This window comes from Albidovulum inexpectatum (assembly GCF_002927635.1).
Taxonomy (GTDB): domain Bacteria; phylum Pseudomonadota; class Alphaproteobacteria; order Rhodobacterales; family Rhodobacteraceae; genus Albidovulum; species Albidovulum inexpectatum.
Genome location: NZ_PRDS01000012.1, coordinates 1 through 57671 on the forward strand (window position 1 = coordinate 1; position 57671 = coordinate 57671).

The following is a 57671-nucleotide window of genomic DNA, read 5'->3' on the forward strand; positions in this document are numbered from 1 at the left end:
GAAGGCCACGCTCAGAGGCCTGACACACGTCCGATCGAAGACCCTGCCGAGACCTCAAGAAACGCTTGCCAAACAGGAGGCATCCACACACGTCATGGCATACAAGATGCCGTTGGTGGGGGCATCCACCGCATCAGTTCACCATCCGCGCCGTCACAATGATCCCCGGCGCGGGCGAGTTCGTCTACGCCACCGAGCCGCTGATGCGCGTGGAGGGTGCAAAGACCACGCCCGAGAACGTGCACGCCGAGACCGACAGGGGCGACTTCCTAGTTTCGCTCGACCGACTCGAGACGATGGCGCCGGCAGTTCAGAGCGTGTCGCTGATGGTGAGCTGGTTCGGCGACGCGCGGCTCAGGCGCTCAGCCGGCGCCTGAACCAGCGATTCCAGAAACGCGGGCGGCCCGGTTCCGCGGGTGCATCGCGCGAAGTCAGCATCAGCAGCGATGGTGTGACGACCAGTGTCAGCACCGTCGCAAAGGCCAAACCGAAGACGATCGCCGAGGAGAGGGAAATCCACCATTGCGTGGACGGCGCGCCATAGGTCGTTTCGTGCGAGAGCAGCTCGAGGTTGACGCCAAAGGCAATCGGCAGCACGCCCAGGATCGCGGTGATCGCCGTCAATAGGACCGGCCGCGCGCGTTCGTGGCAGGTCTGCAGGATCGCGTCGACCTTGTTCATCCCTTCGCGTCGCAACGTGTCAAAGGTGTCGATCAACACGATGTTGTTGTTCACCACCACACCGGCCAGGGCAATGATCCCGATGCCGGTCATGACGATGCCGAATGGCTGCCCCATGATCATGAGTCCCAGCAGGACGCCGATCGTGGACATGATGACCGCCGAAAAGATCAGCCCGACCGAAATGAACCGGTTGAACTGGGCCAGCAGCACGATGAAGATCAGGAACAACGCCGCAAGGAATGCCTTGCTGAGGAAGGCACCGGCCTCGGCCTGCTCCTCGTCCTCGCCGGCCAGCTCCCAGCGTATGCCGTTCGATTCGAGGTCCATCGCATTCAGCATCTCGACGACACTCTTGCGAACCGGGTCGGTCTGAACGCCCTCGCGCACGTTGGCCTGCACCGTGACCGTGCGCCGCCCGTCGATCCGCGTCAGGGTTCCGACAGCTTGCACGGGCTCGCGCTTGACGAAATTTGCGATCGGCACGGGGCCCTGGGCCGTCTCGACACGCAGTTGATCCAGCATTGCAATGGTACGCTGATCGGGGGGCAGGCGAAGCACGATGTCCACCGCGTCATCCGTGCCTTCGGGACGGTAGTCGGACAGCTTCAGCCCGTTCGTCACCAGCTGGACCACGGCGCCAACCGCACCGGGCGATACGCCGAACCGCGCCGCGGCCGCCCGATCCACCCGAATCTGCCAGTCGATGCCGGGCGGCGGCAAGCCGTTGTCGATATCCAGAATGTCCGGGTTCTTCGCAAGCTCGTCTGCGACCTGCGCCGCAACTTCGTTCAGGCCTTCGGGATTGTCTGCCGACAGGCGGATCTGGATCGCCTTGCCCGTGGGCGGGCCGGCCTGGGGCACGGACACCTCGACCTCGACGCCGGGTATCCCCTGCATCGCCGTGCGCAGGTCGGCCAGGATTTCGCTTGCCTTCTTGCGTTCGCGCCAATCGACGAATTCGTACTGGATCACGCCCACGACATCGGCTGCGACATCCGCGCCGGGCCCGCCGCCGGTTCCCGCGCGGGTATAGACCGTCTTGATGCCGGGCCAGCCCAGGATTCGCTCTTCGGCCATCCGGGTCAGCATGTCCTTTTCTTCGATCGACAGGTTGCCCCGGGCATGGACGTACAACAGCCCGTATTCAGGCTCGACATCGGGGAAGAACTCGACCCCCTTGCCGAATTTTCCATAGGCATAGGGCACGGCGATCAGCGCGGCGAGGGCGGCGAAGGTCACGATCCACGGATGCCGGATCGCGCGGGCCACAAAGCGCATGTACAGGTTGTCGCGCCCGCGGTCCTCCTCCACCACCGGACGGGCGATCAGCGCGCCGATCGTGGGCGCGAAGAACAGCGCATAGATCAGCGAGGCCGACAGCGTGGCGATCAGCGTGATCGGCATGAATTTCATGAATTCGCCCACGACGCCCGGCCAGAACAGCAGCGGGGAGAAAGCCGCGACCCGCGTTGCCGTCGCCGCGATGACCGGACCGGTCATCTTGTGAGAGGCCAGCGCGAAGGCCTGCCGCTTGTCCATTCCTTCGGACATGCGGCGTTCGGCATATTCGGTCACGATGATGGCATCGTCCACCAGCATACCGACGGCCAGGATCAGGCTGAACAGAACGACGATGTTGACCGTAAGCCCGGCCAGTTGCAGCGCAAGAATGCCCATCAGGAAGGATGCCGGGATGGCCAGGCCGATCAGCAGCGAGGCCCGCCCCGACAACGAATACAGGATCACCACGAAGACCAGGATCACCGCCGTCAGGACCGAGTTCTGAAGATCGGCCAGAAGCTGACGGATTGTGTCGGACTTGTCCTGGCTGAAGGTGACGACCGTGCCCTCGGGCAGGTTTTCCGCGAATCGCTCTGTCACGGCCTTCACGGCATCGACCGTCTCGATCAGGTTGGCCCCGACACGCTTCGACACTTCGATGGCGATTGCGGGGGCGCCGTTCAGGCGCGTGACGGTCTCGGCGTCCTTGTAGGTCTGCCGCACCGCGGCCAGATCGCGTGCCCGTACCACGGCCGTGCCATTCGACAGAACCGGCAGGTTCGCGATGTCTTCGACGGTTTCGATCAGGCTTGGAACCTTGATGGCATAGCGCCCCTGATCGCCCTCGAGCGCACCGGCAGCGATCAGCTGGTTGTTCGCCGCCACGCCCGCCGCCAGCGCATCCAGCCGCAGACCATAGGACGTCAGCTTTGCGGGATCGATGATGACCTCGACCAGATCATCGCGCACGCCTTGCAGATTGGCGTCAAGAACACCCGGGATTTCCTCGATCCGGTCGCGCAATTCGCGCCCCGCGCGCGCCAGGACGCGCTCGGGCACGTTCCCCGAAAGGGTGATGACCAGAACCGGAAATTCCGAGATGTTGACCTCGTTCACGCTGGGCTCGTCAGCGCCCGAGGGCAGTTCGCGCTTGGCCTCGTCCACCTTCGAGCGGACATCGTCAAGCGCCTTGTTCAGATCCGATCCCGCCTGGAACTCGAGAATGACGTTTCCGCCCCCCTCATAGGCGGTCGCCGTCATTTCCTTGATGCCCGCAATGGTTTTCAGCCTGGTTTCCATGGGGCGCAGCAGCAGGCGCTCGGAATCCTCGGGCGAGATGCCCTGATAGCCAAGGCTGACATAGATGATCGGGATCTGGATGTCCGGCTCGGCCTCCTTGGGGATGGTCATGTAGGCTTGGGCGCCCGCAATCATCAGGAAGACAAGGACGGAAATCGTCAGGCGCGCATTGCGGATGCAGGTTTCGACCAGACCCATGTGCTCAGTTCCCGCTGATTTGCGCGGCGACATCGCTTACGGCGACACGCTCGCCATCCCGGACAAGGTCCTGGCCAAGGACGATGATCCTGACATCCTCGGGGACGCCAGCCAGCACCAGGCCGCGCGGTGTGTCATCAATCAGCTCGACCGGTGCAAAGCGCGCAATGTTGTCCTCGCCCACGACGCGCAGTCCCAGTTCTCCATCGTCCGACAATGTTATGACGGATCTGGGCACGACAACCGCGCGGACCGGAGCGGTGAACAACGAAATCTCGGCCGTCATGCCCGACGGCACTTTGCCGCCGGTATTCGGCAGGCTGACCTCGACGGGGTAGGTGCGGGTCTGGGGCGAGGCCTCGCGCGCCACATGGCGCACAACGCCTTCGGCACGCAGGCCGTTGACCAGCCGCACTTCGGCCTTGTCGCCGATCCGAACGTGCCCGACCTCGATCTCGCTGATTTCACCCAGAACGATGATCGGGTCCAGCGAAAGGATGCGCGCGACCGGCGTTCCGGCCTGGATCCATTCGCCTTGCTCGACCTCGACCGAGTCGACGAAGCCTTCGAATGGCGCGACCACATTCAGGCGGTCGGCAGCGGCTTCTGCCTGAACCAGAGCGGCCTCGGCGGCGGCGGCATCGGCGCGGGCGCGGATCAGTTGCAGCTCTGACCCCGTGCCGGATTTGAACAGGGATTCGGCGATCTGCAATTCCTGCTGCCGCTGGGCCAGTGTGGCGCGTGCGGTTTCGACCGCGGCCAGCACCTCGGGGCCCTCGATCGACAGGACGACTTCGCCTGCGGAAACCATGCTGCCTTTCTCGACTTTCAGGCTGGCGATCACGCCGCTTGCGCGCGCCGCCAGAACGGCATTCTTGTCCGCCTCTGTCAGGCCCGAGACGCGAATGCGGCGGGCATGCTCGACGAATTCCGGGGCAATCACCCCGACCGTCCGCAATGGCTGGTCTGTGGCCGCCTTGGATTCCACCGGCTGTTCTCCCGGCGCGGGCTGGGCGGCATGGGCCTCTTCGCTGCCTACCGAGCTGAACTTGCCGGTCACCACCCAGACCGCCGCAGAGATCAGAACGATGATGGCCGCAATCCTGTGACCCCTGATACGAAAAGCCATGGCGAAGTTCCTGTTCTGCAATTGCGGCGGTTTCGGCCCGAAGCCGCCATCCTGCGCGCGCTCAAACCAGATCGTTCGTAATATCTGCGGCGTGAACCGTAAAGTTCAATCCCGCGCGCAAGAATACCCGACGCGCGGAATGTTCGGCACGCTCAGCCGCACCAGGCAATCACCATGACGCGCCCGACCGGCCAGAGAATACAGGATTCACGCCGGAATGGCGATTTTCACCCGCGCCGCGCAAGGTCCGGGTCGGACAGGACGCGGATCAGGTATCTGCCATATTGGGTCTTCAGATAGGGCTTTGCCAGATCTTCAAGCTGTGCCGCGTCGATCCATCCGTTGAGAAAGGCGATCTCTTCGGGGCAGCCGATCTTCAGATTCTGGCGCTCTTCGATCGTGCGGATGAACTCGGCCGCTTCCAACAGGCTTTCATGCGTGCCCGTGTCCAGCCATGCAAATCCGCGCCCCAGCGTTTCCACATGCAGCTTGCCTTCGGCGTTGTAGAGGTTGAGAAGGTCGGTGATCTCCAGCTCGCCGCGCGCCGATGGGCGGATCGAGCGTGCCCGCTCGGGCGCGGAAGCATCAAGGAAATAGAGGCCGGTGACGGCATAACTGCTCTTGGGGTGTTCGGGTTTTTCGACGATCGACAGCACCCGGCCCGCGTCGTCGAATTCGACGACGCCATAGCGTTCGGGGTCCGACACGTGGTAACCAAATACCGTGCCCCCGTCGACGCGCAAGTCGGCCGATTTCAGCTTTGCCGACAGGCCTTCCCCGAAAAAGACGTTGTCGCCGAGCACCATCGCCGATGGGCTGCCCGCCAGGAACTCCTCGGCCAGCAGATAGGCCTGAGCCAAACCGTCGGGCGAGGGCTGTTCGATATAGTCGAATCGCATTCCCCATTTCGACCCGTCACCAAGCAGAGCGCGGAACTGCGGCAGATCTCGGGGGGTCGAGATGATCGCAACCTCGCGGATCTGGGCCAGCATCAGGGCCGAGAGAGGGTAGTAGATCATCGGCTTGTCATAGAGCGGCAGCATCTGCTTCGAGACCGCATGCGTGATGGGATAAAGACGCGTCCCCGACCCACCGGCCAGAATGATGCCCTTGCGGTTCGTCTTGGTCATTGGTCTGCCTCGATTTCCTCGATCACTTCGGCAAGGCTCTGGCGCCAGTCAGGCTGAGCAATGCCATAGGTCTGATGGATCTTCGTGCAATCCAGCACCGAATTGGCGGGCCTGCGCGCCGGCGTGGGATAATCCGACGTCGTAATCCTGCGTACGCGCGGTGGATGTGCGATCCGGCGGGAAGCCGCGAAGATGGCTTCGGCAAAATCCGCCCAGGTCACGGCGGGCGCGCCGGCGAAATGATAGATGCCGGGAACCCCTTTGCCCTTTTCAAACGCGGCTGCGATCGTCCAGATGGCATCGGCAATATTCGCCGCGGCGGTCGGGCCGCCTCGCTGGTCGGCGACGATGGACAGTTCCTCTCGTTCCGCCCCAAGCCGCAGCATGGTCTTCACGAAATTGCGCCCATGGGCCGAAAAGACCCATGCTGTGCGCAAGATGACCGAAGTCCCCCCGGCGTCGAGCACTGCCTGCTCGCCTTCAAGCTTGGTCCGCCCATAAACGCCAAGGGGACCGGTTGAGTCGTCTTCGCGCCACGCCAGGTTGCCCGATCCGTCAAAGACGTAGTCGGTCGAGACGTGAATGAATGGCAGGCCGCGCGCCGCCGCCGCGCGTGCCATGGCCCCCGGCGATTGGGCGTTGACGCGGCGTGCCAGCTCGGGTTCGCTTTCTGCCTGGTCCACGGCCGTATATGCCGCGGCATTGATGACGATGTCGGCATCCGTCTCGGTTACCGCCCTTGCGCAGGCGTCGGGGTGGGCCAGATCCACGGCATCGCGCCCAAGCGCGACCAGATTGGCCCCCTCGGGCGCGCGCCGGACAAGCTCGATGGCCAGCTGCCCGGTCCGTCCGAAGATAAGCGCTTTCATCCGGTTCCCAGCCTCCGGCCAACGCCCTCGCGGTTCAGAAGCGGACGCCACCACCATTCATTGTCGAGGTACCATTGGACGGTGCGTTCCAGGCCTTCGTCCAGCGTGACCGAGGGCCGCCAGCCCAGCTCCTCGCGGATGCGGGTCGGGTCGATCGCATAGCGCCGATCGTGACCGGGGCGGTCGGGGACGAATGTAATCAGACGGTCATGCGGCGCGGCCTCGGGCCGTTTGTTGTCCAGGATCGCGCAGATTCGGCGCACAAGGTCCAGGTTCGTGGCCTCGTTTTCTCCGCCGATATTGTAGCTGCGCCCGACAGGGCCCTTTTCCAGAACCAGCATCAGCGCTTCGGCGTGATCCTCGACATACAGCCAGTCGCGGACATTGCCGCCATCGCCATAGACGGGGATCGGCTCTCCGGCCAGCGCCTTGAGGATCACCACCGGGATCAGTTTCTCGGGGAAATGATACGGGCCGTAATTGTTCGAGCAGTTCGTCAGCAGGACCGGCAGGCCATAGGTTTCGTGCCAGGCCCGCACCAGGTGGTCGGAAGACGCCTTCGAGGCCGAATAGGGGGAACGCGGATCATAGGGCGTCGTTTCGGTGAACTTGCCGGTGGGGCCGAGCGAGCCGAAGACCTCGTCGGTCGAGATGTGGTGGAAGCGGAAGTCCGCGGGCTTGCCGCGGCCGGACCAATAGGCCCGCGCGGCCTCGAGCAACGTATAGGTGCCAATGATATTGGTCTGGATGAAGGCCGCAGGCCCGTCGATCGAACGGTCCACATGGCTTTCCGCCGCCAGGTGCATGATCGCGTCGGGCTGGTGCCGGGCCAGAATGCGATCCATGGCGTCGCGGTCGCAGATATCCGCCTGTTCGAAGGCATATCCGGGTTCATCCGCGACTTCGGCGACGTTGGTCAATGACCCGGCATAGGTCAACTTGTCGACATTTACGACCTGGTGGCCGGCACGGATCGCTCGCCGCACCACGGCCGAGCCGATGAAGCCCGCACCACCGGTTACCAGAAGTTTCATGTATCAGCCCTCATACCGAAACGGGGATTGGAAATCGCGCAGAAGGGGGGCGCTTGCGTCCTTGTCCGACAGGATGGCCGTTGACGGATCGATGCCCCAGTCGATACCGATATCCGGGTCGTCGAAGCGAACGGCGCCGTCGCATTCGGCCGAGTAATAGTCCGAACACTTGTAGAGCAACTCGCTGTGCGGCTCGCGCGTGACGAAGCCGTGCAGGAAACCCGCGGGGATGAACAGCTGGCGCCCGTTTTCGGCCGACAGTTCCACGCCCACCCAATGGCCATAGGTGGGCGAGCCTGTGCGAATATCAACGGCGACGTCGAAGACCCGGCCGCGCCCGCAACGCACCAGCTTGGCCTGCGCATGGGGCGGGGCCTGGAAGTGCAGGCCGCGCACGGTTCCCGCCTGAGCCGAATAGGAGTGGTTGTCCTGAACAAAGTCGATGTCGATGCCGGCACTTGCCAGCGTGCGCCGGTTCCATACCTCGCTGAACCATCCGCGCGCGTCGGTGAAGCGTCTTGGAGTCAGTATCAGCACACCCGGCAGGGATGTTTCCTCGATTTGCATGGTGGCACCCCAGATGTTTGATCGGCGCGGACCATAGTCATGTCCGCCTCGAAGGTGAAGCCCCGATTTCAAGATCAACCGATGGGATGAGCATGCACGCTCAAGGCTTGTGGCGCTTTGAACTTCATCCCCCGTCGGCGGGCAACTCTTCCTTCGCGCCCGGGAAAAACCGTGCTATTCATTGGATGATATCATTTTGATCATGTCCGTCGGTCTTGTCCGCGGACCATTTTTGGAAACGGCATCAAGGCCGGATTTTGCAATCGCCCGGAAGGGCAGGGATGTGGTTTGGCGTGAGAATTTCTGCAAGCAGCCATGCATGCCGAAACCTGAGATTGGTGTTGCAGCAATCTGGCGCGGCCCGGGTGTTCGCGGGCGCACGCCGATCTGCATCGCTTTCCCTTTGCGTCAGCCGGTATCGCGACCAATTCGGTCGGCGCATGGGGACTGACGCAAGCTCGATGGCAATTTCACGGGTCGGGGCGAAATGTCTCGACTGCCATGCGCCGCCGGGCAAGACTGAAGCCCGGGTGTCAAGGGGTGGAGCGTAGCATGAGTGTGATGTCCAAGCGTATCCTTGTGACGGGCGGCGCAGGGTTTCTGGGCTCGCATCTGTGCGAGCGGCTTTTGCAGCAAGGCCACGAAGTCCTGTGCGTGGACAATTATTTCACGGGACGCCGGGCCAATGTCGCGCACCTTCTGGCCAATCCGCGCTTCGAGACCATGCGCCACGACGTCACCTTCCCGCTTTATGTCGAGGTGGACGAGATCTACAACCTTGCCTGCCCGGCGAGCCCCGTCCACTATCAGCACGATCCCGTGCAGACGACCAAGACCAGCGTCCATGGCGCGATCAACATGCTGGGGCTTGCCAAGCGCCTGCGCGCCAGGATCCTTCAGGCATCGACATCCGAGGTCTATGGCGACCCGCAGGTGCATCCCCAGACCGAGGAATACTGGGGGCATGTCAACCCGATCGGCTACCGGTCGTGCTATGACGAAGGCAAGCGCTGCGCCGAGACGTTGTTCTTTGACTATCACCGCCAGCACGGCCTGCGCATCAAGGTGGCGCGGATCTTCAACACCTATGGCCCGCGCATGCATCCCAGCGACGGCCGCGTCGTGTCGAATTTCGTCATGCAGGCACTGAATGATCGACCGATCACGTTGTACGGCGACGGCAGCCAGACGCGCTCGTTCTGTTATGTCTCGGACATGGTGGATGGCCTGATCCGGTTGATGAACACGCCCGACGAGGTGACGGGCCCCGTCAATCTTGGAAACCCGGTCGAAATGTCGATACGCGAGCTGGCGGAAACCGTCATTGCGCTGACCGGCTCTCGCTCGGAAATCGTACACGAGCGCCTGCCCTGGGACGATCCGGTCCAGCGCAAGCCGGATATCACGCTGGCGCGCAAGTTGCTGGACTGGCAGCCGCATGTCCCGCTGCGCGAGGGACTGGTTGCCACGATCGAGTATTTCCGCGATCTGCAGGACCGCGTGGCTGCGGATGAAGGGGTCGCATGATGACCACGCTCGCGCATACCGATGAACAGCAGGGCGCGGCCGTACGCTCGGCCGTCTGGCTGATGCTTGCGGTCCTTGCCTGTCTCAGCGTCTGGCTGATCAACGGCCGGCCGCTATTCTATTTTGATACCGTCGCCTATGTGTCACAGGGGCATAACGGGCTGCGCCAGTTGGGATGGAGCGCGGAATCGCCTCTGGCCGGCCGTGGTGCCGCCTTGCGCGAAGCGGGTGTGCCGGCGCCCGACATTGCGCAGATCGAGGCCGACAAGACCGTCGATGGGTCGCGATCCGCCGTCTACGCGCTGATCGCCGGCGCACTTGCACGTCTGAGAATGCTCGAAGGCCTGATCGTCCTGAACGTCGCGGCCGTACTTGCGGCTGTCTGGTTGCCGATGCGCGTCGCGCTGCGGGTCTGGGGGGGCGACATGCCGATCGGCAAGGCCGTCGCCTTGCCCATTATCGTGGCATCCCTTGGGTCGCTGCCGTTCCTCATCGCCTATCTGATGCCTGACACATTCGCGCCGGTCCTGTTGCTGGTCATCGCGACACTGGTCGCGTTCGCGCAGCACATGCGACCGTGGGAGATCGCCTTTGCCGTCGCGCTTGGCGCTCTCGCGATCGTCACGCATCTGTCGCACCTTGCGATCGCGGCGCTGATGGTGCCGGCATCGGCGCTGGTCTCTGTCTTCGTGGCGCGCCGCCAATGGTGGCTTGCGCCCGCGCTTGTCGCGTTGATCGTCGGAATCGGATTTGCCGAACAAAGCGTCTTGCGCTCCGCGGCCAGATCGGTTGCCGGGGCAGAGGTCGTCATCAAGCCCTATATCACGGCGCGGATGATCCAGGACGGACCGGGGCTGGATTATCTGAACGAACATTGTCCGGACGCCAATATCCCGACCTGCAAGCTGCACGCGGCGTTGCAATGGTCGGACGATCCCTACCGGATCACGGCCACCCATATCGTGTTCGAGACAAGCCCAAGGCTTGGGTCATTCCGCCTGATGGCGCCCGAGGACCAGAAGGCCGTGGCCGACGATCAGATCCGCTTCTTCCTTGCCGTTCTGGCCGACCGCCCGCTGGACACGATGGCGGCCTTTCTGAAGAACACGCTGATCCAGTCCCGCTGGGTCGCCGTCGACCTGACCCTGCCCACGGATTCCGTGGTCAACCAGAACCGGGGCGTCACGGGGTTGCTGCTTTCGGACTTCGATCACGGTCGCCTGACCCGCGATCGATCGTGGTTCGGCCCGGTCACGGTCGCGCAGGAGATCCTGTATGCCCTGTCGCTGCTTGTCATCGCGGTGCTGCTGCTGCTTCCGGGTCGGGTGCCCGCGCCGCTGAAGGCCCTGGCGGTGACGGTCCTGCTGGGCATTCTGGCCAATGCGCTGGTCTGTGGCGGCATATCCCAACCGTCCACGCGATACGGCGCGCGGGTGATCTGGCTACTGCCTCTGGTGGCGACAATGATGCTGATATTCGCGCGCCACGGCCGCCGCGAGGTCGCGCCATGACCCACGACTTGCGCATATCGGCCATCGTGCCTGCCTATCGTGCAGCGCATCTGTTGCCGCGGGTGCTTGCGCCGCTGATCGCCCTGCGCGATGCGGGCGAACTGGCCGAGGTGATCGTCGTCGATGATGTCTCGCCCGATGACACGGCACGTGTGGCGCGCGACCTTGGGGCGCGCGTCATCGTGATGGCGCGGAACGGCGGTCCGGGTGCTGCGCGAAACCGCGCGGCGCATGAGGCCGTTGGCGACATCCTGTGGTTCGTGGACAGTGATGTGATCCCGGACAGGCGTGGGCCTGCGCGGATCCGCGCGGCGATGACGGATGCCGAAGTCGGCGCCGTCTTCGGGTCATACGATGCCGAACCGGAAGGGACGTCGTGGTTTTCACGCTACAAGAACCTGATGCACCGCTACTATCATCAGCGGGCCCAGCGCGACGCGCGGACCTTCTGGGCCGGTTGCGGTGCGGTGCGGCGTGACGTGTTCATGACTGTGGGCGGTTTCGATACCGAAACCTATCGGATCCCTTCGATCGAGGATATCGAGCTTGGCTATCGCATCCGCCGCGCGGGTTGGCGGATCGTCGTCGACCCCGATCTGCTTGGCAAGCATCTGAAGGTCTGGACACCCCGAAGCGCCATCCATACCGACATATTCTGTCGGGCGCTGCCATGGTCGCGGCTGATGATCGCCCGCGAGGGGCTGCATGACGATCTGAACACCGGTTGGGGCGAAAGGGTCCGGGCGCTGATTGCCGCGGCGCTTGTGCTGTCGGTGCTGGCATTGCCCTTCGTGCCCGGACTTTGGCCGCTGACCCTGGCGGTTCTGGCCGCCGCGCTGCTGGCCAATCTGCCCTTTCTGCGCTTCATGCGCGCGCATGGCGGAACGCTGTTTGCGCTCAAGAGCTTTCTCTATCACCAGATCTATTACCTCTATTCGGCCGCGTCCTATGCCTGGTGCCTGTTCGAATACCATGTCCTTGGGCGGCGCGACCGCCTGCATGTGCCCTGAGCCATGACGATGACCGACGCGACCAGACCCGAAGCCAGCTGTGTGAGTGAAATGAAGGATATCGAGGAACACGCGGCCAAGGCCGCCGATGGACCCGCGCCGGATGTGCAGGGTCTGTCGCTGAGCGTGGTCATTCCGGCCTATAACGAGGAAGGCGCCATCGGTCAGACGGTCGAGAACGTTCGCGCGGCCCTGGAGCCGCTGGGCATACCGTACGAGATCATCGTCGTGGATGACGGATCCGAGGATTGCACGCTCGAGATTGCGCGCAACAGCGGTGCGATTGTCGACAGCAATCAGGTGAATACCGGCTATGGAGCCGCGCTGAAACGGGGCATCCGCCGGGCGCGGCACGAATACGTGGCCATAATCGATGCGGACGGAACCTATCCGGCGCATTACCTGCCCCAGATGCTGGCACTGTGTCGCGATCAGGACATGGTGGTGGGCGATCGCGGTTCTGCCATGCGCAACGTGCCGCTGATCCGCCGGCCCGCGAAATGGTTCCTCAACCGCTTTGCGTCGTTCCTGGCAGAACGTCGGCTGAACGATCTGAATTCCGGCCTGCGCGTCTTTCGCAAGTCCGAACTGGTGCCGTTTCTGCCGCTTCTGCCCCAGAAGTTTTCCTTTACCACCACGATCACGCTGTGCATGTCGTGCAACGGCAAGCGGATGATCTATTTCCCGATCGAATACGGCAAGCGGGTGGGCAAGTCGAAGATCCGTCCGGTGGACTTCCTGAACTTCCTGATCCTGATCCTGCGCATGACGGTTCTGTTCAACCCGTTGCGCGTCTTCATCCCGCTGGGTCTGATCCTGATGGGGATCGGCATGACCAAGCTTGTCTATGACATATACATGGACAACCTGTCGGAAACGACGGTGTTTGCCTTCCTGTCGGCGCTGATCATCTGGTCGCTGGGCCTGATCGCCGACATGATCTCGCGTCTGCATCTGAGGCCATGATGTCTGGCGGGGGGGCAGGGAAGCGGGGCGGCTGGCTGATACGCGCGCTTGGATCGGCTGTGGCGCTGGGCCTGATACTGTGGTTCCTGCCACTTGAGCGGATTGGGTCCGCGCTGGGCCGCCTGTCGGCGCCGATATTCCTGTCCGTTCTGGTTGCCTTTCTCGCCTGCCACGTGGTCACGGCGACGAAGTGGTGGGTTCTGATGGGCCGGGCCATCCCATGGCGGGTGGCGCTGCGCGCGCATTTCGCCGGGCTTGCGGCCAATCTGTGCCTGCCAGGCGCCGTGGGCGGTGACGCCGTGCGTGCCGGGTTTGCACATGCATACATGCGGGACGGACCGCGTGTTGCCGTGGCCGCCATTGTCGATCGGCTGATCGACATGGTGGCGCTGGCCTGTCTGGCCCTGTCGGGGCTGGTTCTTGTGCCGGCTGGAAACGCACCGGTCGGGCTTGCGCTGGGCGTGGGGGGTGTCGTGGCCGCGCTTGCGCTGGCAACGCTGGTCATCCTGCCATGGCTGATACCCGCGATCTGGAGGCGCTGGCCGCATCTGCCGATGGGCGGCCTGTTTCTTCGTGTCGCCGACGGCTTTTCCGCGTTGCGCTCGGCCCGGGCAAGGATTGCGGTGGCCTTCCTTCTTTCGCTTCTTGCGCAGGCCATGCTTGTGACCTTGTTCATCGGCCTGGCAATGTCGGTTGGGGTCGCCTTGCCCTGGCCGGTCTGGTTCCTGACATGGCCTCTGGCCAAGATCGTGGCGACGCTGCCGATCTCGCTGGGCGGCCTTGGCGTGCGCGAAGGCACGCTGGCCGCGCTGGCCCTGCCGTTCGGGGCCAGCGCGCATGACGTCGTCGCCGCCGGTCTGGCATGGCAGGCCGTGCTTTGGCTCGCGGGCGGCATCGGGGCGCTGACATTCCCGCTGGGCGGGCCCATGTCCGCACGGATCAAACAGGAGGCGGGCGAAGGTGCGGAATGAACATGACGAAACAAGCGGCAGGGCCGATCAGGTGACGCCGGCGCATCCAGAGCTTCCGCGCGTCGCGGTTCTGGGCGCGGGCCCCGCGGGCATCGCCGCCGCGCTGGCCCTGTCACGCGGTCGGGCGCAGGTCGAGGTCTTCGAGCGCGCGCCGGTCGTGGGCGGCAACGCGGCATCGTTCCAGATCGAAGGCATCTGGTGCGATTACGGCTCGCACCGGTTTCACCCGGCGGCCGATCCCGACGTGCTGCAGGATGTGCGCGATCTGCTGGGCGAGGATCTTCTTCTGCGCCCTCGGCATGGCCGAATCCGGCTGGGGGGGCGGTGGATCCACTTCCCGCTGAAATTGCAGGATGCGCTTCTTCGTCTTCCCCCGCGCTTTTCCGCGGCGCTTTTGCGCGATATGGCGACGGGCCCCATGCGAAAACGCAAGGAAGCCGCCGAGACGTTCTCTTCGGTCCTGTATCGGGGATTGGGGCCGACGATTTCCGAGAACTTCTACTTTCCCTATGTGCGAAAGCTTTGGGGTCTGGAGCCCGACCAGCTGGCCGTGACGCTGGCCGAAAGGCGGGTATCGGGCAGTTCCGTGGGAAAGATCCTGGGGCGGATGGTGCGGATGGTGCCGGGTCTGCGTGGCAAGACCACGGGACGGTTTTTCTATCCGCGGCAAGGATTCGGGCAGATCTGCGAAACCATGGCCGAAAGGGCCATGGCCCAGGGCGCAAGATTCCATCTTGGCGCCGAGATCCGCCGGATCGAGCGCGAGGGCACGCGCGTCACCGGGCTGGTCGTCGCCGATGGCGAAGGGGAAAGGCGCGTGGTCGCCGATCAGATCTACTCGACCATACCGCTGACCGCTGCCGTTCGGCTCATGGATCCGGCGCCGCCGCAGCCGGTTCTGGACGCGGCCGATGCGATCCGCTTTCGCGGCATGATCCTGATCTATCTGGTGCTGAAGACCAAGCGCTTCACCGAATATGACGCACACTACTTCCCCGAAACCTCGATCCCGATCAGCCGCATGTCCGAGCCGCGAAACTACAACGCGGCCGACGAGCCGGGCGACCGGACCGTGCTGTGCGCCGAACTGCCCTGTGATCCGGGCGAACGGTGGTGGAACATGGACGACGACGAGCTTGGCGCGCACTTCTGCGACTGGCTTGGATCGGTCGGTCTTCCGGTTGATGTTCGGGTGATGCGAACGGTGACGCGCCGGATCTCGCATGCCTACCCCGTTTACGATCTGGACTATCAGCGCAATTTCGAGACGCTGGATGATTGGCTGTCGTCGCTGGACGGGTATCTGGGCTTTGGTCGCCAGGGACTGTTTGCCCACGACAACACCCACCATGCCTTTGCGATGGCCTATGCCGCCGCGCAGGTTCTTCGCCCGGACGGCCGGATCGATCGGGACGCCTGGGCGGCGCATCGCCGGGCATTTGAAAGCCACCGCGTGGAGGATTGAGATGCCGCCGCCGGTGATCGATATCCTGATGTACCATTCGATCTCGAACCGGGGCGGGGCGACCTCGATCACGCCCGAGGTCTTCCTCAGCCAGGTGGATGCGCTCGCTCAGTCCGGCCTGCCAGTGATCACCATGGACGATCTTCTGGCCGCGCGGCGCGGTGGGCCGGCGTTGCCAGACAGATCGATCATCCTGACCTTTGACGACGGGTTTCGTGACTTCCTCGATACCGCGTGGCCGGTTCTTTCGCGCCACGGATTTCGCCCGATCGTCTATCTGCCCACCGCCCATGTGGGACGCGCCGAGCGTTGGGCAGGGGGTGCCGAGCCGCCCCGGGCATTGATGTCCTGGGCGGAAATCCGGGCCCTTGCCGCCGAGGGCGTCCTGTTTGGCAGTCACACGGTCAGCCATGCCGATCTGGATCTGCTGGACGGGGATGCAAGCATGGCCGAACTCATCGTCTCGCGCAGAAAGCTTGAAGACATACTGGACCGGCCGGTCCGACATTTCGCCCCGCCCTATGGACGCGCGGGGCCCGAGGTTCGAAGCCAGATCGCGCAGGTCTATGAAACCTCGGTTGGCACACGACTGGGGCAGGCGACGGCCAAGAGCGACCCGTTCGATTTGCCAAGGATCGAGATGTTCTATTTCACCGATCTTTCCCGATGGCGCGATTGGCTTGCGGGCAAGGGCAAGGCCTATCTGGTACTGCGACGGGGTTTGCGCGCAATCCGGCACGCCGTCCTGCATCCGTCCGGGGCAAATCCCCGTCGGACACCATCATGACGGTCGGGCGCAAGTTCCTGGGCGGGGTGGCCTGGATGGCTGCGGGCGGCTGGACAGAGCAGGCAATCAATTTTGTCGTCTTCATCGTCATGGCAAAGATCCTGGGCCCCGAACGCTATGGGCTTTTGTCCATGGCGGCCGTCTTCATCGTTCTGGCCGAGGCCTTGGTGCGCGAAAGCGTGTCCGAATACCTGATTGCCGCGCCCGACCCTGCGCCCGAGGATTTCAACGCCACCTTCTGGCTGACGGCCGGGCTGGGGCTGGTGCTGGCGGTCGCGCTGTGGCTTGGCGCAGGCTGGATCGGCACCTTTTACGGGCATCCGATTGTCGCGGGACTGATCAGGGTTCTGTCGGTGACGGTTCTGATGATCGCCTTCACCGCCGTTCCGGTGGCGATCCTGCGGCGCGAGCTCAATTTTCGGGTCCTGTCGCTGCGCGCGGTCGTGGGCGTGGCCGTCGGGGGGGCGGTCGGAATCTTCATGGCCTTGACGGGCTGGGGCGTGTGGAGCTTTGCCGGTCAGTGGATCGCGATGATCGCGGCGAATGTCGTTCTTGCGTGGACCTCGGTTCCGTGGCGGCCCGGTCTGAAGACGACGCGGGCGCATCTGGCGCGGGCGGGCCGGTTCGGCGCGCAGGTGCTTGGCCTGCGCCTTGCGGAACTGACACTGGTGCAGTTGCCGACCTTGATGATCGGGGCGTTTCTCGGGCCTGTCGCAACGGGGCTTTACGCCCTTTCCTGGCGGCTGGTCGAGACGCTGACCTTTCTCATCTCCACCCCGTTGCGTATGGTTTCACAGCCAGCATTCGCCGCGCTTGGCCGCGATGGCGGGCGGCCGGGCGATTTCCTGTTGGATATCGCGCGTCTGACCGGTGTTGTGGCATTTCCCTTCTTCATCGGACTAGCCCTGGTGGCACAGCCGGCCATCCTGCTGTTCTTCGGCGAAAGCTGGGCAGGCGCCGCGCCCGTCCTTTCGATACTCGCTTTGCTGGGGCTGTATCTGGCCTTTGCGATGGTTCAGCAAAGCTTCTGCCTGGCTGCAGGGCGGGCGGGTGAAATCATGGGGCTGGCCTGGATCAATGCCGCTCTGGCGGCGGGCCTGATGGCTGTGTCCGCGCCCTGGGGCCTGACGGCGATCACGGGGGCCTTCGTTGCGGCGCATTATCTGGCCTGGCCCCTGCGCTATCGTCTGGTGGCGCGGATCGGGCAGATATCGGCATGGCCTCTGGTCGCTTGCAAGGTCCGGCCCGCCATGGCCGCTGTGGCGATGGGGCTGGCGGTTGCGGCGGTTCGATGGCTGCTTGCCGGACAGCCGGTTCTGCTGGAGCTGGGGGCAGCCGTCCTGACCGGGGCCGGGGTCTATGCGCTGCTTGTCCTTGCGACGATGCGCGACCGCATGTGGCTTTTGCGCTCGATGATCCGACCGGAGGCTGCAGGCGCATGAGATCGCTGTCCATTGTCATGTTCACGACCTTCTATCCTCCGCATTCCTTTGGCGGCGATGCGATCGGGGTGCAAAGGATGGCGCGCGCGCTTGCCTCGCGCGGGCACCGCGTGACGGTCGTGCATGACGAGGACAGCTACCGCATCCTGGGCGGGCGGGTTCAGCCAAAGGACGCGACAGATGGCGTCGAGCGGATCGGCCTGAGATCTTCCGCGGGATTTGTATCGAACCTGATGGTCCAGCAACTGGGCCGGCCGGTCCTGCATGCCGCGCGCATCCGGAAGATACTGGATGAAAGGCGGCCCGACATCATCTGGTACAACAACACCTCGCTGATCGGTGGGCCGGGCCTTCTGCGCATGGGGGATGGGCTGAAAGTCTATGAGGCGCATGAACACTGGTTGGTCTGTCCGACCCATGTGCTTTGGCGATATGGACGCGAATTGTGCGACTCGCGCGAATGCCTGCGCTGCCAGATCAGCTATCGCCGTCCGCCGCAACTGTGGCGACGGACGGGGCAACTGGACAGGGCGCTGGACCGGATGGATCTCATCATCGCAAAGAGCCGCTTCAGCCGGGACAAGCATCGGGAATTCGGCCTGCGGCAGCAGATGGAGGTCTTGCCCTATTTCCTGCCCGATATCTATGAGCTGCCGCCGCCGCATGGGGGCCACCCGCGCCCATACTTTCTGTTTGTCGGGCGGCTGGAGAAGATCAAGGGCCTGCAGGATGTGATCCCGGCCATGGCGGACTGCCCCGATGCCGATCTCTTGATCCTGGGCGACGGCGATTACGCCGATGAGCTGAAGCGTCTGGCGGCGGGCAATCCGCGGATCCATTTCCTGGGCCGCAAGACGCCAGAAGAATTGAATGCCTATTATCGCGGGGCCCTGGCGCTGATCGTGCCGTCGGTCTGTTACGAAACCTTCGGGATCATCCTGATCGAAAGCTTTCGGCTGGGCACGCCCGTGATCGCCCGCAGGCTGGGGCCGTTCCCCGAGATTGTCGAGGCCGCGGGGGCGGGCGCACTGTTTTCCAACCGACAAGAGCTTGTGTCCGCAATGGTCGAGTTGCAGTCGAATCCCCAGATCCGGCAGCGACGTGGAGAGGCCGCGCGCGAGGCTTTTGGCCGGATCTGGCGCGAGGACCGGGTGCTGGCCGCCTATTGCGCGGCCTTCGCCCGCGCGGCACATCGGCGGGGGGATTCGGGGCTTGCGCGCGCATTGGAGGCCGGCGCACTTGAGCGCGGGGCAGGCTAGGGCGCGTTGGTCGCGATCCTGTGTGCATTGGCCATGACGGAAAGGGTGATGGTCGTCGCCGGTATCGCGGGCAGGCTGCTTGCATCGACCACGTGCAGCCTGCTCCAGCCATGAGGGCGCCCCAGAAGGTCGCTCTGGCCCGCCTGCGGCGCGTGATGCATCGGAAGACTGGCGCCGACATGAAAGCTGGAGCCCGGCGGCTCGATCCGAAGGGCTTGGGGCAGGCTGAACAGGCCCAGTGCCGAAAACGCTTTTGCAAGCCGCCGCGCCGCAGCCCGAAGCTTTGCATCGGTCTCGGGATTGCGCTGCAGCCCGACCTTCAGACGGCCATCCGGCGCAAGCTGTAGGGTCATGCCGTGCGAATGGTCGGAATGCAGAAAGATCTGGGCGACCATCAGGCGTCGGGCAAGCCCGCGCAAGAGGGGGACGAGGATCGGGACGCGCCCATAATTGTCCACCAGGTCGCGCGGGAAGTGTTCGTTCCAGCTGTATATCTGAGCGTGGACCAGATGCGGCGACATGTCGGCAGCGCGCAGCTCGGCAAAGGCCTGCGGCAAGGTGTGGAAGCGACCGCGATCCGGGCGCGTGCGGTTCGGCCAGCGATGCAGCATGGGCAGGAAGCCGTGCTGGCTGTCGCGCAGCGTCAGTTCGCCAGGACCGGATTGCGAGCGAAGCACGATCCGTGCCGTTTCCAGAACGCCCGCGGCCAGAAATATCCGGTCCCCGCGCAGTTCCTGGCCCGTTTCCAGTGTCACGATTGCGCCGTCGACATCTTCGGCAACCGACCGCACGATGTCGCCAGGGCGATAGTCGAAACCGGGCAATGCCTGCAATTGCGCAAGAGCGTGCCGCCCGGACCAGATCAAGCCATAGGGGCATCCATGCAGGCACATTCCGCACAGTCGGCATCCGGGCGCGACGGCCTGACGCGCCATCCCGATGACGACGCCGTGCTTGGCAAGGGCATCGGTCCTGTCTTCGGCCCGGCGTAGAAGTTCGGCTGCCTGCGGAGCCGGCTGGATCGGGACCCGCCCGGTCATGGGCAGATCCGGAAAAAGCATCTCGAGCGCGTCGGCGCGCCCCGAGATCGGCAGAAATTCGGCAACCGCGCGATAATGGGGGGCAAGCTCTTCGGCGCGGACGGGCCAGCCTGTCAGGTCCGAGCGCGCATAGGGCAAGACGGCCGAGCCCCAAAGGTTCGACAGCCCCCCGCGCGCCCGAGATGCACGCAATCCAAACCACGACGGCGGGTCGCACAGAATGGCCGTGGCCGGTTCGACCGCGAAATCCGATCCATAGCGACGAATCTGGCCCGGTCCTGCCGTGAATTGCGGCTTCATCCAGTCTGCCCGCGCGGCCGGTTCCCAGCCGTCGGGATCGGTTGCGGCCATCGTCTGGCGGCGGTTTTCGGCACCGGGTTCCAGGTCACGACCCCCATCGAGCATCATGACACGCCGCCCGCGCTTCAGGAGGCCATGAGCGGCGGCGATGCCCGCGGGGCCAGAGCCGATCACGATGTCCACCCGCTCAGTCACGGCTCAGGACGATCACGTTGCCATCGCCCAGCGTGCCCGGGAAACATCGCAGAGTGCGCAACACAGGCCCCTCGTGGCCGGGCGCGCAGATATCCGTGCCCGGCGTGACGCCCGCATCTGCGGCAAGCTGCGGCATGTCACGAAAGACACGCGCGGGAAATCCGACGACCAGAACAACCGGACCGTCCCCGGCGATGGCCTTGTGATATTCGGCATCCGTGAACAGCACTGGCCAGTCTGCGCCGAAGCGGGCACGAAAATTGCTGCCCGCGTGGCCAATGGCGATGACCCGCGCGCCCTGCCGCTCGATCTGGTGTGCAAAATTCCACGCGGCTTTCAGATCCTGTTTCGGATACTGGTAGTTGCGCAGGGCCAGCATTGCCGAGATCCCGATCATTCCAATCACGCCAAGCGTGAAGATCGGCCCTGCGAGCCTTGGCGCGCGGACAAGGTGCGCGATCAGGGCCGAACCCAGCTGGACGCCCGATACGATGAGGATCATCAGGAATGCGATATCGGTGAAGAAGAAGCGGGGCCAGATCCGCATGTCTACCGCCATCAGCAGCGCCACCGTAACGGCGATGTGCAGGAAGACCGTCGGCGCGAAGAGACGGGCATCGCGATACGTGGCAATCCAGCCAAGCAAGGACAGCAGAAGAACCGCAACCCCGGCCAATGCGGTCAGCGGTCCGGCGTTCCCGGTTGCTGTCCGGATGGCCTCGAAGGCGGCCCAGAGCGGGCTTTGGTATTCCTTCATGGGATCGGCCGCCGACGAGCCCGATACGGATTGAACAGTCGCGATCAGGCTGGGGACAAGCGGCGCATACAAAAGTAGTGTCACGGCAGTCCCAAGCAGGAAACCCGTCAGGGGTGGCCCGATCAGCCCGGGTTCCAGCCGCCCCCGCAGCGCGCGCACCATCACGGTGCCCAGCCACACCAGACCAAGCGCGACGAAGAAGAACGCCCCCGTCAGATGCGTGAAGATCGCGGCAGCCATGCAAAGCCCAAGCCCCAGCCAGGTTGCCGGTCGCGGGCGTCTCATGCCGCGCAGGAACAGAACCATTGCAAGGGTCGAGAAGAAGGCCAGCGCCGTGTAGCCGCGCGCGTTCTGTGAAAACCATATCTGGTGATACGAGAGCGCGAGCAGCAGCGCCGACACATGGGCGATGCGCGTCCCGCCTATGTCGCGGGCCAGATGCCAGGCCGCTGCGATCGTTCCCAGCCCGAACAGCATGGCCGGCAGCCGAACCGCCCATGGCGTATCGCCCAGGACCGAGATCGATGCCTTTGCCAGCAGGTTGTGGAGGTAGTGGTGGTTCATCGAATAGCTGTCGAGCATCGATGCCCAGCCGCGGTTCAGATGCGTGGCCAGCGTCTGGATCTCGTCATGCCACAAAGGGGCGTTCAGGCCCCAAACGCGCAGCGCGGCGGCCAGCGCAAGGATCGCGCCGAGCCAGACGAGGTCATGGCGTCCGGAATGTCGCATCGCCGGGCTCAGGCCGCCATCCGGGCGCGCTTTTCGGCGACGATATCGGCGATGATCTCATCCAGCCCCCGGCGCGGACGGAACCCGATGGTCTGTTCCAGCCGCGAGACATCGGGGATGCGGCGGGCCATGTCTTCGAAGCCTTCGGGATAGACGCTTTCATAAGGAACATGGATGATCGGCGCGTTCGAGCCGGTCATCGCGATGATCCTTTCGGCCAGCGCGCGAATGGTGACTTCCTGATCGTTGCCGATGTTGAAGACCCGTCCGCGCGCGGCGTCGCAGTCCATCAGTCGCACGAGTGCCTCGACCACGTCCGCGACATGGCCGAAGCAGCGCGATTGCTGGCCATCGCCATGTACCGTCAGGGGGCGATCCTCCAGCGCGGCCTGAACGAAATTCGGAACCACCATACCGTAACGCCCCGTTTGGCGAGGCCCAGTCGTATTGAAGAATCGCAGGATCACGACGGGAAGGTCGGCTTCGCGGGCAAAGGCCAGCGCAAGAAATTCGTCGATCTGCTTGGCCGACGCATAGGACCAACGCAGGTTGCGCGTCGCGCCGATCACCAGATCGTCGTCTTCGTGGAAGGGCAGGCGGGTGGATTTGCCATAGACCTCGGAGGTCGAGGCAACGAAGACCGGCTTGCGATCGCGCAAGGCGGCCTTGAGGACCGCTTCGGTCCCGCCGACATTCGTCAGGATCGAGCGCGACGGCTGCTCCATGATCAGCTTGACGCCGACCGCCGCGGCAAGGTGAAAGACCAGGTCGCAGGCATCGACCAGATCTTCGACCAGATCGGTATCCAGAACCGAGCCTTCGACAAGCCTGAACCGCGGATGCGCCGCGATCGACACCAGATTTTCGCGCCGGCCGGTTGACAGATCGTCAAGCGCGGTGACGTCATGGCCTTCGCGGATCAGCCGCTCGGCCAGATGGGAGCCGATGAAGCCGGCGCCGCCCGTAATCAAGATCTTCATAACGCCTCGTCTGAAAATACCCGTTACAACAATGCGGTGATGCTAGCACGGGCTGGGCGTGCGGTCATCCATGCTGTGCGCCGGGTGACCAGAGTGCAAGCAGGGCAAGGATTGTGTCCTGAGTGTGCACGATTTGCCCGACTCATGCCATATTCATTGCCGCGCAGCGGACTGTGTGGCAAAGTCGTCAACGGTGTTGGTGGGTGAGGCCCCATTTTTCGGGTCTGCCATGTTTGCATTCTTGGGATGGTTTTTGATGACCAATGTGTTTTCGCTCTCTGCGACGCTGAGGGACCGTATCCAGTCGCGGCAGGCCAAGGTAGTCACGGTGGGGCTGGGCTATGTGGGGCTGCCTCTGGCGCTTACGCTGAGCGAAGAGGGATTTCCCGTCACAGGGCTGGATCTGAACGCGGATCGCGTTGCGGCGATCAACGCGGGTCGGCAGGTCATTTCCTATTTCGCGAAGGATCGCATCCGAAATGCGGTTCTGTCGGGGCGTTTCGCGGCCAGCTGTGACGAGGCGGTGCTGGATGAGGCCGATGTGGTCGTCATCTGCGTTCCGACGCCGCTGTCAGATACGCGCGCGCCTGATCTTTCCCATGTCCTGGGTGCGGCCGAGACGATCGCGCGCCACCTGCGGCCCGGGCAACTGATCGTTCTGGAAAGCACGGTGTGGCCCGGCGCGACGACCATGGTCTTGCGCCCGGTTCTGGAGGCAGGCGGTCTGCGTGCGGGCGACGACTTCTTTCTGGCCTTTTCGCCCGAGCGCGAAGATCCGGGCAATGATCGCTTTTCGACGCGCGCGATCCCCAAGGTCGTGGGGGCCGATGACGCGCGTTCCCTGGACTTGGCTGATCTGTTCTATGCACAGGTCGTGACAAGAACCGTGCCGGTTGGGTCATCGGCAACGGCCGAGGCCGTCAAGCTGGTCGAAAACAGCTTTCGGACGGTGAACATCGCCCTGGTCAATGAGCTGAAGGTCGCGCTGCAGGCGATGGGGGTCGATGTCTGGGAAGTGATCCGCGCGGCGGCGACCAAGCCCTTCGGCTTCATGCCCTTCTATCCCGGACCCGGCATAGGTGGCGATTGCATCCCCGTTTCGCCCGTCTATCTGTCGTGGCGCGCGCGCGATGTCGGCTCGGCCGTGCCGATCATCGATCTTGCGCGAAAGAACAATGACGAGGCCCCGGACCTGATCGCCGGGCGCATCGCCGTCGAGCTTGCGCGTGACGGGGTCAAGATGAAGGATGCGCGCATCCTGATCATGGGCATTGCCTACAAGAAGGATGTCGAGGATACGCGCGAAAGTCCGGCCCTGGCGATCCTGAAGCGACTGGAGGCCATGGGCGCCCGATGCCTGTATCACGACCCGTTCTTTCCTGTCATGCCGGTGACGCGCGATCATCCGGATCTGGCGGGCCGGCAGTCACAGACACTGGATGAGGACGTGCTGGCGACCTGCGACGCCGTCCTGATCGCCACGGACCACACGAATGCCGACTATCGATGCGTTGCACGACATGCGCGGCTGATCCTGGACTCCCGCAATGTCCTGGAGGCGATGGGGCTGCGTCCCGAGCGAGGACGGCTGGTAAAGGTGTGATGGCGGTGAACGGGATGGAAAACGTACTGCAATCGGCGCGCATTTCGAATCGGGCGCACATGCCATGCGTGTGCCATGTTCACGCCGTGCAATCCAGACCAGCAAGGGCGGCCCCGCATCACGCCATGCCGCGGGCTTCTGCACATCGAAAAGTCCCGCCAGGCGGGAAATCATGTGGCCTGACGGCTTCGCGGCATGCGCGCCGATTGGTCCGGGCGTCGTCGTGCGCTACACTGCGCGGTGGGTGTATTTTCGATCCAGACATTTTCGGGAACGGTGGTGATTTTCATGAACAAGGTTGACCCGAGCAAGGTTGTCGTCATCGGCGGCGGGCCTGCCGGACTGACGGCGGCATATGAGCTGCTGAAGCGAAGCGATCGCCACAAGCCCGTCGTGTTCGAGGCCGGGCGGCTGGTCGGTGGCATCTCGCGCACGGAGACGAACAACGGATATCGCTTCGACATTGGTGGACACCGGTTCTTTACCAAGGTGCCCGAAGTCGAGAGCATGTGGCACGAGGTATTGGGCGACGATTTCATCACCGTGCCCCGGTTGTCGCGTATCTATTATCGCGGCAAGTTCTTTGACTATCCGCTGAAGCTGATCAACGCCCTGATCAATATCGGACCCTACGAATCCACCCGGATCCTGCTGTCCTACTTCAAGTGGCAGGTACGTCCCTACCGGAAGGAAGAGAATTTCGAGGAATGGGTCATCAACCGCTTTGGTGGCCGGTTGTACATGCATTTCTTCCGCAGCTACACCAAGAAGGTCTGGGGTATCAGCCCGCGCGAGATACGCGCGGACTGGGCCGCGCAGCGGATCAAGAATCTGTCGCTGTTCAAGGCGGTTTGGAATGCGCTTTCAGGCGCAAACGATACGGCTTCGCTGATCGAGGAATTCAAGTATCCGCGCCTTGGTCCAGGCATGATGTGGGAACGAACCGCCGACATCGTCAGGCAGAAGGGCGGAGAGGTCCATCTGCGATCAGAGGTCGTTCGGGTCAATCGCGCGGGCAGCCGCGTGACATCGATCGAAGTGAAACACTGGTTCGAGGATGGGCGCGAGCCCGTGATCGAGCATGTCGAGGGCGAGCATTTCGTCAACTCGATGGCTTTGCGCGATCTGATCCACGCCTTTGACCCGCCGCCGCCGCCCGAGGTGATCGCGGCCGCGGACAAGCTGAAATACCGCGACTTCCTGATCGTGACGCTGGTGCTGGATCATCCGGACCCGTTCAAGGACAACTGGATCTACATCCATGAACCCGATGTGAAGGTGGGGCGTATCCAGAACTTCCGTGCCTGGTCCAGGGAGATGCTGCCCGATCAGGACACGGCATCCATCGGTATGGAGTATTTCTGTCAGCAAGACGATGGCTTGTGGTCGATGTCGGACGCCGATCTGCGCGAGCTGGCATCGCGTGAGCTGGAGCATCTGGGGCTGGCGCGCGCAAGCGATGTCATCGATGCCGCGGTCATCAGGCAGCCCAAGGCCTATCCTGTCTATGATTCCGAATATCGCGCGGCGCTGGATGTGATCGAGGAATGGATCGATAGCCTCGAGAACTTTCAGACCGCGGGTCGAAATGGTCTGCACCGCTACAACAACCAGGACCATTCGATGCTGTCGGCCATGTATGCGGCGCGAAATATCCTGGGCGAGAAGCTTGACGTGTGGAACGTGAATGTCGAGCGCTCGTATCACGAGGAGTTCGAAGTCCCAAGGAAAGACGACGCGGAAGCCGGGGCGACGCCGTCCCTGGCAGCGGAGTAGGGCCATGACCACGCGAAGCGACCGCCTGATCGACGATACTCGGATACTCTGGACACTACTTGCCTTGCCGGCCGTGTGGTTCGTCCTGGCGCGGATCGGCCTGTGGCCGGGAAAGGTCGCGTTCGTTCCCTGGACGGGGATCCTGTCGTGCTGGCTGCTGATCGTGACAATGGCGGTCACGCCATTGCAGATGCTGTTTGGTCCTCTGCCCTGGCTTCGGAAGCGTCGGCGCTATTTCGGTGTGGCCAGTTTCGGTTACGCCGTGTTGCACCTGTTGTTCTGGTTGGTGAATGCGAACATGGGCGCGCTGATCCGGTCGTTCAAACGGCCCGAGATCCTGACCGGATGGATTGCCTTCGCGATCATGGTCGGGCTGGCAATCACGTCGAACGACCAGTCGGTCCGCCGGTTGGGGCCGGGTTGGAAGAGGTTGCAGCGCTGGGTGTATCCCGCCGCGGTCCTGACCTTTGTGCATTGGATCATGACCACCGATCATCTGGTGGATGCGATCCTGTACTGCACACCGCTGATCTTGCTGGAGGCCTGGCGCCTGATGCACAATCGGGCGCGGATGGGCGGGGCCTGAACGCCAGGCTCCCCGGGCGGGCGACCGATGGCCGCCCGTCCTGGCTGTCGTGTCAGGTCAGCGGGTGAACTTCTTGTATTTCACGCGCTTGGGTTCCACCGCGTCGGGGCCAAGACGGCGGATCTTGTCCTGTTCATAGGCCTCGAAGTTGCCCTCGAACCATTCGACGTGGCCCTCGCCTTCGAAGGCAAGAATGTGGGTACACAGGCGGTCGAGGAAGAAGCGATCGTGGCTGATGATGACGGCGCAGCCGGCGAAGTCTTCCAGCGCGGCTTCGAGCGCCTGCAGCGTTTCGACGTCGAGGTCGTTTGTCGGCTCGTCGAGCAGCAGAACGTTGCCGCCCGATTTCAGAAGCTTGGCCATGTGAACGCGGTTGCGTTCGCCGCCAGACAGAAGGCCCACCTTCTTCTGCTGGTCGCCGCCACGGAAGTTGAAGGCCGAGCAATAGGCGCGGCTGTTCATGGTGACATCGCCGAGCTGGATCAGCTCGGCCCCGCCCGAGATTTCTTCCCAGACGGTCTTTTCCGGGTCCAATGCGTCGCGCGTCTGGTCGACATAGGACAGGACAACCGTGTCGCCATAGCTGATCGTGCCTGCATCGGGCTGAACCTGCCCGGTCAGCATGCGGAACAGCGTGGTCTTGCCCGCGCCGTTCGGGCCGATCACGCCGACGATTCCGCCCGGCGGCAGGCTGAAGGAAAGATCTTCGATCAACAGCTTGTCGCCCATGTGCTTGGTCAGGCCTTCGACGTCGATGACCTTGTTCCCAAGGCGCGGACCGTTCGGGATGATGATCTGGGCACGGGTCAGCTTTTCGCGTTCCGACTGGCTGGCAAGCTGTTCATAGGCCTGGATGCGCGCCTTGGACTTGGCCTGCCGTGCCTTTGCGCCGGCCCGGATCCATTCCAGTTCGCGTTCGAGGATCTTCTGGCGCGAGCGGTCTTCGCGCGCTTCCTGCTCCAGCCGCTTGGCCTTCTGTTCAAGCCAGGCAGAATAATTGCCTTCATACGGAATGCCCCGGCCGCGATCCAGTTCGAGGATCCAGCCCGTGATATCGTCCAGGAAATAGCGGTCATGTGTGACGATCAGGCAGGTGCCCTTGTATTCGATCAGGTGCTTTTGCAGCCAGGCGACGGTTTCTGCGTCCAGATGGTTCGTCGGTTCGTCCAGCAGCAGCATGTCGGGTGCTTCGAGAAGCAGCTTGCACAGGGCCACGCGGCGCTTTTCCCCGCCCGACAGCTGGTCCGGCATCGCGTCGTCGGGCGGGCAGCGCAGGGCTTCCATCGCCACGTCGATCTGGCTGTCCAGATCCCACAGGTTTTCGGCGTCGATCTCGTCCTGCAGGCGGGCCATTTCCTCGGCCGTTTCGTCCGAGTAGTTCATGGCCAGTTCGTTGTAGCGATCCAGCTTGGCCTGCTTGGCCTTGACGCCTTCCATCACGTTGCCGCGCACGTTCAGGTCCGGGTCGAGTTCGGGTTCTTGCGGCAGATAGCCGACGCGGACACCCTTGGCCGCCCAGGCTTCGCCGGTAAAGTCCTTGTCGATGCCGGCCATGATGCGCAGCAGCGTCGATTTGCCCGCGCCGTTGACGCCGACAACGCCGATCTTCACACCGGGAAGGAAGTTGAGCGAGATGTTCTCAAAGCATTTCTTGCCGCCGGGATAGGTCTTGGAGACCCCATCCATGTGATAGACATATTGATAGGAAGCCATGTTCGAGCCTGCCACGATGAGTTCGGGTTTGTCGCGTTCTAGCCTTGCGGGCGGTCGGGCGCAACGGTTGCAGGGCGGGCGTTGACATGGGCGCGCGCGGCGGGGACAACGGCGCGAAGGCAAGCGGCATGCCGGCAAGGCGAAACGGAGCGAGAAAGTGCAGGGATTCCCCTTGGCCTGGCCGGGCATGAAGATCGGCCTTCTCGGAGGGTCGTTCGACCCCGCGCATGAGGGGCACGCACATATCACGCGCGAGGCGCTGCGCCGGCTGGGTCTGGACCGGGTCTGGTGGTTGGTGTCGCCCGGCAACCCCCTGAAGCAGAGAGGGCCGGCGCCGATGACCGAGCGGATGTCGCGCGCGCGGCGGGTGATGGCCCACCCGCGCGTCGATGTCACCGATATCGAGCTGAGGCTGGGCACGCGATACACGGCGCAGACATTGCGGCAGCTGAAGGCGCTGTATCCCGGCGTCCGGTTCGTATGGCTGATGGGGGCCGACAACCTGGTCCAGTTCCATGAATGGAAGGACTGGGAGTGGATCATGCGAAATGTGCCCATCGGCGTGTTCGCGCGCCCGGGCGCGCGGATGGCAGCACGCGGGGCGCGGGCCGCGGATGAATACGCGCGTTATCGTCTGCCGTCTTTTGCGGCGAAGATGCTGCCTGACATGACGCCGCCGGCCTGGTGTTTTCTGAACGTGCCGATGAAGCCGATTTCATCGACCGAGATCCGGGAACGGGGCGAGTGGGTGGCCTAGGGATTGCCTTGGTGCGGCGCGCGCGGCACTGTTGGTCGAGGGAGGTCGCGCGACATCATGCTGTCACGCCGGACTTTGTTGATGGGAATGGCTGCAAGCACGGCGTTGCCGGCATGGGCGGAAGCGCCGGCGCGCTCGCCACGGCCGCCGGTGCGGCCTGGATTCCTGGGGGCGAATGTCCCGCAGCTGTCGGAAATCGTCGCCCGGGCCGACCTTGGTGGCAGGGTGGGGTTCGCTCTTGTGGATCTGTCATCGGGTGGAATGCTGGAATCCCTGGGCGCCGAGACCCCGATGCCGCCGGCCTCGACCGCAAAGGTCGTGACGGCGCTCTACGCGCTTGCGCAGCTGGGGGCGGAATATCGCTTTGCGACGCAGTTGATCGTCACCGGGCCGATTTCGAATGGCCGTGTCAGGGGGGATGTCGTTCTTGCGGGAGGGGGCGATCCGACGTTGACGACCGACGGTCTGGCGGATCTGGTCGAACAGATGGCGGGACGTGGCATCACGGGGGTGGACGGCGCGTTGCTTGTTTGGGCCGGCGCCCTGCCATTTGTCGAGGCCCTGGACCCCACGCAGCCCGAGTGGCTGGGCTACAACCCCGCGGTGAGCGGACTGAACCTGAATTTCAACCGTGTGCACTTTGCCTGGAAAAAGGTGAAGGCAGGTTATGAGGTCGCGCTGGAGGCAAGGGACAGGCGGTTTTCACCGCCCGTGCGGTCGGCGCGCATGCGTGTTGTCGAACGCGAGCAGCCTGTCTATGCGCGCGACGCTGACGCACAGGCCGAGGAATGGAGTGTGGCGCGCGCCGCTCTGGGCCGTGCGGGCAGCCGATGGCTGCCGGTGCGGCGCCCGGATCTGTACGCGGGGGATGTTCTGTGGACCCTGGCTCGGGCGAAGGGGATCGATCTGCCGCGGCCGCGCGTGGTCGCCGAGCGGCCGCAGGGTCGGAACGTGGCAGAGGTCCAGAGCGCGACGTTGCGGGACGTGTTGCGCGGGATGCTGAGATATTCAACCAACATCACGGCCGAGGCGGTGGGGATGGCTGCTTCGGCCCGTCTTGGAGCGACGAGCCACGTTGAATCGGCCCGAAAGATGACCGATTGGGTGCGTGATGCCGCTGGGCTGAGTATCGCGCGGTTCGTGGATCATTCCGGGTTGTCCGGAGCGTCGCGAATCTCGGCGGACGAGATGGTGCGGGTTCTGACGCGGCTTGGTCCGGATGCGAACCTGCGCGATCTGCTGAAGCCGGTGAAGCCTGATCCTGAAACGACGGCGGGGGCCATCGTCGGACGCGCCGATATCCGGGCAAAGACTGGTACCTTGAATTTTGTCTCGGCCCTTGCGGGTTACATCAATGGCGATGGTCGCGACATGGCCTTTGCAATCTTCAGTGGCGATGTCGCCCGGCGCGACGCGGTGCCTGACGCCCAAAAAGAGCGCCCGCCCGGGGGGCGTGCCTGGCTGGGCCGTGCGCGGCGCATGCAGCAAGAGGCGCTTGCGCGCTGGATCGCTGTCTATGCGTCCTGAACCGCGTCGAGCGTGAGGTGGCGCACGCGGGCGCCCCATTCGATCGCGGCTGCATGCAGTCGGTCGATCTGCAACTCGTGCCGGATTTCTTCCAGCAGCCGAAGTTCGGCCTGGCGCACGGCGCCATCCGCAGCGGCGATGTCACATGCCACGGCATAGGCCGTTTCCCAAAGCGGTTCGGGCAGCGCGTCGCGCACCATGGCGAAAAGCGTATCGAGCCCGTCTTCGTCTTCCATCAGGCGATAGACGGTTGCCGCGACCTCGCGGACCGAATCCATGTCGTAATCGGCGAAGATCGGCAGGTGGTTTACCTGGCGTTCGATCGCGACGAGTTCCGACGTGCGGATGGTTTCGTCGGAGATCGAGACCGTCACCATGATGGCGACCAGTGCGTCCTGCGGGGAAAAGCTGGCAAGGGTATGTGTCACAAGTCGCTTCCTGTATTGTTCGCGGGTCAAATTATTGACGATCCGTGCGGCGTTCAATAGGACACCGAGGTTGCGGCCCGGAATGCCGCGAATTTCAGGAAGATTCAGCCATGACCTCCTTGCGCGACGCAGCGTTGAAATCCAAAGCCTGGCCCTTCGAGGAAGCGCGCCGGTTGCTCAAGCGCTATGAAAAGGCGCCGCCTGAAAAGGGATATGTGCTGTTTGAAACCGGCTACGGCCCATCGGGATTGCCGCATATCGGAACGTTCGGGGAAGTGCAGCGCACGACGATGATCCGGCGGGCATTCGAGGTCATTTCGGACATCCCGACCAGGCTGATCTGCTTTTCGGACGACATGGACGGAATGCGCAAGGTTCCCGACAACGTGCCGAACCAGGAGATGCTGACCGAGCATCTTCAGCGCCCGCTGACCAGCGTGCCCGACCCGTTCGGGGAATACGAGAGCTTTGGCCATCACAACAACGCGATGCTGCGGCGGTTCCTGGACACGTTCGGGTTCGAGTATGAATTCATCAGCGCGACGGACTTTTACAAGTCGGGCCGGTTCGACGAGATCCTGCTGCGTTGCGCCGAGAAGTATGACGAGATCATGAAGATCATGCTGCCTTCGCTGCGCGAGGAGAGGCAGAAGACCTATTCATGTTTTCTTCCGATCCATCCGGAGACGGGGCGTGTTCTGTACGTGCCAATGAAGCACGTGGACGGCAAGCGCGGCGAGGTGACCTTCGAGGACGAAGACGGCCGCGAATGGACGCTGCCGGTGACCGGCGGGCATGTGAAGCTGCAGTGGAAGCCGGACTTCGGCGCGCGCTGGGCCGCGCTGGGCGTCGATTTCGAAATGTATGGCAAGGATCATTCGACGAACACGCCCATTTACGATGGCATCTGTCGTGTACTTGGCGCGCGTCCGCCAGAGCATTTCATCTATGAGCTGTTCCTGGACGAGCATGGCCAGAAGATCTCGAAATCGAAGGGCAACGGGCTGACCATCGACGAGTGGTTGACCTATGCCTCGAGCGAGTCGCTGGGCTATTTCATGTATCAGAAGCCCAAGACGGCCAAGCGTCTGTGGTGGGGCGTGATCCCCAAGGCGATGGACGAGTATCATCAGCAGCTGCGCGCGTTCCCCCACCAGGGGGTGGAGCAACAATTGGCCAATCCGGTCTGGCATATCCACAATGGGAAGCCGCCGGCGTCCGACATGGTCGTGTCCTATTCCATGCTGCTGAACCTTGCATCGGTTGCCGGGGCGGCCGACAAGGACGGCCTGTGGGGCTTCATTCGTCGCTATGCGCCCGACGCGAGCCCGGAGAAGAACCCGCAGCTGGACCAGGCGGCGGAATATGCTGTGCGCTATTTCCGCGATCATATCGCGCCATTGCGTGTCTACCGCCAGCCTGACGACAAAGAGCGCGCGGCGATCGAGGATCTGCTAGGCCGTTTGAAGGCATGGCAAGGCGGGCTGGATGCCGAGGAGCTGCAGTCGATGGTTTTTGCCGTGGGCAAGGAGCACGGTTTCGAGCCGCTGCGCGACTGGTTCAAGGCACTTTATGAAGTCCTGTTGGGGGCGAGCGAAGGGCCGCGGTTTGGCGGTTTCATTGCGCTCTATGGCATCGACGAGACCGTGAATCTGATCGAGCGTGCCTTGGCGGGAGAATTGGCCAAGGGCTGAGGTCGATTTGGAGCGTGGATTTTCATGAGGGCGCTGCCGGCAAGGGCGGCGCCCGTTGCGTTTTGGACGGAGCTGCGCGCGCCCGATCAGGCTTTTGTTCGTTCCCTTGCGCTATGGATGGCCGCGATGGCCCGTCCAGTGCGCCGACATCCCGACTTGAGGCTTTGATGTGCCGCCCATCGTGGCGGGCGTGAGCCTGCGGGGCGCGGCGCGGGGCCGAAGGCAACAAGAGGGCGCACACATGAACAAGGCGATCACGGATGGTCTGATCTTCATGCCGCCGGCTTTCGAGGCCGGGCTGGATGTCTGGTCGAGCGGTGACGGATCCGCTGGATCGCCCACATGGCAGGGCGCAGCCAATGCCGCGATCGTGACGGCGGATCAGGATTTCGGGTCGTGCCTGGAGTTGCAGAAGCTGAGCGATACGACGAGGCTGCGCTATATGGGGCAGACGCCGATCCTGCCCGGCTGCTATTTGCGGATCCGGGCGCGGGTGAAGGCGATGAGTGGCAACCTGCCCACCGTGCGCATCGCGGGCTGGGCCGGGGGTGCGGGAGATACGCATGTTGCCGGTGTGGTCGAGGTCGGACCGGCGGTGACGTTGTCGTCCTATGGCAAGGTCGAGACGGTCGAGGCGATCGTCGGCACCGGATCGCGCCCGGGTGTGGACATGGCGTGGGGCACGGGGGCGATCTATGGACATTTCGGCCTTGATCTGACGGGGCCGAATGGTGGTGTGGTACGGGTCGACGATATCGAGATCGAGGACATCACCTCGGTCTTCCTGCGCGAGATGATGGACTGGGTCGATGTGCGCGACTACGGCGCGGTCGGCGACGGGGTCACGGACGATTCGGCGGCATTCGATGCTGCGGATGCAGCCGCGGTTGCGCGGGGTGGCAGCGTGCTGGTGCCGGCCGGGACCTATTTCCTAGATGCGAGTGTCACGATGGAGGCGCCGGTACGCTTCGAAGGCCGCGTCGTGATGCCCGACAACCGGCGCCTGTCTCTGACGCGCAGTTTCGATCTGCCAACCTATGCCGATGCCTTTGGAGATGAGGAGCTGGGGTTCCGCAAGGCATTCCAGGCCCTTTTGAACTGGTCGGACCACGATTCGCTGGACCTGAAGGGTCGGCGCATCGAGGTGACCGCGCCCATCGACATGCAGGCCGCGGTGAACAACAAGACGACATTTGCCTCGCGCCGGGTGATCCGCAATGGCCAGTTCAATGTCATTCCGGGTCCGGCCTGGGATCCGGTGGTCGTGAAATCGCAGGCGAGCTATTCGACCAGCGCGCCGACCATGCTGACGAACGTGGTGAATGCGGCCAACATCCCTGTCGGGGCGCTGGTGGAAGGCGTGGGCGTGGGTCGTGAGGTCTATGTGACGGATGTGAACGTGGGCGCCGGAACGGTGACCCTGTCCAAGCCGCTTTACGGTGCCGCGGGAACGCAGGTCTATACGTTCACGCGATTCAAGTATGTTCTGGATTTCAGCGGGTTCCAGTCGTTGTCGCAGATGGTTCTGGAAGATGTGGATATCCAGTGTGGCGGCGTCGCGAGCGGCATCATGCTGGCCCCGGCCGGAATCGTGTTTCAGATCCGGGACAGCTTCATCGCCAATCCTTCGCATCGGGGAATCACGTCGATCGGACGTGGATGCCAGGGCATCATGATCGACCGCTGCCAGTTCATTTCGGCCGAGGGGCAGCTGAACGCGCAGGATCGTCAATCGATCGGCTTCAACGTGAATGGCAACGACGCGAAGATCCGCGATTGTCGGGCGCTGAATTTCCGCCATTTCGGCGTATTGTCCGGCGCTGGGCACGTGATCTCGGGCAACCATTTCTTCCAGGCCGACAGTCAGACGCAGGGTGTGCGGCTGGCGGGGCTGGTCCTGATCGGCACGGATCTGCGGACCGCGATCACGGGGAATTCGATCGACAACGCCTTTGTCGAATGGACCAACGAGCACGAGGCCGATCCGGACTTTGCAAACCAGTATTCTTTCGGCGGGCTGACGATCACGGGCAATGTCTTTACGGTTTCGGATGTCGCGCCATGGTTCAGCTGGATCGTGGTCAAGCCATATGGTGCTGGCCATTTCATCCAGTCTCTGGCGGTGACGTCGAATGCCTTCAAGGCCTATAACGGGCGTGTGGACCGGATCGAAAAGGTGGACACGACCTTTGCCGTTCTGGACAATTCGCGCATGCGCAACATTCGTTTCGAAGGCAACACCTTTACCGGCGTCGATCAGGTCGTGGCGAACCCCGTCCTGCACGAACACGTGCAGGCAAGCGCGGCGACCACCTGGGTGATCGATGCCGGGAGCTATCTGCCCTTTGGGGGCTGGGCGCGCGTGGTTGAATCGATCGTCCCGATGGGCAAGATCACGGGGGCTTCGAACGAACGTCGGTCGGACATGCCCTATGTCGAGGTCGAGCAGGGGGCGGGCAAGCAGCAGGTCACGCTGAACTGGCTGGCGGCGTCGAAGGGCACGGTGCGGGTGGCAATCCGCATGGACCAGCCGCACTAGGCGGTGTCACAGGGGCGGGGGCGGCGGCACGGTGGCCAGGATTTCGGCCCAGAGCAGCCGCCTCTCGAGCGGCTTGGTGAGATAGCCGTCAAAGCCCATGGAAAGGTAAAGATCCCGTTGCCAGGTGACCGAGTCGGCCGTGATCGCGATGACGGGAATCTTCGACCACGCGGCGTCGGTTTCGCGGATCTTCTTCAGTGTCTCGGTTCCGTCCATGCCGGGCATGTTTATGTCGAGCAGGACGACGTCGAACGGTTCGGCATTCAGCCATTCCAGCGCGTCATTGCCGTCCTTGGCCTCGATCGTGTCGATCCGCAGGGATCGCAGCAATTGGCACAGGACGAAACGGTTGGATGGAATGTCATCGACGACGAGTGCCCTGAGCGTCCCGTATACGGATTCCGCGCCCCCGGCCGGCGGGTCGGGCAAGGGCACGAAAGGAAGTTCAAGCCGGGCGACGCGCCCGCCATTGGGCGCGCGCATCAGGACTAGCCGCCCGCCCATGCGTTCGGCGAGTCCGGAGGCGAGGTCGACGAAAATGTCGTTTCTGCCGTTCTCCCGGGGGTCATCCCGCGTGGCCGCGGGCGTGCCGGTCGCCGTGATGATGAGCCGCTCAGGCGTCGAGGGGGAAATCGTGCAACGCAGACGGATTTCCGCAGCCATCAAGGGGTCGGCCACGAGGGCGCAGATATGCGCGATGGATCGGCGCAGCAGGGCAGGATCCAGTCGTCCGTATTCCGGCACGTCAGGGGCGATTTCTACCGTGACCCTTGTCGGGTGAGATGGATCCCGATTGATGGGCGCCGAGCGGATTTCCTTGTGAATTGCCGTCGTGGCCGGCCTGAACGACAGCGTGCCGTCGGTAAGCAGAGACAGATCCAGAGCCGTTTCCAGCATTTGATGGATCTGCATGGAGGCTGATGCGATCTGCCGCGCGTGATCCTTGACCTGATCGGGGTGGGTTTCGGACATGAGTAGATCGCTATGGCCGCTGAGTGCATTCAGCGGCGTTCGGATTTCGTGGCTCATGGTCGAAAGAAAGCGGGTCTTGGCTTCGCCCGCTGCGCGTGCCTCGGCAAGTGCGTTCAGCAATGCGGCATGGCTGCGGTGGTTCTGGATCAGCGCAGACAGGAAATATGCCACCAGCGTTCCGGCGGCCCCCATGGCCACAAGGCCGGGAATGGTAAGCCCGTAGATCAGAAGCTCTTGCGCGGGGAGTGCAAGCAGTGCGAGCGCGGCGGGAAGGGCGCTGGCGATGCCGAGCGGCAAATGGATCGCCCGCATCACCGAAATGTTCAGCAAGGCTCCGATCGGGGCAAGCGTGCCGACAAAGCGCGCCATCGGGTCGTCGAATTTCCATAGAACCAGGGCCACCGAACTGTAGGCAGCAATGGCGATGGCCGAATTCAGCAGAACAAGGGCCCGGTTGCGCCATGTCGGCTGTGCTTCGCAGATGCGAAGATAGCGCCGCTGGATGATCTCGCTGCCGACGCTGATCAGGTAGATCAGGAATACGTACCAGAACGGCACGAAGGCAAGAAAGAGCAGGCAGCTGAGCGCCACGCCAATCTGTCGTGGGACAAGGTCGGCATTCAGGCGTTGCCGCTGGCGCGCAATTTCCTCCTGCAGGCGGACCGCTGACGTCATGCCCAAGCGCCGAAACCCCTTTCCCCTTGCCCGCGCCAAGCGACGGTTCGGGCCGTTCAATCATCCGTGAGTTTAAGGTCTTCGGGCGAAAGTTCATAGGCTTTCCCGAAGCCTGCATTCAGGAACGCATCAAGGGGCCGCAAAATGGCGAAGCGAAAGTCCGGGAAATCGACATACAGCTTCGATTTCGGATGAGATCGCAGCCAGTGGGCGCGCATTTCGTGACGCGCAGCGTCTTGCGGCGAGATGATTTCGGCATGGGTCCGAAGGCTGAGCCGTGGATGGGTCAAAGGGTCGCCTTTCGATCCGGGATCGCCGATCAGCAAGGACGCACGCGGGTCACGCGCAAGCGCACGGCCATGCTGTGACAGGCCCGAAACCAGGGTCATTGGCAGTCCGTCCCATGTCAGCCCGAACGCGATGCGGGCGATGAGGGGCGGCCCGGCATCCGGTGCGGGTACCGCGATGGCGGCGCTGCAGCTCTTGCGCAGCAGGTCGCGGGCAAGCTTGCGCGCGGCGTCGTTCGCGGGCTGGACAAGTTTTGGTTGCCGGGTCATGGGTCGTGATCCTGTCTTGCCTGAATGGCCCGCAGGCGCGGCGGTTTCAAGCAATTCGGCGCGCCGCCGTTCGGGGCAATCATCATCACCGTGACGTGCGTGTCGCAACGTCACGAATCACTTTCCCGTGTGATCGCTAACGGCTGGGAGGTGCGATTCGCCTTGTCACGGATCGCAGCCGATGGGTGCCGGCATCGGTCCGTCGTGCTACGATTTTCACGGTCTGGGGCGTCAACACTCAACCGATTGATAAAGTTCAGTAAGTTTCGTTTCCGCCCGCAAAAATTTACAACATGATCCGATATTCTGTGAATAAATTAACAGAAAAATCCTTTGAATAAAATATGTTACACAAACCTAAACAGGTGAATTAGAATGCCTCTCGACCACGGCCAGTCCGGTGGTGTGGATCTGTTGCAATGCGAAAAGGATGGAGGAGTTCTCATGGGGGCCAAGGCAGGCAGCGACATTCAGGCTACGGCGAAGCGTCCCATCCCGCCGGGCTTCGAGAACGCGCATGTGACACCGCAGATCTATGCCGAGCGCTATGCCGCCTCGATCCGCGATCCCGAGACCTTCTGGGCTGAGGAAGGCAAGCGGCTCGACTGGATCAAGCCCTATACCAAGGTCAAGAACACGACCTTCGAATACGGCAAGGTCTCGATCCGGTGGTACGAAGATGGTGTGCTGAACGTTGCGGCGAACTGCATCGACCGGCATCTGGAAAAGCGCGGCGATCAGGTCGCCATCATCTGGGAGCCGGACGATCCGAACGCGCCCGAACGCCGGATCACCTATCGCGAATTGGCCGACAAGGTGGCGCGCATGGCCAATGTGCTGAAGGCCCACGGCGTTGCCAAGGGGGATCGGGTGGTCCTGTACCTTCCAATGATCCCCGAGGCCGCGTTCGCCATGCTGGCCTGTGCCCGGATCGGCGCGATCCATTCGGTCGTCTTCGGCGGCTTCTCGCCCGACGCGCTGGCCAACCGGATCAACGACTGCGACGCCAAGCTCGTGATTACCGCCGACACCGCGCCGCGGGGCGGGCGCCGCACGCCGCTGAAGTCGAATACCGACGCCGCGCTGCTGCATTGCGACGACAAGGTGAAGTGCCTTGTCGTGAAGCATACCGGCGATCAGACCACCTGGATCGAGGGCCGCGATTTCGACCTTCTGGCCGAGATGGAAGCCGCCTCGCCCGATTGCCCGCCCGAGCCGATGAATGCCGAGGATCCGTTGTTCATCCTGTATACCTCGGGTTCGACCGGCAAGCCCAAGGGCGTGGTGCATACTTCGGGCGGATATCTCGTCTATGCCTCGATGACGCATCAGCTGACATTCGACTATCGGGACGGCGACATCTTCTGGTGCACGGCCGATGTCGGCTGGGTCACGGGCCACAGCTATATCGTCTATGGGCCGCTGGCCAACGGTGCGACCACGCTGATGTTCGAAGGCGTGCCCACCTGGCCCGACCCGGGGCGGTTCTGGGCGGTGTGTGAAAAGTACAAGGTCAACCAGTTCTACACCGCCCCGACCGCCATTCGCGCCCTGATGGGGCAGGGGTCGGAATGGGTCGAGAAATACGACCTTTCCAGCCTGCGCGTGCTGGGCACGGTGGGTGAGCCCATCAACCCCGAGGCCTGGGCATGGTACGACAAGCATGTCGGGAAAGGTCGCTGCCCGATCGTGGATACCTGGTGGCAGACGGAAACCGGCGGTCACATGATCACGTCGCTGCCCGGGGCGATCGAGGCCAAGCCCGGATCGGCCACGCTGCCCTTCTTCGGGGTCAAGCCCGTCGTCCTGGATCCGCAGAGCGGAGCCGTCATCGAAGGCAACGGGGTCGAGGGCGTTCTGGCCATTGCCGACAGCTGGCCGGGTCAGATGCGCACCGTCTGGGGCGACCATCAGCGCTTCCAGGACACCTATTTCCAGCAGTACAAGGGCTATTACTTCACCGGTGATGGCTGCCGCCGCGACGAGGACGGCTATTACTGGATCACGGGCCGCGTGGACGACGTCATCAACGTCTCGGGCCACCGCATGGGCACGGCCGAGATCGAAAGCGCGCTGGTCGCGCACGAAAAGGTCGCCGAGGCCGCGGTCGTGGGCTATCCGCATCCGGTCAAGGGGCAGGGCATATATGCCTATGTGACGCTGATGGCGGGCGTCGAGCCCAGCGACGAGTTGCGCAAGGAGCTGGTGAAATGGGTCCGTCAGGAGATCGGTCCGATCGCCTCGCCCGACCTGATCCAGTTCGCGCCCGGCCTGCCCAAGACCCGTTCGGGCAAGATCATGCGCCGCATCCTGCGCAAGATCGCCGAGAATGATTATGGCAGCCTGGGCGATACCTCGACGCTGGCCGATCCGGCCGTGGTCGACGATCTGATCGCCAACCGGATGAACAAGGGCTGAACGGATGGAGGACGTCGTGACCAGACCCGCCGTCTTCATCCTTCTGGGCCCGCCCGGTGCGGGCAAGGGCACCCAGGCGCGGATGCTGACCGAAGCCTTTGGCCTGGTGCAATTGTCCACCGGGGACATGCTGCGCGCAGCCGTGGCCGCGGGGACGCCCGCCGGTCTGGCCGCAAGATCGGTGATGGAGGCCGGCGGCCTGGTCAGCGACGAAATCGTCCTTGGCATCCTGAAGGAACGCATGCGCCAGCCCGACATCCGGGCCGGTGTCATTCTGGATGGCTTCCCGCGCACGGCCGCCCAGGCCGCGGCGCTTGACGATCTGCTGGCCGAAAACGGTCAGACCGTGTCGGCCGCGATCGCGCTCGAGGTCGATGACGAGGCGATGATCGACCGCGTGGCGGGGCGCTTCACCTGTGCGGCATGCGGCGAGGGCTATCACGACAGACACAAGCAGACCGCCCGGCCGGGCGTCTGCGACAAGTGCGGCGGCACCGAGTTCACGCGACGTGCCGACGACAACGCCGAGACTGCGCGCGAAAGGCTGTCGGCCTATCACGCGCAGACGGCGCCGCTGATCGCGCATTACGACGATCTGGGCGTGCTGGAGCGGGTCGACGCGATGGGGTCCATCGCGGCGGTTTCGCAGCAGCTGGCCCGGATCGTCTCGCGCGTTTCGGCCTGAGAGGGGAGGACCCTTCCCGGATGAACCGGGGAGGGAACGGATAACGAGGGAACTCAGGGAGTAAACACATGGCGGACAAATCTTCGTCCAATGCCTATTGGGCCGCCAACATACGCCTGATCAGGCTTTGCCTGATCATCTGGGCGCTGGTGTCGTTCGGATTCGGCATTCTGCTTCGCCCCATGCTTTCGGGGATCGCCGTTGGCGGTACCGATCTTGGATTCTGGTTTGCCCAGCAGGGCTCCATTCTCGTCTTCCTGGTACTGATCTTTTTCTATGCCGCGCGCATGAACAAGCTCGACCGGGAATACGGCGTGGAAGAGTGAGGATACGATCATGGACCAGTTCACACTTAACCTGATCGTCGTCGGCGCGACCTTCCTGCTGTATATCGGGATCGCCATCTGGGCCCGCGCCGGATCGACCAGTGAATTCTATGCCGCGGGTCGCGGCGTTCACCCGATCACGAACGGCATGGCGACCGCTGCCGACTGGATGTCGGCCGCGTCGTTCATCTCGATGGCCGGTCTCATCGCCTTCCTGGGCTATGACGCCTCGGCCTATCTGATGGGCTGGACGGGCGGCTACGTGCTGCTGGCGCTGATGCTTGCGCCCTATCTGCGCAAGTTCGGCAAGTACACCGTGCCCGAATTCATCGGCGACCGCTTCTATTCGCCGACGGCGCGCATGGTGGCTGTTGTCTGCCTGATCGTCGCCTCGGTCACCTACGTCATCGGCCAGATGACGGGCGTCGGGGTTGCCTTCTCTCGCTTCCTCGAGGTGGACAACGCGACCGGCCTGTATATTGGCGCGGGCATCGTGTTCCTGTATGCCGTTCTGGGCGGCATGAAGGGCATCACCTATACGCAGGTGGCGCAATATGTCGTGCTGATCATCGCCTACACGATCCCGGCGGTGTTCATCTCGCTGCAGCTGACGGGCAATCCGATCCCGGCGCTGGGCTTGTTCTCGGAAGCCAAGGCGACCGGCGAACCGGTTCTGACCACGCTGAACGGCATGCTGGCCGATCTGGGCTTCCAGTCGTATACCGAACAGCATGACACGACCCTGAACATGTTCCTGTTCACCGTGTCGCTGATGATCGGTACCGCGGGTCTGCCGCACGTCATCGTTCGCTTCTTCACGGTTCCCAAGGTCGCCGACGCGCGTTACTCGGCCGGCTGGGCGCTGGTCTTCATCGCGCTTCTGTACCTGACGGCCCCGGCCGTGGGCGCGATGGCGCGGATGAACCTGATCGCCACGTTCTATCCGAACGGGACGACGGGCGAAGCCGTGGCCCTGTCCGACATCCAGAGCAACGAAAACCTTGACTGGGTGCGCAACTGGGAAAAGACCGGCCTGCTGAAGTTCGAGGACAAGAACGGTGACGGCCGCATCCAGTATGTCGCCGATGCGGACGCCAACGAGCTGACGGTCAACCGCGACATCATGGTTCTGGCCAACCCGGAAATCGCCAACCTGCCGGGCTGGGTCATCGCCCTTGTCGCGGCCGGTGGTCTGGCGGCGGCGCTGTCCACGGCTGCGGGCCTGCTGCTTGCGATCTCGTCGGCGATCTCGCATGACCTGATCAAGGGCCAGCTCAATCCGAACATCTCGGAACGGGGCGAGCTGTTGGCGGCGCGCATCTCGATGGCCGTTGCGATCGCGGTTGCCACCTATCTGGGTCTGAACCCGCCGGGCTTCGCGGCCCAGACGGTTGCCCTGGCCTTTGGTATCGCCGCGGCATCGCTGTTCCCCGCGCTGATGATGGGCATCTTCGTGAAGCGCATCAACAACAAGGGCGCGGTTGCGGGCATGCTGGCCGGTCTGATCGTGACGCTGGTCTACATCTTCCTGCACAAGGGATGGTTCTTCCTGCCGGGCACGAACAGCTTCAGCGACAGCGATCCGCTGCTGCTGTCGATCAAGTCGACGTCGTTTGGCTCGATTGGCGCCCTGATCAACTTCATCGTCGCCTATGTCGTGTCGAACGCGACCGAGGAGCCGCCGGAGGAGATCCAGGAACTGGTCGAATCGATCCGCATCCCGAAAGGGGCGGGCGCGGCCACGGCGCACTGATCGTCAATCTGAAAATGGCGCGTCCCCGACCGGGGCGCGCCAACCTGCAGGACCGGGGAGGCTGGCTTGAATACCGAAACAGCTGCAGTTCAGACGTTCCTGCAATCGGTCCATCCCTATGATGCCCTGCCGCAGGATGAGCTGGCGCGTGTCGCCAGCTCCTTCGGCCGCAGGGAACTGCCGCCGGGCACACTGGTCTATGAAATCGGCGAGGCGCTCGAAGGCCTGTTCCTGATCGAAAGCGGTCAGGTCGAGATTCTCGATTCAAACGGCGCGCTGGTTTCGATACTCGGGCCGCGGAACTCGTTTGGCGAACGCGGATTGCTGCGCGATGGGCGCGCTGCCACCACCGCGCGGACCACGGCGCCGACGCGGCTTCTGGTTCTGCCTGCCCGTGAATTCCACCGGCTTGTCAGGGAAAGCCCCGCCTTTGCGCGCTTCTTCGACCGTGGCGGAGGCGGCGAGCCGCGCGGTCCCGATCTGGCCACGCGCAGCATCGCCGAGCTGATGACGCCAGACCCGGCGACCTGTGCGCCCGAAGCCAGCGCGGCCGAGGCCGCGCGTCAGATGCGGGACCGCAAGATCTCGTGCCTTGGCGTCACGGATCGGCAGGGCAGGCTTGTGGGGATCGTGACGACCCGTGATCTCTCCAATCGTGTCGTGGCCGAGGGGCGGCCATCGGACATCCCGGTCGCGCAGGTGATGACACCCGATCCCGTTGCCCTGCCGCCAACGGCGCTGGGCACGGATATCCTGCATCTGATGCTGGAGCGCCGCATCGGTCATGTGCCCGTGGTCCGCGATGGGCGGATGATCGGCATCGTGACCCAGACGGATCTGACGCGCCAGCAGGCCATCACTTCGGCCAGCCTGATCCGCGACATTGCGCGCGCCGACACGATCGACCAGATGCGGACGGCGACCGCGCGCATCCCGCAACTGTTGCGCCAGCTGGTCGGCGCGCAGACCGCGCACGAGATCACGACGCGCCTGATCACCGACATCGCCGATGCCGTGACCCGCAGGTTGATATCCATGGCCGAGGCCGAGCTGGGACCGCCTCCGGCACCCTATCTGTGGCTCGCCTGCGGCAGCCAGGGGCGGCAGGAACAGACCGGAGTTTCGGATCAGGACAACTGCCTGATGATCGACGACTCGGTCACGGCCAAGGACATGGCTTGGTATGAGCGGCTGGCCCGCTTCGTCAGCGATGGTCTGAATGCCTGCGGCTATGTCTTTTGCCCGGGCGACATGATGGCCACCAATCCGCGCTGGCGACAGCCGGTGCGGGTCTGGCGCGACTATTTCATGGGTTGGATCGCGACCCCCAGTACCGAGGCCCAGATGCTGGCCAGCGTCATGTTCGACCTGCGCCCCATCGGCGGCGACGCCGCGCTGTTCGAGGGGTTGCAGGCCGAGACGCTCGAGGCTGCGTCGCGCAACTCGATCTTCGTTGCGCACATGATCTCGAATGCGTTGAAGCACACGCCGCCGCTTGGCCTGATCCGCGGCTTTGCCACGATCCGCTCGGGCGAGCACCGCAACACGATCGACATGAAGCATTCGGGTGTCGTTCCGGTCGTCGATCTGGCGCGGATCTATGCCTTGAAGGGGCGTCTGCGTCCGGTCAATACCCGTGCCCGGCTGCTCGAGGCCATCGATGCGGGAATCGTTTCGCCCGCGGGAGGGCGGGATCTGCTTGCGGCCTATGACCTGATCGCGCAGACCCGGCTGAACCACCAGGCGGCCCAGATTCGCGCGGGCGAAAAGCCTGACAACTACCTGGCCCCGTCCCAACTTTCGGATTTCGAGCGTAGCCACCTGCGCAACGCCTTTGTCGTGGTTCGAACGATGCAATCCGCCCTGGGCCACGGCAAGGGCATGCTGGAGTGAAGGAGAGCAGATGCTGTTTGATTTCGTGAGTACGATCACCGCCGGGATCGGCGCCGCGGGTCTGGTGCTGATCGTTGATCGGCTGACGGGGCGTCGCCTGCCCAAGGGGATCGTGCCCGCAATCGCCGGTCTGGCCATGATCGCATTCACCCTGTGGAACGAATACAGCTGGGCCGACCGCGTTCGCGGGGCCTATCCCGACAGCGCCGCCGTGACCTTTCGCAATGAAAGGCGAGATTTCTGGCGCCCGTGGACCCTGGTGGTGCCGGTCACCACCCGCATGACGATCGTGGAATACGGGCCTGACGCCGATCTGCCGCCGAACCCCGGACCGGACTACCGCTATGCCCGGATCAGCCTGATCGAGCGCTGGAATCCCGTCTATGCGGTGACAACCCTTTATGACTGCGCGAAAGGTCGGCGCATCGATGGCGTGGCGGCAGGCACCGATCCGGGCACGATCGACCCGGCCGCGTGGCATGTTCTGGACCCGCAGGACCCCGGCCTGCAGGCTGCCTGCAATGGAGGATCGGATGGATGAGCCAGCCTCTCGGCGCCGCATCCTGGTCGTCGAGGATGAAGACAATATCGCCATGGCATTGGATTATGTCCTGACGCGCGAAGGCTATGAACACGACCGCGTGGCCAACGGCGCCGATGCCATGCCGAAGATCCGCGAAACGCGCCCGGACCTGGTGCTGCTGGACGTCATGTTGCCCGAAGTGTCGGGTTACGAGATTTGCCAGAACATCCGCATGGATCCGTCGCTGAAGGATACCAAGGTCCTGATGATGACGGCGCGCGGCTCCGCGATGGAACGGCGCAAGGGGCTGGCGCTTGGGGCCGATGGGTTCATCGCCAAGCCCTTCGAGCTGAAGGAGCTGCGCGAAGAGGTCCGCAGGCTGCTGGCGCCCGCCGATGGGGCAGGGGGCAATGTCTGAGCGCAGCAGCCTTCGCCTGCGCCTGTTGGTGCTGATTGCCGCGGCGCTTGCGGGGGCGATCGCTGCGCTGGCGGTGGCGGCAATGTGGATCCATGCCCGCTGGCCGGATTCCGGTCCGGTCGCCGCGATCACCGGTGGGGCGGTCATTGCCGGCTTTGGCGTGCTGGCGTGTCTTCTGGCGGTGTGGTTCTGGCTGGACGACCGGATTGCCCGACCGCTTGCCCGGCTTGCGGCGGATCTGCGCGCCCAGGCGCATGCCCAAGGTCAGGAACCTGACTTCGATCCCGCGGTCTGGCCCCATCTGGGCGATCTTGCGCCGGCGGTGGGCGCGATCGTGTCGGAGCTGGCGCGCACGCGGCGCGAACTGGCCGAGGCCATCGCACGCCACACCGAACGCCTGCGCGAGGAGAAGGCCCGGCTGGAAGCGCTGCTGGCAGACGTTCCGGCCGCGGTTCTTCTGTGTTCCGAAACGCATCGGCTGGTCTTTTACAACGCACCCGCACGCGACATGCTGGGCGCCGATCCGGGGCCTGCTCTGGGGCGGGAGCTGTTCGACTGCCTGCGGCGCGCGCCGATCATGCATGCCCATGAAAGACTGCTTTCCGGGGGGGACCCCGACAGCGTTGCCGACCTGATGGTGGCCACGACCGATGGCGCGCGCATTCTTTCGGGCCGGATGCGGCTGTTGTCGGCGAACGGATCGGACGGATATGTCCTGACCTTGCGCGACGTGACCGCCGATCTTGCCGCCCAGGCCGGGCGCGACCTGCTGCTGGAGGAAATCTTCGATCGCATCCGCAGGCCCGCCGCCAACCTACAGACAATGATCGGGGTGCTGGCCGAAGAGGGCCAGGATGCGGTCCTGACGCCCGCGCTGGTTGGCGAGGCCCAAGCGCTTGCGCACACGGTCAACGAGCTGGCGAGCCGTTACGAGGCGCTGCGCGGCGCCTGGACCGTACTGCCGCACAGTCGCGCGGCCGATCTGGCCGATGGTATCCGCGCCAGGGTCGAGGCCGTCGGGCTGAGCATCACGACACGGACCGACGACCTGATCCTGCGCTGTGACGGTTTCGAAATCGCGGCTTTGCTGTCCCATCTGGCGCGTTGCCTTGACCGCGAGTCGTTGGCCTCGGCCTTGCGATTCACCATCGAACAGGACGGCGCGGGGGCAATGCTGTCGCTCGTCTGGCGGGGGCGGTCGGTGACCGTCGCGCAGTTGGAGGAGTGGCTGTCCCAGCCCGTCGATCCGGCTGCAGGCGATCTGACCGGGCGTTCGGTTCTGGTGGTTCACGCGACCGAATGCTGGCCCGAGCATCTGGGCGACGATACCTGCGCGATCCGCCTGCCGATCCGCGATGCCCGCCGCGCGGGGCCGCCGCCTGCGCCCCTTGCGCGTCACGTCGTCTATGACTTCGATCTTCTGTTCGCGCCCGCAACCGCGGCACTCGAGAACACGCCGCTGGATCGTCTGACCTATGTCGTCTTCGATACCGAGACCACGGGCCTGTTGCCCGACGAGGGGGACGAGATCGTCCAGATCGCGGCCCTGCGCCTCGTCAATGGCCGTCGCGTGCCGGGAGAGGTGCTGGACCTGTTGGTCAATCCCGGCCGTCCGATCCCGCCGCGCGCAACCGCGGTCCACGGGATCAGCGATCAGATGGTCGCAGATGCGCCCGATCCGACTCAGGCCATCGCACGCTTTCACAGCTTTGCCGAAGGGGCGGTGCTGATCGCGCACAACGCCCCCTTCGACATGGCCTTCCTGCGGCGCCGCGAGGAACAGATCGGCCGGCGCTTTGACAACCCGATCCTGGATACGGTGCTGTTGTCGGCGGTGGTCTATGGACGCACCGAGTCACATTCTCTGGATGCGCTGGCCCACAGGCTGGGCGTGACGATACCGCAGGAGGCGCGCCATACCGCGCTGGGCGACACGATCGCCACGGCCGAGGTCTTCCTGAAGCTGCTGCCCATCCTGAAAGGGCGCGGGATCGTCACCTTTGGCGATGTGCTGACCGAAATCCGCAAGCATTCCAGCCTGCTGCGCGATCTGAACGCATGATGGCTCAGGCGAAGGGGTCGGTCGGATAGCGCACGCCCGTCAGGTACAGCCCGTCGGGCGGGGCGACCGGGCCACATGCGGCGCGCTCACGCGCCGCCAGTGCGCGCGCGACATCTTCGGGTGTCCATGCGCCGGCCCCCACGCGTTCCAGCGTACCCACGATCGAACGCACCTGGTTGTGCAGGAAACTTCGCGCGCGCAGGAAGAAGCGATACTCCCTGCCTTGCGGGATCTCGTGCTCGGTGATCGTGATTTCGTCCAGCGTCTTCACGGGGCTTTTCGCCTGACAGATCGTCGAACGGAAGGTGGTGAAATCGTGATGACCCACCAGATGCGACGCGCCCAGGCGCATGGCGTCCACGTCCAGCGGCGACAGGATGCGCCAGGCCAGCCCCCGGTCATGGGTCAGGGGCGCGCGTCGCGCGATCAGGCGAAAGAGATAGCGCCGCTCGATCGCCGAAAAGCGCGCGTGGAAATCGTCGTCAACGCGCGCCGCCTGCAGAATGGCGACCGGCGCGGGTTTCAGATGGTAGTTCAGCGCCTCGGACAGGCGAAACGGGTCCCAGTCCCGAGCCAGGTCGCAATGCGCGACCTGACCCGTCGCATGCACGCCGGCATCGGTCCGGCCCGCGGCCATGATGCCGGGCGCGTCGGGTTCCAGGCGGCGGATGGCATTCTCGACCGCCTCCTGCACCGAGGGGCGGTTTGCCTGACGCTGCCAGCCGGAAAAGGGCGCGCCGTGATATTCGATCTTCAGGGCATAACGCGGCATGGCCTTTCCCTATCGGCGGGATCGGCGATTGGCAATCGGGCCGTGTGACATTCGCCCCTACACATGTGCCCCGCCCGCACCTATCTTGAGCCGCGAATACAGGGGGCAGTCTTGGGCATAACAGAGATCGCCGACAATGTCTGGCGCGGGATCGAGGATCTGGGGGCGGGCGTTTCCGGCGCCTTTTCCGATCCGGTCATCCGGCTGGGTGTCACGGGGCTTTCGGGGGCGGGCAAGACGGTGTTCATCACCTCGCTTGTCGCGAACCTGCTGGACCGCGCGCGCATGTCGGGCCTGCGGGCCGAAGCCGAAGGGCGCATTCTGGCCGCCTATCTACAGCCGCAACCCGATGACACGGTGCCGCGCTTCGATTTCGAAACGCATCTTGCCGCCCTGACCGGCCCCGATCCGCGCTGGCCCGAAAGCACCCGCGCCGTCAGCGAGTTGCGCCTGTCCCTGCGCCTGCGCGGTTCAGGCCTGATCGCGGGCCTGCGCGGCCCGCGCAGCGTGCATCTGGATATCGTCGACTATCCCGGCGAATGGCTGCTGGATCTGGGCCTGATGGGCCGGGACTATGACGAATGGTCGGCAGAGGTTCTGAAGCGGATGGGCGAGCGTGAGCAAGCCAGGGACTATCTTGCGGCGATCGAGGGATTGGATCCCGCCGCACCGCTGGATGAGCCGCTGGCGATCTCGTTGGCCGAGAAATTCACCGACTACCTGCAGCAGGCGCGCAAGGCTGGCTATTCGGATCTGACTCCGGGGCGCTTCCTGTTGCCCGGAGAGCTGGCCGGGTCGCCGGTTTTGACCTTTGCACCGCTGCCCGGCGGGGTGGCAGGGGCGCGCGGTTCGCTGGCGCGCGAATTTGCGCGGCGTTTCGCGGCCTATCAGTCCAAGGTCGTCCGTCCCTTCTTTCGCGACCATTTTGCGCGCATTGACCGTCAGATCGTGCTGGTCGATGTGCTTGGCGCGATCCATGCCGGCCCCAGGGCGGTCGAGGATCTGCGCCGGACGATGGCCGATATCATGGCGGCGTTTCGTCCCGGCCGCGTCGGCTGGCTGACGGGCCTGCTGGGCGTGCGCCGGATCGACCGCATCCTGTTTGCGGCGACGAAGGCCGATCATCTGCATCACAGCCAGCACGCCGCGCTGACGCGGATCATGGCCGCCCTGATGCGCGAGGCGAAGGATCGTGCCGATTTTGCCGGGGCACAAACCGCGGCGATGGCCATTGCCTCGGTGCGTGCCACGGTCGAGGAGGTGCTGCGCCATGACGGGCAGGAACTGGCCCTGGTGCGCGGCCGGACCGAGGATGGCCGCGAGGCGGCATTCCATCCGGGCGATCTGCCCGACAACCCCGCCGCGATCCTGTCGGCGGCCAAGGGGGGGCAGACACGCTGGCTGGATGGCGACTATGGCATGATGCGCTTTCTTCCCATCCCGCCGGGCGCCGGGGCCGTTGGCGGGCTGCCGCATGTGCGGCTGGATCGGGCGGCGGAATTCCTGATCGGCGACAGGCTTTAGGCGGAGGACCAGATGACCGGGAATGACAGGACGTCCGGCCGCCGTCGTGGCCCCGTGGTGATAGAGATCGGCGACAAGCCCTCGGCGCGCCCCGACATCGCGCCACCCGTGCCCGATGCTCCGGGGGCGGGCGGCAGGCCAACGGCCATGCAGATCCTGGCGACGCGGCAGGGCGGGTCGCGATCGCGATTGGGGGCGCTGTTCTTCGCGGCGCTGTCGGGCCTGATCGGGCTGATGATCTCGGTCGCCGCGTGGCGGTTCATCCAGGGGCTGATCGCGTCCTATCCGCTGCTTGGCTGGGTGGCCGCGGGCCTTGCCGGGCTGACGGCGCTGGCCGCCTTGCTGATCGTCCTGCGTGAGCTTCGCGCCTATGCGCGGCTTGCCCGGCTGGACCGCGTGCATGCGGCTGCGCTCGAGGCCGTCGCCTCGGGCGATCTGCGCGCCGCGGGTCGGGTCGTCGATCGGCTGGTCGCGCTTTATTCCGCGCGCGAGGATACGTCCTGGGGCCGCACCCGGCTGGCCGAGCGGCGCGGTGACGTCTTCGATGCCGATGCACTGCTTGCGCTGGCCGAGGCCGAGCTGGTGGCTCCGCTGGACAGGGCGGCGGTGGCCGAGGTCGAGCGTGCCGCCCGCCAGGTTGCGACCGTGACCGCGATCGTGCCGCTTGCCCTGGCCGATGTCGTGGCGGCGCTGGTCGCGAATCTGCGCATGGTGCGTCGCATCGCCGAAATCTATGGTGGCCGCGCGGGGGTGATCGGCAGCTGGCGCCTGCTGCGCGCCGTGATGACGCATCTTGTTGCGACCGGAGCGGTTGCAGTGGGCGACGATCTGGTCCAGTCGGTTGCCGGGGGCGGGCTTGTTTCGAAATTGTCGCGCCGCTTTGGCGAAGGGATCATCAACGGCGCGCTGACCGCGCGCGTCGGGCTGGCCGCGATCGATGTCTGCCGCCCGCTGCCCTTTGCCGCGCGCCCCCGGCCGCGCGTCTCCGACATCGTGCGCCGCGCCCTGACGGGGCTGTTCGGGTCGGGCGGCGATACCATGCGCGACTAGCCCGCCCGGCGGGGCTTTACGATGCGATTGGCCCTGCTTATAAGCCGGGACATGAGGCGCATATCCGCGATCATCATTCGAATTACCTGCCCGGCGTCCTGAACTTCGGACGCCGGGTCACAGGCGCATGAGCCTACGCGCCGCATTTTCCTGACGATTCCCTCAAACCCGCGCCAGATCGCGCCGACAGGATCGATCCGATGACCGACAAGTCCGCACCCGACTATCGCGACACCGTCTTTCTGCCCAAGACCGACTTTCCTATGCGCGCCGGCCTGCCGCAGCGCGAGCCCGAATGGCTGGCCCGGTGGGAGCGGCTGGGCATCTATGACCGGCTGCGTGACAAGGCCCGTCAGGCACAGGAGCAGGGCAACCCGCGCCCGCCCTTCGTGCTGCATGACGGCCCGCCCTATGCCAACGGGCATCTGCATATCGGCCACGCGTTGAACAAGATCCTGAAGGACATGGTCGTGCGCAGTCAGCAGATGATGGGTCGCGATGCGCGCTATGTTCCAGGCTGGGACTGCCACGGCCTGCCGATCGAGTGGAAGATCGAGGAACAGTATCGCGCGCGCGGCCAGAACAAGGACGAGGTGGACGTCATCGCCTTCCGTCAGGAATGCCGGAAATTCGCCGAGGGCTGGATCGACATCCAGCGCGAGGAGTTCAAGCGCCTGGGCGTGACCGGCAAGTGGGACGATCCCTATCTGACGATGGACTTCCACGCCGAGGCCGTCATCGCCGAGGAATTCATGAAGTTCCTGATGAACGGCTCGCTTTATCAGGGGTCGAAACCCGTCCTGTGGAGCCCGGTCGAAAAGACCGCGCTGGCCGAGGCCGAAGTCGAGTATCACGACCATACCAGCCACACGATCTGGGTCCGCTTCGCGGTTCAGACGCCAGGCGACCTGCAGGGCGTGAACGTCCTGATCTGGACGACGACCCCGTGGACGATACCGCAGAACCGTGCCGTCGCCTTCAACCCCGATATCGCCTATGGGCTGTACCGGGTTGACGCGGTTGCCGACGGGGCATCCGCCCAGCCCGGTGAGCAGATCGTGCTGGCCGATGCCCTTGCCGACAGCGTGCGTGCCGCCGGAAAGGTCGAAGCCTGGACGCGCCTGCGCGACGTCAAGGCGGACGAGCTGCAGGGACTGGTGATGGCCCATCCGCTGCGCGGGGTCGAGGGCGCGAATGGCGAATGGGATTATGACGTACCGATGCTGCCGGGCGATCATGTGACCGACGATGCCGGCACGGGCTTTGTGCATACCGCGCCCAGCCATGGCGATGACGACTATCAGCTGGGCCTGAAATTCGGCCTGCCGATGACCTACAACGTCGAGCCGGACGGCAGCTATCGCGCCGATCTGCCGCTGTTCGGCGGCCAGTTCATCATCCAGCCCGACGGCAAGGAAGGCCCCGCCAATGTCAGCGTCATCAAGCAGCTGGCCTGGGCGGGCAAGCTGTTCGCCAAGGGCAAGGTCAAGCATTCCTATCCGCATTCCTGGCGCTCGAAGGCGCCGCTGATCTATCGCAATACGCCGCAATGGTTCGTCGCGATCGACAGACCCTTGCAGGACGGGCGCGATGAATACGGCTGCACGATCCGCGAACGCGCCCTGCATTCGATCGAGGAGCTGGTCACCTTTACTCCGCCCGCCGGGCGCAACCGCCTGCATTCCATGGTGGCAGCGCGTCCCGACTGGGTTCTGTCGCGCCAGCGTGCCTGGGGTGTGCCACTGACCTGCTTCGTCAAGCGGGGCGCACGCCCGGACGACCCGGATTTCCTTTTGCGCAATGCCGAGGTCAATGCTCGCATCAAGGCCGCCTTCGAGGAGAAGGGCGCGGATGTCTGGTACGAACCCGGCTTCAAGGAGCGCGTTCTGGGTGGGATCGTGAACCCGGACGATTATGACCAGGTCTTCGACGTGCTGGACGTGTGGTTCGATTCCGGTTCGACCCATGCCTTCGTCCTGCGTGACAGGCCCGACGGGACACCAGACGGCATCGCCGACCTGTACCTGGAAGGGACCGACCAGCATCGCGGCTGGTTCCATTCCTCGCTGTTGCAGGCCTGCGGCACGATCGGCCGTGCGCCCTATCGCGGTGTGCTGACGCATGGCTTCACGCTCGACGAAAAGGGCATGAAGATGTCCAAGTCGTTGGGCAACACCGTCGCCCCGCAGGAAGTGATCGAGCAATACGGCGCTGACATCCTGCGGTTGTGGGTGGCCCAGTCCGATTACACCGTGGACCTGCGTATCGGGAAGGAAATCCTGAAGGGCACGGCGGATTCCTATCGCCGCCTTCGCAACACGATGCGTTTCCTTCTGGGGGCGTTGGCCGAGTTCGACGAGGCCGAGCGCGTTGCGCCGGACCAGATGCCCGAACTGGAACGCTGGGTCCTGCATCGCCTGGCCGAGCTGGACCACGCGGTGCGCAAGGGCTTTGACACCTATGATTTCCAGGGCGTGTTCCAGAAGCTTTTCAACTTCTGCACGGTGGATCTGTCGGCCTTCTATTTCGATATCCGCAAGGATTCGATCTATTGCGATGCGCCAGACAGCCTGACGCGCCGTTCTGCCCGCACGGTGATGGACCTGCTGTTCCACCGCCTGGTGACCTGGCTGGCGCCGATCCTTGCCTTCACGATGGAGGATGTCTGGCTGGCCCGCTTCCCGGGTGAAGACAGCTCGGTCCATCTGCAGGACATGCCCCAGACGCCGGCCGACTGGCTGGATGAACCGCTGGCGCGCAAGTGGGACATCGTGCGCCGCGTGCGCCGCGTGGTGACCGCCGCGCTGGAAGTCCAGCGGACATCCAAGGTCATCGGCGCCTCGCTGGAGGCCGCGCCGGTGGTTCATGTCGAGGATGCAGACGTTCTGGCCGCCCTGCGCGACGTGCCTTTTGCGGATGTGTGCATCACCTCGGACATCCAGCTGACCAGCGATCCGGCCCCGCAGGAAGCCTTCCGCCTGCCCGAGATCCCCGGCGTGGGTGTGGTCTTCGAACGGGCCGAGGGCGAAAAATGCGCGCGGTGCTGGAAATATCTGCCCGATGTGGGCAGCCATCGTCACCCGGCGACCTGTGCGCGCTGCGACGCGGTGCTGGGCTGACGCGCAAATGTGTCATGCACGGGTCCGGGCCCAGTCGCCCGGACCTTTCGGCCCCTGCTGTGGTCCTGGGGTCGTCAGGCGATGGCTTCCAGTCGTTCCTTCGACATCGCGCCCGGAACGATGGTGATTGGCACGGGCAGATTCCCCGAATTGCGGGACATCTGCGTCACCAGAGGACCCGGGCCGGACTTGTCCGTTCCCGCCCCAAGAACCAGAACGCCGATCTCGGGGTCTTCCCGGATCTGGGCCAGGATCTCCTGGACGGGTTCGCCTTCGCGGATCACCAGTTCCGGGTTCAGCCCGTGCTTGTCGCGCATCCACTTGGCGAAGACTTCGAAATGAGCCTCGATCCTTTCGCGCGCTTCGGCGCGCATGATGTCGGCGACGCCGATCCAGTGCTGGAATTCTTCGGGCGGTATGACCGACAGGATCGTGACGCCCCCGCCGGTGTGAGACGCACGCAGCGCGGCGAAACGCATCGCATTCAGGCATTCGCGGCTGTCATCCAGAACGACCAGGAACTTGCGCATGGAGCCTCCGATTGCGGTTCGCGCGATCATGGCCGTTTGCTGCGTTTCAGGCAACACTCGGCTGGGCAGGAGCGGCATTTCGCGCGATCCTCGCCAGTGACTTGGGGCCAGTGACTTGGGGCCGCGCGGCATGGGAATGGGGCAGATGACGGAAGACCCGGGAACACAGGGGGCACGCGTGCTGATCGTCGGCGGTACGGGGCGACTGGGGGCCTTGTTGCGCCGCGCCTGGGCTGCAGGCGGCGTCACCGGTCTGGCCTGGCAGGCGCGGCGCGCCATGCCCGAAGCGGACCTTGTGTTTGACCCGCTGAGGGAGCCTGCGGCCTTTGCACGCGCGGCCGAGGGCTGCGATGCGGTGCTGATGCTGGCTGGTGTCGTCTCGGGCGATGGCCTTTCCCTGAACAGGGCGCTTGGCATGGCGGCGGTCGAGGCCGCACGGGCCGGCGGGGCGCGTCGGGTTTTCCTGGCCTCAAGCGCGGCGGTCTATGGGCGAGATGCCGAGGATGCGCGAGAAAGCGATACAGTCTGCCCGGTTTCGGCCTATGGTCAAGCCAAGCTGGAGATGGAGCAGGCGGTCCTGGCGAGAGCCGCGCAGATCGGGCAGGCCGCGCATTGCCTGCGTATCGGAAATGTCGCGGGAGCGGATGCGCTTTTGGGGCAGGTCGATGACGCGCCGGTATCGCTTGACATGTTCGATGGCGGCAAGGGGCCGTTGCGCAGCTATTGCGGACCACGTGTCCTGGCCGAGATTCTGCTGCGCCTTGTTCGGGCGCCAGGTGATCTGCCGCCCGTCCTGAACGTGGCCCAACCGGGCGCCGTTCGGATGGAGGACTTGCTGGAAGCCGACGGGCGGGTGTGGCGGCCGCGTCGCGCGCGGCCAGAAGCGATCGAGTGCGTTCGTTTGAACACCGAACTGTTGCAATCGACCATCGGAGCGATCACGCCCGCCAGCGCCATCGGAATTGTTGCCGATCTCAGGCGAATCGTGCCACGTGCAACGCATGCCGGAAGGTGACGGGATGAACTGGAAGAAGCGTGTGTTCGACTTGACCCTGGCGACCTTGCTTCTGGCGCCGATCGCGTTCCTGTCGGCGCTGGTTGCGATGGTGCTGCTTGTCACTCAGGGACGACCGATCCTGTACGGGGCCGAACGCATGCAGGCGCCGGGGCGTCCATTCACCCTGTGGAAATTCCGCACGATGCGCCCCGCGCCGGCCGATGCAGGTGTATCGGGTGGTGACAAGGCCGACAGGATCACGCCGGTCGGGCGTTTCCTGCGCCGTACGCGGCTGGACGAATTGCCACAGCTGTACAACATTTTCGCGGGCCATATGAGCTTTGTCGGACCACGCCCGCCTTTGCGGCAATATGTCGAGGCTTTCCCAGAGCTCTATGCCCGCGTCCTTCAGTGCCGCCCCGGCGTCACCGGGCTTGCATCGCTGGTCTTTCACAGGCACGAGGAATGGCTGTTGTCACGCTGCAGGACGGCCGAGGAAACGGATGCCGTCTATCGCAGGCTTTGCATTCCGCGGAAGGCCAGGCTGGACCTGATTTATGCCGGACACGCGAATATCTGCCTTGATCTGGTCATAATCGGGCGCACCGCTTGCCGCATCGTGGCGAGACGGGTATAGGAAAGACATCCGAAAGTTGACGAAAGTTCAATTTGATCGGACGGATTTGGGCAGGCTGGACGGACCGGTTGCAAGACGAACCAGACAGGGCAACCGCGATCGTCGGGGGGCAGCGAGTGAGGCAGGCATGCGACGCATGACCCCGATCAAGGCAATCTTGTCGCTGACGCCAGCGCACAAGCGGCTTGTCTTCTATGCACTCGATGCTGTGCTGGCGGTGCTTGCCCTTGGCGCCGCGGTGGCTGTCCACAGCAGCTCGATGCCTTCGGCAGAGTCGGCTTTCCGCTATATCGGGCTGCTGGGCATGTACGGTCTTGCCGCGGTCTCATGGTCGGGTGTTCTGGGCGTCGCGCGCCTGCGCCTGAAAGACTTTGGCGGCGCCGCCGTCGGCCGCATCGCCGTTCATGCCGGATTGCTTGCGGCGACAAGTCCGGTGCTGACCGCGTTTGGCTCGGTTTCCGTGGAGCCCGGGCTGCATGTCGTCTTCGGGCTGACATTCTTTGCGCTTTCCTGCCTGGCCCGACTTGGCCTGTTGAAGCTGCTGATCTCGATCTATCGCCGCAGCGCGGCCGTGACGCGCGTGCTGATCTATGGTGCGGGGCGCACGGGCATGGCCCTTGCCTCGGCCCTGCGAGAGCAGCCGCATCTGATGCCCGTCGCCTTTCTTGATGACAATGCCACGCTGAGCGGTCAGATCGTCGCCGGTCTGCCCGTCTATCCGGGGATTCGTCTGGAACAGGCCGCCCGCGAGTTCAAGGCGACACGGGTGATCCTCGCCATGCCATCGGTCGGTGAGCACAGGCAAACCCTGATTGCGCACCGGGTTCAACGGCTTGGGATGGAGGTTCTCAGCCTGCCATCCTTCGCGCAGTTGATCGGGGATGAATCGCTGGTGGATCGGCTGATGCCCACGCGCCCGCAATTCCTGTTGCGGCGTGAACTGATGGCGAGGGCCGGGATCGACGGCAACGCGTATCGCGGCGGAAACGTTCTTGTGTCCGGTGCGG

Annotated in this window: 47 protein-coding genes (1 of these 47 running past the window's edge); 32 read left to right on the top strand and 15 right to left on the bottom strand. The window is 64.1% G+C overall.

Features of this window, described 5'->3' with window-relative positions; all coding sequences use genetic code 11:
• Nucleotides 1–158: 158 nt before the first annotated feature.
• Nucleotides 159–377: a hypothetical protein gene (locus tag LV82_RS13780; RefSeq protein ID WP_104072650.1), complete on the top strand. Its 219-nt coding sequence runs from the start codon at nt 159–161 to the stop codon at nt 375–377.
• Here the strand turns inward: LV82_RS13780 and LV82_RS13785 are convergent.
• Nucleotides 355–3462, bottom strand: a complete 3108-nt coding sequence (locus LV82_RS13785) for an efflux RND transporter permease subunit (protein ID WP_104072652.1) — start codon at nt 3460–3462, stop codon at nt 355–357. The two genes, LV82_RS13780 and LV82_RS13785, sit on opposite strands and share 23 nt — an antisense overlap.
• 4 nt (nt 3463–3466) lie before the next feature.
• Complete coding sequence (locus LV82_RS13790; RefSeq protein WP_104072654.1) at nt 3467–4591, bottom strand: efflux RND transporter periplasmic adaptor subunit; 1125 nt, start codon at nt 4589–4591, stop codon at nt 3467–3469.
• Between LV82_RS13790 and LV82_RS14815 the strand changes: the two genes are divergently transcribed.
• Nucleotides 4590–4769: a hypothetical protein gene (locus LV82_RS14815; protein WP_146065180.1), complete on the top strand. Its 180-nt coding sequence runs from the start codon at nt 4590–4592 to the stop codon at nt 4767–4769. The two genes, LV82_RS13790 and LV82_RS14815, sit on opposite strands and share 2 nt — an antisense overlap.
• A gap of 49 nt (nt 4770–4818) precedes the next feature.
• On the opposite strand, the gene rfbA is transcribed toward LV82_RS14815, so the two are convergent.
• Genes rfbA through rfbC form a run of 4 tightly spaced genes read right to left on the bottom strand, consistent with a single transcriptional unit; the run spans nt 4819 to nt 8191 of the window.
• Nucleotides 4819–5721, bottom strand: a complete 903-nt coding sequence (rfbA, locus tag LV82_RS13795) for a glucose-1-phosphate thymidylyltransferase RfbA (RefSeq protein WP_104072656.1) — start codon at nt 5719–5721, stop codon at nt 4819–4821.
• On the bottom strand, nt 5718–6590 hold the full coding sequence (rfbD, locus tag LV82_RS13800; RefSeq protein ID WP_104072658.1) for a dTDP-4-dehydrorhamnose reductase: 873 nt from the start codon (nt 6588–6590) through the stop codon (nt 5718–5720). Before rfbD ends, rfbA begins: the two co-directional genes overlap by 4 nt.
• Nucleotides 6587–7624, bottom strand: a complete 1038-nt coding sequence (rfbB, locus tag LV82_RS13805; RefSeq protein ID WP_104072660.1) for a dTDP-glucose 4,6-dehydratase — start codon at nt 7622–7624, stop codon at nt 6587–6589. Before rfbB ends, rfbD begins: the two co-directional genes overlap by 4 nt.
• A 3-nt stretch (nt 7625–7627) precedes the next feature.
• The gene (gene rfbC, locus LV82_RS13810; protein WP_104072662.1) at nt 7628–8191 is read right to left on the bottom strand and encodes a dTDP-4-dehydrorhamnose 3,5-epimerase; all 564 of its coding nucleotides are present in this window, start codon (nt 8189–8191) and stop codon (nt 7628–7630) included.
• 552 nt (nt 8192–8743) lie between these two features.
• Between rfbC and LV82_RS13815 the strand changes: the two genes are divergently transcribed.
• From LV82_RS13815 to LV82_RS14820, 9 genes are read left to right on the top strand one after another with little or no spacing between them, the layout of a single operon-like run.
• The gene (locus tag LV82_RS13815) at nt 8744–9718 is read left to right on the top strand and encodes a UDP-glucuronic acid decarboxylase family protein (protein ID WP_104072664.1); all 975 of its coding nucleotides are present in this window, start codon (nt 8744–8746) and stop codon (nt 9716–9718) included.
• Nucleotides 9718–11229: a hypothetical protein gene (locus LV82_RS15000; RefSeq protein WP_170063449.1), complete on the top strand. Its 1512-nt coding sequence runs from the start codon at nt 9718–9720 to the stop codon at nt 11227–11229. The genes LV82_RS13815 and LV82_RS15000 overlap by 1 nt, the downstream gene beginning before the upstream one ends.
• Nucleotides 11226–12239 carry a glycosyltransferase family 2 protein gene (locus tag LV82_RS15005; protein ID WP_170063450.1) on the top strand — a complete coding sequence of 338 codons (1014 nt, stop codon included), beginning with the start codon at nt 11226–11228 and terminating at the stop codon, nt 12237–12239. The genes LV82_RS15000 and LV82_RS15005 overlap by 4 nt, the downstream gene beginning before the upstream one ends.
• Before the next feature lie 9 nt (nt 12240–12248).
• The gene (locus tag LV82_RS13825; protein ID WP_170063451.1) at nt 12249–13205 is read left to right on the top strand and encodes a glycosyltransferase family 2 protein; all 957 of its coding nucleotides are present in this window, start codon (nt 12249–12251) and stop codon (nt 13203–13205) included.
• Nucleotides 13205–14176: a lysylphosphatidylglycerol synthase transmembrane domain-containing protein gene (locus LV82_RS13830; protein ID WP_170063452.1), complete on the top strand. Its 972-nt coding sequence runs from the start codon at nt 13205–13207 to the stop codon at nt 14174–14176. Before LV82_RS13825 ends, LV82_RS13830 begins: the two co-directional genes overlap by 1 nt.
• A complete protein-coding gene (locus LV82_RS13835; RefSeq protein ID WP_104072670.1) occupies nt 14166–15641 on the top strand; it encodes an FAD-dependent oxidoreductase in 1476 nt (491 codons plus the stop codon). Before LV82_RS13830 ends, LV82_RS13835 begins: the two co-directional genes overlap by 11 nt.
• A 1-nt stretch (nt 15642) precedes the next feature.
• Entirely contained in the window at nt 15643–16428 is a 786-nt protein-coding gene (locus LV82_RS13840; RefSeq protein WP_170063453.1) for a polysaccharide deacetylase family protein, read from the top strand.
• Nucleotides 16425–17870: a lipopolysaccharide biosynthesis protein gene (locus LV82_RS13845; RefSeq protein ID WP_170063454.1), complete on the top strand. Its 1446-nt coding sequence runs from the start codon at nt 16425–16427 to the stop codon at nt 17868–17870. Before LV82_RS13840 ends, LV82_RS13845 begins: the two co-directional genes overlap by 4 nt.
• Entirely contained in the window at nt 17867–19129 is a 1263-nt protein-coding gene (locus LV82_RS14820; RefSeq protein WP_170063455.1) for a glycosyltransferase family 4 protein, read from the top strand. Before LV82_RS13845 ends, LV82_RS14820 begins: the two co-directional genes overlap by 4 nt.
• On the opposite strand, the gene LV82_RS13855 is transcribed toward LV82_RS14820, so the two are convergent.
• The 3 genes from LV82_RS13855 to LV82_RS13865 are packed head-to-tail and all read right to left on the bottom strand — an operon-like array spanning nt 19126 to nt 23130.
• Nucleotides 19126–20664 (bottom strand): GMC family oxidoreductase, encoded by a 1539-nt coding sequence (locus LV82_RS13855; protein ID WP_146065182.1) that lies wholly within the window; start codon nt 20662–20664, stop codon nt 19126–19128. The two genes, LV82_RS14820 and LV82_RS13855, sit on opposite strands and share 4 nt — an antisense overlap.
• Nucleotides 20657–22150 (bottom strand): glycosyltransferase family 39 protein, encoded by a 1494-nt coding sequence (locus LV82_RS13860; protein WP_104072679.1) that lies wholly within the window; start codon nt 22148–22150, stop codon nt 20657–20659. Before LV82_RS13860 ends, LV82_RS13855 begins: the two co-directional genes overlap by 8 nt.
• 8 nt (nt 22151–22158) lie before the next feature.
• A complete protein-coding gene (locus LV82_RS13865; RefSeq protein ID WP_104072681.1) occupies nt 22159–23130 on the bottom strand; it encodes an NAD-dependent epimerase/dehydratase family protein in 972 nt (323 codons plus the stop codon).
• Nucleotides 23131–23386: 256 nt separating this feature from the next.
• Between LV82_RS13865 and LV82_RS13870 the strand changes: the two genes are divergently transcribed.
• The 3 genes from LV82_RS13870 to LV82_RS13880 all read left to right on the top strand — a co-directional run bounded on the left by LV82_RS13870 (nt 23387) and on the right by LV82_RS13880 (nt 27095).
• Nucleotides 23387–24733, top strand: a complete 1347-nt coding sequence (locus LV82_RS13870) for a nucleotide sugar dehydrogenase (protein ID WP_104072725.1) — start codon at nt 23387–23389, stop codon at nt 24731–24733.
• Between the two features lie 288 nt (nt 24734–25021).
• Nucleotides 25022–26509, top strand: coding sequence for an NAD(P)/FAD-dependent oxidoreductase (locus LV82_RS13875; protein ID WP_104072727.1), 1488 nt, complete (start codon nt 25022–25024; stop codon nt 26507–26509).
• Between the two features lie 4 nt (nt 26510–26513).
• Nucleotides 26514–27095 (top strand): protein-methionine-sulfoxide reductase heme-binding subunit MsrQ, encoded by a 582-nt coding sequence (locus tag LV82_RS13880; protein WP_170063456.1) that lies wholly within the window; start codon nt 26514–26516, stop codon nt 27093–27095.
• A 57-nt stretch (nt 27096–27152) separates the two neighbouring features.
• Here the strand turns inward: LV82_RS13880 and ettA are convergent, their stop codons facing one another.
• Nucleotides 27153–28808 carry an energy-dependent translational throttle protein EttA gene (gene ettA, locus LV82_RS13885; RefSeq protein WP_104072685.1) on the bottom strand — a complete coding sequence of 552 codons (1656 nt, stop codon included), beginning with the start codon at nt 28806–28808 and terminating at the stop codon, nt 27153–27155.
• 157 nt (nt 28809–28965) lie between these two features.
• On the opposite strand from ettA, the gene LV82_RS13890 reads away from it, so the two are divergent.
• Both LV82_RS13890 and dacB read left to right on the top strand, forming a co-directional pair.
• On the top strand, nt 28966–29565 hold the full coding sequence (locus LV82_RS13890) for a nicotinate-nucleotide adenylyltransferase (protein WP_281259920.1): 600 nt from the start codon (nt 28966–28968) through the stop codon (nt 29563–29565).
• 87 nt (nt 29566–29652) lie between these two features.
• Complete coding sequence (dacB, locus tag LV82_RS13895) at nt 29653–31092, top strand: D-alanyl-D-alanine carboxypeptidase/D-alanyl-D-alanine endopeptidase (RefSeq protein ID WP_245873173.1); 1440 nt, start codon at nt 29653–29655, stop codon at nt 31090–31092.
• On the opposite strand, the gene LV82_RS13900 is transcribed toward dacB, so the two are convergent.
• Nucleotides 31080–31520, bottom strand: a complete 441-nt coding sequence (locus LV82_RS13900; protein WP_104072732.1) for a tellurite resistance TerB family protein — start codon at nt 31518–31520, stop codon at nt 31080–31082. The two genes, dacB and LV82_RS13900, sit on opposite strands and share 13 nt — an antisense overlap.
• A 110-nt stretch (nt 31521–31630) precedes the next feature.
• On the opposite strand from LV82_RS13900, the gene LV82_RS13905 reads away from it, so the two are divergent.
• Both LV82_RS13905 and LV82_RS13910 read left to right on the top strand, forming a co-directional pair.
• Nucleotides 31631–33214 carry a lysine--tRNA ligase gene (locus LV82_RS13905; RefSeq protein ID WP_104072687.1) on the top strand — a complete coding sequence of 528 codons (1584 nt, stop codon included), beginning with the start codon at nt 31631–31633 and terminating at the stop codon, nt 33212–33214.
• A 241-nt stretch (nt 33215–33455) separates the two neighbouring features.
• The gene (locus LV82_RS13910; RefSeq protein ID WP_104072688.1) at nt 33456–35753 is read left to right on the top strand and encodes a glycosyl hydrolase family 28-related protein; all 2298 of its coding nucleotides are present in this window, start codon (nt 33456–33458) and stop codon (nt 35751–35753) included.
• A gap of 6 nt (nt 35754–35759) precedes the next feature.
• On the opposite strand, the gene LV82_RS13915 is transcribed toward LV82_RS13910, so the two are convergent.
• Nucleotides 35760–37400, bottom strand: a complete 1641-nt coding sequence (locus tag LV82_RS13915) for a response regulator (protein WP_104072690.1) — start codon at nt 37398–37400, stop codon at nt 35760–35762.
• A 56-nt stretch (nt 37401–37456) separates the two neighbouring features.
• Nucleotides 37457–37957 carry a HugZ family pyridoxamine 5'-phosphate oxidase gene (locus LV82_RS13920; protein ID WP_104072691.1) on the bottom strand — a complete coding sequence of 167 codons (501 nt, stop codon included), beginning with the start codon at nt 37955–37957 and terminating at the stop codon, nt 37457–37459.
• Nucleotides 37958–38401: 444 nt separating this feature from the next.
• Here LV82_RS13920 and acs point away from each other — a divergent pair, with 444 nt between their 5' ends.
• The 8 genes from acs to LV82_RS13960 all read left to right on the top strand — a co-directional run bounded on the left by acs (nt 38402) and on the right by LV82_RS13960 (nt 48035).
• The gene (gene acs / locus LV82_RS13925) at nt 38402–40375 is read left to right on the top strand and encodes an acetate--CoA ligase (RefSeq protein WP_104072693.1); all 1974 of its coding nucleotides are present in this window, start codon (nt 38402–38404) and stop codon (nt 40373–40375) included.
• 4 nt (nt 40376–40379) lie between these two features.
• The gene (locus tag LV82_RS13930) at nt 40380–41060 is read left to right on the top strand and encodes an adenylate kinase (protein WP_104072695.1); all 681 of its coding nucleotides are present in this window, start codon (nt 40380–40382) and stop codon (nt 41058–41060) included.
• A 68-nt stretch (nt 41061–41128) separates the two neighbouring features.
• The gene (locus LV82_RS13935; protein ID WP_104072697.1) at nt 41129–41386 is read left to right on the top strand and encodes a DUF4212 domain-containing protein; all 258 of its coding nucleotides are present in this window, start codon (nt 41129–41131) and stop codon (nt 41384–41386) included.
• A gap of 10 nt (nt 41387–41396) precedes the next feature.
• Complete coding sequence (locus tag LV82_RS13940; RefSeq protein ID WP_104072699.1) at nt 41397–43139, top strand: sodium:solute symporter family protein; 1743 nt, start codon at nt 41397–41399, stop codon at nt 43137–43139.
• 66 nt (nt 43140–43205) lie between these two features.
• A complete protein-coding gene (locus tag LV82_RS13945; RefSeq protein WP_104072700.1) occupies nt 43206–45032 on the top strand; it encodes a DUF294 nucleotidyltransferase-like domain-containing protein in 1827 nt (608 codons plus the stop codon).
• 10 nt (nt 45033–45042) lie between these two features.
• Nucleotides 45043–45573, top strand: a complete 531-nt coding sequence (locus LV82_RS13950) for a hypothetical protein (protein ID WP_104072702.1) — start codon at nt 45043–45045, stop codon at nt 45571–45573.
• Nucleotides 45566–45973, top strand: a complete 408-nt coding sequence (locus LV82_RS13955) for a response regulator transcription factor (RefSeq protein WP_104072704.1) — start codon at nt 45566–45568, stop codon at nt 45971–45973. Before LV82_RS13950 ends, LV82_RS13955 begins: the two co-directional genes overlap by 8 nt.
• Nucleotides 45966–48035 carry a 3'-5' exonuclease gene (locus LV82_RS13960; protein ID WP_104072706.1) on the top strand — a complete coding sequence of 690 codons (2070 nt, stop codon included), beginning with the start codon at nt 45966–45968 and terminating at the stop codon, nt 48033–48035. Before LV82_RS13955 ends, LV82_RS13960 begins: the two co-directional genes overlap by 8 nt.
• 4 nt (nt 48036–48039) lie before the next feature.
• Here the strand turns inward: LV82_RS13960 and truA are convergent, their stop codons facing one another.
• Nucleotides 48040–48807: a tRNA pseudouridine(38-40) synthase TruA gene (truA, locus tag LV82_RS13965; RefSeq protein ID WP_104072708.1), complete on the bottom strand. Its 768-nt coding sequence runs from the start codon at nt 48805–48807 to the stop codon at nt 48040–48042.
• 111 nt (nt 48808–48918) lie between these two features.
• On the opposite strand from truA, the gene LV82_RS13970 reads away from it, so the two are divergent.
• From LV82_RS13970 to ileS, 3 genes are all read left to right on the top strand, one after another.
• Nucleotides 48919–50331, top strand: coding sequence for a YcjX family GTP-binding protein (locus LV82_RS13970; protein ID WP_245873174.1), 1413 nt, complete (start codon nt 48919–48921; stop codon nt 50329–50331).
• Nucleotides 50332–50343: 12 nt separating this feature from the next.
• On the top strand, nt 50344–51381 hold the full coding sequence (locus LV82_RS13975) for a YcjF family protein (RefSeq protein WP_104072712.1): 1038 nt from the start codon (nt 50344–50346) through the stop codon (nt 51379–51381).
• A gap of 200 nt (nt 51382–51581) precedes the next feature.
• The gene (gene ileS, locus LV82_RS13980; RefSeq protein WP_104072714.1) at nt 51582–54500 is read left to right on the top strand and encodes an isoleucine--tRNA ligase; all 2919 of its coding nucleotides are present in this window, start codon (nt 51582–51584) and stop codon (nt 54498–54500) included.
• A 74-nt stretch (nt 54501–54574) separates the two neighbouring features.
• Here ileS and LV82_RS13985 read toward each other — a convergent pair whose 3' ends face one another.
• Nucleotides 54575–55030, bottom strand: coding sequence for a universal stress protein (locus LV82_RS13985; protein ID WP_104072716.1), 456 nt, complete (start codon nt 55028–55030; stop codon nt 54575–54577).
• A 145-nt stretch (nt 55031–55175) separates the two neighbouring features.
• Here LV82_RS13985 and LV82_RS13990 point away from each other — a divergent pair, with 145 nt between their 5' ends.
• The 3 genes from LV82_RS13990 to LV82_RS14000 all read left to right on the top strand — a co-directional run.
• On the top strand, nt 55176–56045 hold the full coding sequence (locus LV82_RS13990) for an NAD-dependent epimerase/dehydratase family protein (RefSeq protein WP_170063457.1): 870 nt from the start codon (nt 55176–55178) through the stop codon (nt 56043–56045).
• Between the two features lie 4 nt (nt 56046–56049).
• Complete coding sequence (locus tag LV82_RS13995) at nt 56050–56664, top strand: sugar transferase (RefSeq protein WP_104072733.1); 615 nt, start codon at nt 56050–56052, stop codon at nt 56662–56664.
• 127 nt (nt 56665–56791) lie between these two features.
• On the top strand, nt 56792–57671 hold the 5' end (the start) of the coding sequence (locus tag LV82_RS14000) for a polysaccharide biosynthesis protein (RefSeq protein WP_245873175.1). The gene runs 1037 nt beyond the window's last position; 880 of the gene's 1917 nt are visible here — the first part of the coding sequence; its start codon is at nt 56792–56794; its stop codon lies off the right edge, out of view.

Bases quoted from the DNA above. Each gene is read 5' to 3' on its own strand.
- LV82_RS13780 (WP_104072650.1), top strand. From the start codon at position 159: ATGATCCCCGGCGCGGGCGAGTTCGTCTACGCCACCGAGCCGCTGATG.
- LV82_RS13785 (WP_104072652.1), bottom strand. From the start codon at position 3,462: ATGGGTCTGGTCGAAACCTGCATCCGCAATGCGCGCCTGACGATTTCC.
- LV82_RS14815 (WP_146065180.1), top strand. From the start codon at position 4,590: ATGGCGAAGTTCCTGTTCTGCAATTGCGGCGGTTTCGGCCCGAAGCCG.
- LV82_RS13790 (WP_104072654.1), bottom strand. From the start codon at position 4,591: ATGGCTTTTCGTATCAGGGGTCACAGGATTGCGGCCATCATCGTTCTG.
- rfbA (WP_104072656.1), bottom strand. From the start codon at position 5,721: ATGACCAAGACGAACCGCAAGGGCATCATTCTGGCCGGTGGGTCGGGG.
- rfbD (WP_104072658.1), bottom strand. From the start codon at position 6,590: ATGAAAGCGCTTATCTTCGGACGGACCGGGCAGCTGGCCATCGAGCTT.
- rfbB (WP_104072660.1), bottom strand. From the start codon at position 7,624: ATGAAACTTCTGGTAACCGGTGGTGCGGGCTTCATCGGCTCGGCCGTG.
- rfbC (WP_104072662.1), bottom strand. From the start codon at position 8,191: ATGCAAATCGAGGAAACATCCCTGCCGGGTGTGCTGATACTGACTCCA.
- LV82_RS13815 (WP_104072664.1), top strand. From the start codon at position 8,744: ATGAGTGTGATGTCCAAGCGTATCCTTGTGACGGGCGGCGCAGGGTTT.
- LV82_RS15000 (WP_170063449.1), top strand. From the start codon at position 9,718: ATGACCACGCTCGCGCATACCGATGAACAGCAGGGCGCGGCCGTACGC.
- LV82_RS15005 (WP_170063450.1), top strand. From the start codon at position 11,226: ATGACCCACGACTTGCGCATATCGGCCATCGTGCCTGCCTATCGTGCA.
- LV82_RS13825 (WP_170063451.1), top strand. From the start codon at position 12,249: ATGACCGACGCGACCAGACCCGAAGCCAGCTGTGTGAGTGAAATGAAG.
- LV82_RS13830 (WP_170063452.1), top strand. From the start codon at position 13,205: ATGTCTGGCGGGGGGGCAGGGAAGCGGGGCGGCTGGCTGATACGCGCG.
- LV82_RS13840 (WP_170063453.1), top strand. From the start codon at position 15,643: ATGCCGCCGCCGGTGATCGATATCCTGATGTACCATTCGATCTCGAAC.
- LV82_RS13845 (WP_170063454.1), top strand. From the start codon at position 16,425: ATGACGGTCGGGCGCAAGTTCCTGGGCGGGGTGGCCTGGATGGCTGCG.
- LV82_RS14820 (WP_170063455.1), top strand. From the start codon at position 17,867: ATGAGATCGCTGTCCATTGTCATGTTCACGACCTTCTATCCTCCGCAT.
- LV82_RS13860 (WP_104072679.1), bottom strand. From the start codon at position 22,150: ATGCGACATTCCGGACGCCATGACCTCGTCTGGCTCGGCGCGATCCTT.
- LV82_RS13865 (WP_104072681.1), bottom strand. From the start codon at position 23,130: ATGAAGATCTTGATTACGGGCGGCGCCGGCTTCATCGGCTCCCATCTG.
- LV82_RS13870 (WP_104072725.1), top strand. From the start codon at position 23,387: ATGACCAATGTGTTTTCGCTCTCTGCGACGCTGAGGGACCGTATCCAG.
- LV82_RS13875 (WP_104072727.1), top strand. From the start codon at position 25,022: ATGAACAAGGTTGACCCGAGCAAGGTTGTCGTCATCGGCGGCGGGCCT.
- LV82_RS13880 (WP_170063456.1), top strand. From the start codon at position 26,514: ATGACCACGCGAAGCGACCGCCTGATCGACGATACTCGGATACTCTGG.
- ettA (WP_104072685.1), bottom strand. From the start codon at position 28,808: ATGGCTTCCTATCAATATGTCTATCACATGGATGGGGTCTCCAAGACC.
- dacB (WP_245873173.1), top strand. From the start codon at position 29,653: ATGGCTGCAAGCACGGCGTTGCCGGCATGGGCGGAAGCGCCGGCGCGC.
- LV82_RS13905 (WP_104072687.1), top strand. From the start codon at position 31,631: ATGACCTCCTTGCGCGACGCAGCGTTGAAATCCAAAGCCTGGCCCTTC.
- LV82_RS13910 (WP_104072688.1), top strand. From the start codon at position 33,456: ATGAACAAGGCGATCACGGATGGTCTGATCTTCATGCCGCCGGCTTTC.
- LV82_RS13915 (WP_104072690.1), bottom strand. From the start codon at position 37,400: ATGACGTCAGCGGTCCGCCTGCAGGAGGAAATTGCGCGCCAGCGGCAA.
- LV82_RS13920 (WP_104072691.1), bottom strand. From the start codon at position 37,957: ATGACCCGGCAACCAAAACTTGTCCAGCCCGCGAACGACGCCGCGCGC.
- acs (WP_104072693.1), top strand. From the start codon at position 38,402: ATGGGGGCCAAGGCAGGCAGCGACATTCAGGCTACGGCGAAGCGTCCC.
- LV82_RS13930 (WP_104072695.1), top strand. From the start codon at position 40,380: ATGGAGGACGTCGTGACCAGACCCGCCGTCTTCATCCTTCTGGGCCCG.
- LV82_RS13935 (WP_104072697.1), top strand. From the start codon at position 41,129: ATGGCGGACAAATCTTCGTCCAATGCCTATTGGGCCGCCAACATACGC.
- LV82_RS13940 (WP_104072699.1), top strand. From the start codon at position 41,397: ATGGACCAGTTCACACTTAACCTGATCGTCGTCGGCGCGACCTTCCTG.
- LV82_RS13950 (WP_104072702.1), top strand. From the start codon at position 45,043: ATGCTGTTTGATTTCGTGAGTACGATCACCGCCGGGATCGGCGCCGCG.
- LV82_RS13955 (WP_104072704.1), top strand. From the start codon at position 45,566: ATGGATGAGCCAGCCTCTCGGCGCCGCATCCTGGTCGTCGAGGATGAA.
- LV82_RS13960 (WP_104072706.1), top strand. From the start codon at position 45,966: ATGTCTGAGCGCAGCAGCCTTCGCCTGCGCCTGTTGGTGCTGATTGCC.
- truA (WP_104072708.1), bottom strand. From the start codon at position 48,807: ATGCCGCGTTATGCCCTGAAGATCGAATATCACGGCGCGCCCTTTTCC.
- LV82_RS13975 (WP_104072712.1), top strand. From the start codon at position 50,344: ATGACCGGGAATGACAGGACGTCCGGCCGCCGTCGTGGCCCCGTGGTG.
- ileS (WP_104072714.1), top strand. From the start codon at position 51,582: ATGACCGACAAGTCCGCACCCGACTATCGCGACACCGTCTTTCTGCCC.
- LV82_RS13985 (WP_104072716.1), bottom strand. From the start codon at position 55,030: ATGCGCAAGTTCCTGGTCGTTCTGGATGACAGCCGCGAATGCCTGAAT.
- LV82_RS13990 (WP_170063457.1), top strand. From the start codon at position 55,176: ATGACGGAAGACCCGGGAACACAGGGGGCACGCGTGCTGATCGTCGGC.
- LV82_RS13995 (WP_104072733.1), top strand. From the start codon at position 56,050: ATGAACTGGAAGAAGCGTGTGTTCGACTTGACCCTGGCGACCTTGCTT.